The organism is Sorangium sp. So ce124, from assembly GCF_051525235.1.
GTDB classification, from domain to species: domain Bacteria; phylum Myxococcota_A; class Polyangia; order Polyangiales; family Polyangiaceae; genus Sorangium; species Sorangium atrum.
In genome coordinates this window covers 5,381,396-5,439,066 of the sequence record NZ_CP150312.1, presented here as the reverse complement: position 1 = coordinate 5,439,066, position 57,671 = coordinate 5,381,396, and the positions used below count along the sequence as shown (strand labels likewise).

The window sequence follows — 57,671 nt, the reverse complement described above, 5'->3', positions numbered from 1 at the left end:
TGCCGTCGTCGGAGGCGGCGATGGCGAGCATGGGCCTGCCCTCGGGCGTCGTGCCGAAACGGATGCAGCGGGCGCGGCCCGGATAGGCCTCCTCGAAGGCGCGGCATAGCCGCTCGACCTCGGCATAACGACCCGTGCGCCGGAAGCCGGTCCGCTCGGCCTCGGTGACGAGCGAGGGCGGCGCGGGCCGCGCAGAAGGCGCTGGCCCGCCGCCGGCCGGCGCGCCGCGCGCCGGGGCCTGGCGGGGCGCGAGCAGCGCGGCCAGCGCGATCCCGAGGGCGGCGGTGTGATGAAGGAGCGCGGCGCGGGGGTGAGACATCGCGGGAGTCGAGCAAATTCCGCGGAGAGCGGCAAGGCGCGATCGTCCCGGCCGGCATCAGGCGAAGCGCGATGCCGGCCGAGCTCAGGAGTGCTCTCTCAGCGGGGCGCGAATGGGCCGTGCTTCAGCGGGGGCGCGATGTCGGCGCCGGTGGATTTGGCCAGGATGCCATTGTTCTAGGCAGGCGCTCGCCGCGAGACGGGCGGCAAACTTTAGCCGGTGGGCGGGGTGCCGCTCGGCGCAGCGCCGGGCACCGCGTGTGCAGCCGTGCCGTTCAGCACAGCGGGGGTCGCCGCGCCATTCGGCACAGCGGGGACTCCAGCGCCGGGCGACGCCGGCGCCGTCGGCCCAGCCGAGGCCTCGTCCGCCGGTGCGGCGGCGGTATCGCTGGACGACGCCGCTCGGCCAGTGCGGCCCTTGTAGAGGGACGGCGCGATCGAATCGGCGTCCCCTTCATTCCAGCGCAGGTACGAGACGGCGCGGCGGGTCTGGTCGTAGGCGTGGACGAGCAGCGAAAACGCCCGCGCCCTCCTGTCCGCAGCCTCGGTCGGCCCGGGACCTTTGCCATGCTCCCTCACGCCGAGGGCCGCGAGGATCTGCGGCCCGATCTCCCCGGCGCGCCTCACTTCTTCCTCGGTCGCTGCCGTCTTGCCGGTGACCTCCGACCAGCTCGCGGTGAAGAGCGCCGAGAGCGCGACAAGGTCATTGGCCGTGTCGATGTACCCCTGTCCGGCCCGGATCTCCGCGACCGTGTCCGCGTCGAGCAGGCCGCGGCGGGCCAGCGCCTCGGCGTCGCTCAGCAGGTTCTCGCGCAGCGGGGCCGCCTCCGCGAGCAGCGGCTTCAGCGCGTTCTCGGCGACTCCGCTCGACAGCCACGCGAGGTGCGCGTACCAGGCGGCGAGCGCATACGTCTCGAGCCGGTCGAGCAACGCGACATCGTGCTGCGGCAGCCGCTCCGCGATGGCGGGGCGCAGCGCGAGGATGCCTGGCAATACGCCCAGCACCTGCGAGACTACCCGGGGGATGTCGAGGTTGATCGCGATCAGCCGATCCGGGCCGAGAGCCTCGATCTCGGACAGGGTCTTGTCGAATGCCGCCGCTGCCTGGGGCGGAGCCGCGGGCCTCTTGGGGGCAGGCTTCTTCTTGACAGGAGAAGGCTTCGTCATGAGGGGATGACCTCTCGTGTTCGTCGTCGCGGAGCAGCGGAGAACAGGGACGACGCGCCCCTCACCCCGCGCGCTGGACTTGATGTGAGCGCCAGGCGTACGCCCGACGTTCCGGGCAGGGATAATCACCGCTACCGAGCCGTCAATCGATCTCCCGGCTGATTTTATGACGGCGTGCCGCCGAACGTCGTAATCTTGCGCCATGGCACTCGAGCCCGCGCAGGGCTGGGTAGCGATCTCGCCCTGGCAGAAGGCCGCCTGGCCTCTCGGGGCCCGAGCCATCGGTTCGGGCGCTCTGGCGCAGTGACAGGCGCGCTGGGTGTGCCGATGATTGGCCAGCGCGTGCTGTGCCATGAACCGGAGAGCACCGCCATGGTCCGCCGTCTCCGGTGCCAGGAAGGCTGCCGGCAGCCTTTCCCGGACCGTGTCCGGTGCCAGGAAGGCTGCGGGGAGCCTCCCCCGGACCGTGTCCGGGTAGTGGCTAACTTTGAGTGAAACTGGCCAAGTTTGGCCAGATGAACGGACGTCGTCGCTAAGCTTCGGCCAGAAGTAGTGCGGCCCGCGGGTGCTGGTAACACCCCGGGCCGCGTGGCCGAACTCTCGCCGTAACGAGGTCCGACATGCTGACCGTAGTCCGTTCGCCTTCGGGCGAGCAAGAAGGCGAAGGTGCGCCCGCGCGCCGCCGACGCCTCTGCGTCACCCGCTCGCTCTCCGACGTCGAGCGCATGCGGCTCCGCGCCGCGCTCCGCAACCTGCGCGCCTTGTACGGCACGTGGGCATGCCTTGCCGAGGTGATGGGCATGCCGACCCGTTCGATCCGCGCGATCGCGTCGGGCAAGTACGCCGGGTCGCCCGGAACCGCCATGCGCGCCGCGCGTGCAGCTGGAACCACCATCGAGCGGCTCTTGGGCCGCCCCGTGGCCGCCGACCGCTGCCCGCACTGCGGCAGGGGTGCCCCATGAGCGCGTGGGGCCATCAGGCCGGCCCCGCTCGCGTCCTGAACATCGCCGAGATCGTCGCGCAGGAGCCGTTCATCCGGACCGTCCTGCGTGGCCTCGGTGTGCCCGTCGTCGATCTCAGCGACGTGGCTCAGGATGTCGTGCTCGGGGCGTGGATGAGCTCGCAGGCGGGTCGCTACAGGCCCGACCGCACGCGCGAACCTATGGACGCGCTGAAGCGCTGGCTCTTCGGAGTGTGCCGCTTCCACTGCACGCACTACCACGAGCGCGCGTTCCGTCGCCGAGAGGTGCCGGTCGACCACCCATGGGCCGCCACGGGCGAGGATCGAGTGGACCCCGGGCACGTCGGCGAGCGCATCGACGCGGCCGAGGCGCTCATGGCCATCGCTGCGATGCCCATCTGGGCCCGCGAGGTGCTCGTGCTCGCCGCGCTCGGGCACGGAGGCACCGAGATCGCCGACATCCTCCGCATCCCGCTCGGCACGGCGGGCAGCCGCCTGCGGCTCGCTCGGGCCCGCCTCGCTCGCAGGCTGCGCCGGCTCCGGTAGCCCGCCTCTCCCCGCCTTCACCTCGCCCGCCTCCGCCTCATCCCACAACGCCCTGAACGTCCGCCGCTGGACGGGCGGCGAGTTACGGCACGTCGCCGCTCGGCGTATGCCCATCCCGACGCTACAGGAGGACTGAATGCCGACGGTCAAAGAGATGGAGCGAGAGCTCAATAGCCTGCTTGCACCGAATGGGGAGCATGAGGACGAAATCAATGCGGTTGCCTCATCGTTTTTAGCGGAATTCATTGCGTATCTGACGCGCGACGGAGGGGTGGCCTCATTCGAATACATGGGCGTTGCGACATGGAAAAAGATGCAACTCGCGCTGCGCGAAGCGTCGATAGAGACTGTCGCCAACAAGTGCGCCACGATCACCGTCCGTCTGTACAACAAGGAGCACGCCGTGCCCATTGCCGTCAGCAAGCTCGCCAGGGCGCACACCGTAAGCGGCATGTCTATCACCTGGATCATCTCGTGCAATGGCGAGCATATTCAGTACGTCCCAGCGTCTAAGGATACCCACGTGAAAACGTTTGAAAGCGTGTCGACTCTGATCGTGAGTCGAATCAGGGAGAAGGTAATTCACGGTAATATCCAAGCGTCTCCCCTAGTTCTCCCGTGACGTGGTACCAAGTCCCAGGACCACGCAAGACAATCATCGTAGAAACAAGGCCGTCGCGGCCATACCACGGCGCCTCCGTCAGGTATGGCAGTCCTTTAAGGGCTCCAGAGGCCGCTGCGACTGTTCGCGCCGCTAGTAGAAGCGCCGGGGAGCTGTCGCTCATCGCGACACCCCCGCGCAACGCGCCCCGCCGTCTATGACATCCGCTGCACTAGCGCGCCATCTTTCGAGCCGCCCGTGTCGGCAAAGCTCTACCGCGTGCGACATCACCTAGTATGGACTGCCGACGATCCACCCGCAAGCAACTGTTGCTCCGGTTCGAAGACCACGCTCAGCTGCTACGAACGCTCGGCCCTAGGGTCGGCGGCTTCTCTGTGCGGATCTGCCGGCCATACGATAACTGCCGCGTTGCTCGAAAGTGAGGCGCTTTACTTGCGCCTTCGCACCCAGCGTTTGATGAGCATGCGCGAGCCTGTGCGCACCAGAGCAGACAGCCTATTGTGTACGGGTGGGCTCGGCCGCTGAGCGGTCTTCGGACCGTCGGACAACCCCATGATCTGCGCCCACCTAACTACGATCTCCTCTTCGTTAGGTGGCCGCAACTCGACCGCGTAGTGCGGATGCTCTCGCATGAGTGTCTCTTCAGTCTCGATCGACTCTCGAATGGTGACATCTCGCGCGACGACACGCGCGTAGTAATCGCGTCGACGGTTTATTTGCTCCACGTTCGACGGAATGAACACGTACTGCTCTCCGTGCCCCTCGAGAGCGAGAAATTCAACAAGCAGGTCAAAAAACAGCAGGAGTCGATGGCAATCCTCTACGCGGTAATAGCTGCGCGTACCTAGCCCGTGGAGGGCATAATGACGGTTCAAGTGCGACAGACTGAAGTCGGCCGAATCTGTATTGACCCAAAGCCATCTCTCATGAAAATCCGCCAGAGCGGACGCGTACGCCGCATGGAGCTTGGGCTCATACTTGGGCTTCCCAGAGCGAATGCGCCGGCGAATCTTATGTGACTTCATATCCTCCTTGTCTCCTAGCGACCACCCGCAGTACGAGCGCAAGGCCCCTTCTGCCGCTGGAAACAATGTGAGAACGCATGACACGAAGTCGTGCTTGAGGTAGTGCAGTACTCCTCTCTCTAGAACGTGCGAGAATTCGCGCAGATGTGGTAGCTGCGAAGCGCGGTATACGTAGAACGCGCGAAAGTCCGGGTGGTAAATGTTGGCGATCAGTATTTCGTCGACTGTGCGCTCAACGGTTGCCACCTCGGCTGGTGTCGAAGGAGGCTTCGCTTGCACTGACTTGCAGTACGCCGCGAGAGCGTCCCATTGCCCACCGAGCAGAAACGGCGATACCAGACCACCGTAATCCATCAAGACCTTGCTCACTGCACTATATTCGTTTGCGTATTCTTCCATCATACTGCGGCCTATGCGCTAGAGCCACCGTCGTGGCTGATGGACCAGGCTTCTGGCCCATGTCCCAAGTCCCTCCGAGCAATGCGCCACCTGGGCTATGACATCCGCTGTCCTAGCGTCCCATATCCAGCGCCCTTCCGAGCGGTCTTCGCCGGCAAAACCGCTATAATCAGAGGACCTTATACGAAAGTGCCCCGCTCCCAGCGGCAAACTGAGAGCAGGGCGGCAGAAGCCGAGCGGGTTGCCCCGTCCAGCGTCCTGGCAGACCGGATCGTGGGCCCTCCGCCGGGGAAAGGCAAGGGTCCCGTGGCGAACGTGCTCCCACGCGAGCGGCAGCTTGCCGTGCTCGCGGCCTTGGTGGACGGCAACAGCGAGCGCGCGGCCGAGCGCATGACGGGCGTCAGCCGGCCGACGATCAACCGCTTCGCCCTCTTGGCTGGGCAGGGCGCTGCCCGCCTTCATGATCGGCGCGTGCGGGACCTGTCCTGCTCGCTGATCAGCTTCGATGAACTTTGGGGGTGGGTTGCGAAGAAGCCTCACCGCGTAGACCCAGCCGAAGATGCGGTCGATGTCGGCGAGGGGTGGATCTTCGCCGCGATCGACGTGTCGAGCCGGCTCTGCGTCTCGTTCTTCGTCGGGAAGCGAGACCAGGAGAGCACCGACCGCTTCATCGAAGACCTCCGTGCGCGGCTCGTGGTGATGCCGCAGCTCATGACGAGCGACGGCTTCGCGCCGTACGTGTCGTCCGTCGGGACGAGCTTCGGCCCGTCGAGCACCTTCGCGCAGACCGTGAAGCACTACCGCAAGGGGAGCCGCCGCGGTCCGGACCATCGGTACGAGCCACCCAGGGACCCGTTCATCGTCAAGCGAGCGGTCTTCGGCGCTCCCGACATGGCGAAGGCGAGCACGGCGCACTCCGAACGCCTGAACCTCACCATGAGGCACGTCAACGGCCGGCTGCGCCGGCTCTGCTTGGCGTTCTCCAAGAAGATGGAGAACCACAGCGCGGCCGTCGCGCTGGCCTACACGCACTACAACTTCTGCCACGTGGTGAAGACCCTCCGCGTGACCCCGGCGATGCAGGTCGGCGTGACCGACCACGTGTGGAGCGTGGAGGAGTTGCTCGACGAACTCATGTCCGACGCGCCGAGCGAGAAGCCCACCGCCCGACCGCTCGCCCACATCAAGCCGGAGGGAGCGGCGCGAGAGCTCCCCGCGGGGCGCGGGTTCTTGCGCGTGGTCCAGGGCGGCGCCGCCCCGAGCCCGCCCGTCGCCCCTGCGCCACCTCCGCCCGCCCCGATGCCCGTCGCCGCGACTCCGAACGCCGCCACCGTCGAGCCGACCGGTCAGCTCGACCTGCTCTCATGGCGCCCGAAGCCCCGGAAGCCGGTGCAGTTGTCGCTGTTCGACGATCCCGAGCCGATCTGATCAAGGTCCTGACCGCCTGCGCTGGGAACCTCGACGCCAGCTCGCGTGCAGCGCCGGACAGGAGTAGCCTTGCCCGCCATGCCGGACTTACTGAAATGGGAACGCCTCGCCCATGATGACAGCGGCGACATGAAGACGGAGTGGCAGGAGACGTACCGCGCCAGGGTTCATGGCGGCTGGCTCGTTGCCATCTGGGCGACTGTGGAGCGCGATGTCACGGGCACACCGAAGGGACAGGTGGCACCTGCGACCAGCACAACGGTCGCGGCCGGGAGGCGCATCCCGGACGGCTACTGGGGCGGTGGGCTCACATTCGTCCCGGACCCTGACAACAAATGGGATCCGGTTCGCTACGACGGGAGGAACTCGGCGGACCCGAGCGGGAAGCAAACTTAGCCAGATCAAGCGGCTGGCCAAACTTGGCCACTACCCGTGTCCGGTGCTGCCAGGGCTGCCGGCAGCCTCCCCCAGGACCGTTTCCGGTGCTGCCAGGGCTGCCGGCAGCCTCACCTGGACCGTGTCCGGTGCCAGGAAGGCTGCGGGGAGCCTCCCCCCGGACCGCGTCCGGTGCCAGGAAGGCTGCGGGGAGCCTCCCCCCGGACCGCGTCCGGTGCCAGGAAGGCTGCCCGCAGCCTTTCCCGGACCGTGTCCGGTGCCACGAAAGCTGCCAGACTGCGCCGTCTCCCTTAAGCTCGGCCAGAGATGAGCGCGCTCCCTTCCCGCCGTGCGCTGTCCCTTGGAGCTGCCCTGATCGGCGGCGCGGCGCTCCTCGCGCCGCTCGGCATCGCCTCGCTGCGCCGCGCCCCGGCCGAGGGGGTGGATGCCCCGGCGGCGGCGCCCGGATCCCCCGCTGCGGCGACGGCGCCTGCAGACGGCGGCGCCGGCCTTCTGGACGGCGACGCCGGCGCGCCTGCAGACGGCGGCGCCGGCCTCCTGGACGGCGGCTGGGACGCGGGCGGCGCGCGGTTCGAGCTGCCCGCGTGGTCCGCCTCGTCGCGCGCGGCCACCTACGGTGGGCTCTCGGCCGACGGTTGCGACAGGGAAATGAAGCGCCGCGGGATCCCGCACGCCCCGGCGCGCGGCGCCCCGCTGGTGGACCGGCCGATCAGGATCACCGGCGCGCTGCACGGGGTCACGTTTCGCGGCGACGGCGTCGCGAAGCCCAGGTCGGCCTCCCCGTTCGACATCGCCGATTGCCGGCTGGTCCTCGCGCTCGACGATCTCGCCGCCTTCCTGGCGACGCGCGGGATCGTTGAGGTTGTGCACTTCAGCATGCACCGGCCCGGTCCAGCAGGCGCGGTCGCTCCGGCGAAGGCGCCCGCGAAGCCGGCGGCAGGCAAGAAGACCCCGAAGGGCGCCGGCAAAGCGGCGAAGCCGGGTGAGCGCGCCGCGAAGAAGCCGGCGGCGGCGCCGGGGCGCCCCAACCAGCACGCCCTCGGGCTCGCCATCGACGTGGCTGCCTTCGTGAAGGCCGACGGGACTCGGCTCGACGTGAAGGCCGACTGGCTCGGCGCCATCGGCGCGCCGCCGTGCGGCCCCGGATCGGAGCCGAAGGCGCCCACTCCCCACGCGCTCGAGCTGCGGGAGATCCTCTGTTCCATTTCCACGAGCGGGCTGTTCAACGTCGTCCTCACGCCCAACGCGAACGAGGCGCACGCGAACCACTTCCATTTCGATATCAAGCGAGACGCACGCTACTTCCTGCTGGAGTGAGCGCGCGTCACGGCGCCGTGTCGCTCCGCTGAAGTGGACGGATCGAGTGCCCGCCCGAAGCGAAGGGCCCGCACATACCGCTGACCAGCGGGCCGCATTGCGTTATCGAGAGACATTTTCCACGGGCAAATGCATCCTTGAAGCCGTTCCTGCTGGTTGACGCCGCGCGGCTGGCGCAACTACCGTGCACGCGGAATGAGGGACGGGAACAAAGCCACAAGAGGAGCGTCCGTTGTGGCTGTTGCGCTCTGCGCGTGGTGCGCAACCACATCGACCGCGTGCACGTACTCCGATGGCTGCTGGGAGACGCGCACGTGCGCTCCGGATCCGGAGCCGCCGCCCGGACCGTGCGAGGGAGAGCTCGGCACGGCGCCGGCACTCGACGAGTGCGGGGTGTTCGTCAGCGAGCACGGCGACGACAACCATCCCGGCACGAAGGACGCGCCGGTGAAGACGCTCCAGCGCGCGGTCGGGATGGCCGCGACCAGGCGAGGCGGCGGCGAGGCACCGACCCGGCGCGTGTACGCTTGCGGCGAGGTGTTCGAGGAGACGATCTCCCTCCCCTCGGGCGTCGATCTCTGGGGCGGCCGACGCTGCGAGGGCGGCGATTGGTCGTTCGGCGGGCCCGCTCAGCGGACGACCATCGCGCCACCCGGCGGGGTCCCGCTGCGCGTCATCGAGGGAGACGACGCGACGTCGACGATCTCCGGCGTGCGCGTCGTGGCGGCGGACGCCTCGGCGATCGACGGCAGGTCGTCGATCGCGGTGATCCTGAGCTACGGCGCCAGGGTGAAGCTGGTCTCGAGCGTGGTCATCGCGGGCAACGGCAAGGACGGGGAGCCCGGCGAGGACGCGTCGAGCGCCCGCGCGGAGAGCGGGCAGTTCGGGAACGACGGGGCGGACGCCTGCACGGAGGGCGCCGCGACGGGCGCCCTCCCGGTCGTGACCGCGTGCGGCGAGGGCATCGAGTCGACGGGCGGGTACGGGGGCGACGGCGGGATCGAGCGGGGCGGCGACGGCGCTTCGGGGCAGCCCGAGCCCGCACCGAACCCCGAGGGCAAGGGCCTCGGAGGAGCCGGCGCCGGCAGCATGGCGTGCAGCGACGGGACAGATGGCGCGCCCGGCGCGGACCGTGGCCGCGCCGGCGGCGCGGCCGGCATGGGCTATCTCACCGACGATGGGTGGATCGGCGTCCGCGGTGACGACGGGGACCGGGGCGGCGTCGGCCAGGCCGGAGGCGGCGGGGGCGGAAGCAAGTCGGGCGACGGCGTGAGTCCCCCCGTGTGCCCGGCCTCCCGACCCCAGACCGGGGCGTCCGGCGGCTCGGGGGGCGGCGGCGGCTGCGGTGGCCTGGGCGGCAAGGGCGGCGGGTACGGCGGCGCGAGCATCGGCATCGTGGCGCTCGAGGGCACGGAGCTCACGCTCGAGGCCACCGACGTGTTCACGGGCCGCGGCGGGAACGGGGGGACCGGCGGAACGGGCCAGCCGGGCGGCTTCGGCAAACACGGCGGGTACGGTGGCAAGGGGTTCGTGGCCGGGATGTGGAACGCCTGCCATGGCGGCAGCGGCGGCACCGGCGGCCGCGGGGGCGACGCCGGCGGCGGGCTCGGCGGCCCGTCCGTCGGCATCGCCTACGTGGTCCCCAACCTGGCCCTCCGGCCCGGCACCTTGATCACGGTCGGACCGGCCGGCGAGGGCGGCCTCGCGGGGAACGCCCCCGCGGACGATGAGGCAGGCAAAGGCGGTTCCGGTCCTTCGGCGGGGACCCAGGCGTTCAGCGGGCCGAGCGAGCTGCCCCGTTAGCCTTGGAGAGCGTGCGTCCCACGGGACGCTTCCGGTGAGGAATGCCCATGCGCGTGAAGTCCCTGTTCCTTCCGTTCGTCGTCCTGCCGCTCGCCATGGCCGGTTGCGGGAACCCGCCGGAGGTGAACGAGCCGGGCGGCGCACCGCCGTGCGACGCTCCGTCCGCCTGTCCGGGCGATGCCGTCCCGGAGTCGGCGTGCCTCGAGGAGCTCGCCGCGGATCGCGCCATCGACGGCTGCGGGGTGTTCGTCAACATCGACATCCTCGGCGGAAACGACGCGAACCCCGGCACGAAGGACCGGCCGGTTCGCTCGGTCCAGCGGGCGATCGAGCTCGCTCGCACCGCGCGCGGTCGCGTGTTCATGCCCGCCGATACCTTCGTGGGGGCGATCAGGCTTCCTTCCGGCGTGGACATCCATGCCGGCTTCGACTTCCTCGAATGGCGGCGCCGGAGCAGGGACGACAGCGGCCGCATCAATTCCGAGGTGGATGCGCGGATCGCGGTGATCGTCGAGCCGGCACGCCCCGGCGACACGGGGGCCGCGGACGGGGTCTCGACGCTCGATCACGTGTGGGTCCAGAGCGGGGTCCAAATCGGGGTGCTCGTTCAGTCCAACACCGAGGTGGAGATCGTCCATAGCGAGATCAAGGCGCTCTACGTCGGCAGGGCGGGCCACGACGGGGAAGAGTGGCGGCCGAGCCGAGCGGCGGCCGGCCCCGATGGCCTGTTCGGTGAGGACGGGTGTTCCGCCGCGGCGATCCCCGGGGGCGCGGCGGTGACGAACCCGTGTGACGACGGAACGTCGAGCACCGGTGGCAAAGGCGGTGATGGGCTTCCCGCGCGGGCCGAGGACGGGGACACCGGTGACCCGGTGCCGGCGTCCGACCCGTACTCAGGCCTCGGCGGCGACGCGGAGCGCGAGGACAGCGTCTGCGAGAACGGCCGGTCCGGGCTCTCCGGGTCCCCGGGAACGGTGGGGGCGGCCGGCCAGGGCATCGGGCGCCTCACCGAGACGGGATGGGAGGGCGACAAGGGGACGGACGGCGGCAGGGGCACGCCGGGCCAGGGTGGAGGCGGGGGCGGCGGCCGGCGCGGCGGGCTCGCCGTGTGCACGGCGGCGGACAAGGGAGGGGCCAGCGGCGGCTCTGGAGGCGCTGGCGGTTGTGGCGGCCGAGGGGGTCGAGGCGGCGGGAACGGCTCGCCGTCGATCGGCCTCGCTGTGCTGCACGCCAGGGTGACGGTCCGGGACAGCGTCATCAAGGCGCCCGCCGGCGGGCGGGGAGGCCACGGAGGGCCGCCGCAGCAAGGTGGCAAACCTGGACGAGGCGCGCCGGGCGGCGACGGCCGCGACGGAGCGCGGGCCTGCGAGGGGGGCCGCGGCGGTGACGGCGGCGACGGCGGCTACGGCGGCCCCGGGCGCGGCGGCGACGTGATCGGGATCGCCTACCTCGACGAGGAACAGCTCACGCTGGAAGGGGTAACCTTCGAGCTGGGCGTGCCGGGTCGAGGAGGCACGAGCTGGAGCCATGACGGCACCATGACGACGGGAGAGGCTGGCGTCGCCGTGGAGACGCTGCGTTTCCCTGAGTAGGCCGTGGTGCGGGCCAGCTCCTACGCTGGCGGGCGCCTCGTCACTTCTGCGTATCAGGAGCAGATTCGGTGCCGCGACGATCGAAGATCTTCAAAATAGACTCGATCATCGTCCGCAGCTCTTGTGGAGGCCGGTGCGTAATCGTCCACTCCAGCACCAAGCCGAGCAACCTTCGGACGGAGTCACAGTCAGCCTGCCGCACGACCAGCGTCGTCGCCACCTCTCTGGATAGAATCGCATCGAAGGCGTCTCCCATCGAGCACAGAGTCCCTGACCATTCACTCCTCGGGAGCTCGGATGCCGACGCACCGACGTCGCGCGACTCCACGATCGCAGAGAGACAGTTAAGCCCATCGGAGAGCGCCTGCGCCACTTGCCGATCACGCATCATTCGCCCGTCCCCTACTTCTCAAACTGATATCGACAGAGCCAGGTTCCAATCGGATTGCTGACGGTACAGTTGTCTCCGTTCGAATACTGATAAGAGCATGTTCACGTGGGTTTGCTGGTCCGACCGCAGCCGGTCGGCACCTCACCGCGACCGAAAGAGGTTCTGTGCCGATCTCGATGAGCTACGGACTCGTAGGCTCATCGACCCTCTCGCCGAGTCTGCGCTTTATCCAGGTTGAGGCACCTCGACGTACTCTAATCGCCCCGTCTGCTTCACGCACAAAGTCGGGCGCAAGGACGATTGTGGACTTGGTTGGTCGGAATGCAGCAGGATCGGAGCGTGGTCCGGCATCTGGCCCGGCATACCATCCGATCTCTCCGCTAGGGAGCTTTCGTCCGATGATGATGCCGTCACCATCGTTCGGCCAATCGTCGGGTTTATGGATGCCGATCGTTCCATCCACCTCTTGAACGATCACAGCCTCGGGTAGGCTGTCCAGACGACCGTGATAGTTCCTGATCTCTTCGGCGATGATCTCTTGGACGGTCGGTTCGACGTTGGAAGCTGGAGGCTCGCGCTCGGGGGTCTCGGGAACGCTGGACGGCGCGGCCACTGGCTCCGCCGTGTCAATGGCCATGCAGACGTCCAGCTTTGCCCTGGTCGCGGCCAGGGCGCTTCGTTCGGCCTCGCACCCGTCGTCCGAAGGCGTCGCGCCTGGAGACGTGGGTGATCCACTGGCATCCGCTGCGACACCTGGTGCATCCTGTGGTACGGCGCGTCCGAGGAAGACGCCAAGGATGCCAGCCCCAGCAATGATGACGAACCCGAAGGCATGAGAACTTGTCATGGCGCATTCTCACTGCGGCGGCTTCGACGGTTGATCGAGCTTCCCTCCGAACATGAACTGTACGCCAGGGCTCGCAGGCTTTCCGTTGATTGTGATCGTCCCATCCGGCTCACGGTTCCAGACGGGTCGTGGAGGGATCGGAGGATCCCAGGGGCGGAATGCGTCGGGATCTGTGCGTGGTCCGGCGTCTGGCCCTGCATAAACTCCGAGCCGTCCGCTGGGCAACTTGCGCGCGATGATGTATCCATCGCCGTCATCCGGCCATTCGTCAGGTTTATAGACACCGGTCCTCCCATCGTAGTGCTGGACGATCACGGCCTCGGAATAGCTGTCCAAGAGCCGTCGATTCCGACGGATCTCTTCGACCTTCGACATGCGCTGGTCGAGGGGCTGGGATTCCGGAGGATCGGGCTCGGATGGCTTGGCGGCGCCAGATGGCCCGGCCTCGGGAACCCGCGAACGAAGAGCCATGCAGAGTTCCAGTTGTGCGCTGGTCGAGGCGAGAACGGCGCGTTCCTCTCTGCAGCCACGGCCTGGAGGTGCCGCAGTCGAACTCGGGGGCGATGCGCTCGGAGACGCTTGTGCGCCTGGCGCGTCGCACGTAGAGACCCGTCCAATGAAGGCGCCAGCGACACCGGCAATGAGCGCGAACACGAGGCAGCTGCAAGTTGTCATCGCGCCTCTCGCTACCACGCGCAGCCTGGGGGCACGGGCCGACAAGCCGCGTGATCTTGATTCGGCCACTCCTGAGGAATGATGCCGATGTCGCATGGCGTCAGCCAGTTGTTCGGATCTGGCGCAGGGCATACCTGTATCCCGTCGGCCGCCAAATCCTCCGCGCTAATGAGTATCTCCTCCATGAACAGGAGCGTCAACTCGTCAGCACCGACGCCGTTGCACGCGGGCGTGAACATGAGTTGGTCCGTCGCGTAGCAAAACACGACGCAGTTGATCGGCGGATCCGTATGACAGAATGGCTTGGAGAAATCTTGACTGGGCTGCGTTTCTTGACTGTTTTGCGAGCTATCAGGAGTGCATTTCGACGTCTCTGCTCCAATCGAGCAAAGGGCGAACGTCAACGTGATGAACCGAGGAATGTGCGAAGCGAACTGTCTCATGCGAATCTCCTGTGGGTCAAGCTCACGCCTCGCCCCTCGCGGCAGGTTCGGTGACGAGCGGCAACGTTGAGCCCCCGCGGCGCGCGTAGAAACCGCATTCGCTCTCACAAAAGAGCAAGCCCGCCGCCGTATGTCTTCCCGATGCGGCGAGACTCTTCTCACCAGCGCGCGGCGTCAATGGGTGATCAGGAGCACAAATTCTGTCCTTGCGCCAGTTAGGGCGGCCGGACAGGGCATCGGGCGCATCACCGAGGCGACAAGGCGACAAGGCGGCAAAGGCCAGCATAGGCATGCCGGGTCAGGGCGGATGCCTGGCAGCGGTCCGCTCGACGTCCCAGCATGGCGTACGCCGGCGCTGCAAAACCCACACTGGACGCGAAGCACGCTTCGCGGCGCCCCCTCCCCCGCGCCCATCTCATCTGTGCAATCTGGACAGATGCGGCACTTCGTGCGAACTCTTGATGAAGAACATGTCGGTCACGTGTCGCAGCCATGTTCGCGTGCTTTCTGCTGGCGAGGTCCACTGGCAAGAGTGGAGCCCCTCCCGGAACGGCGGCGAGGGCCAGCGTCCCGTGGTCCTGGTGCACGGCCTGTCCGATAGCTGTAGGACGTGGAACCGCCTCGCCCCCGCGCTCGCTGCGGCTGGGCGCCGGGTCGTCGCGCTCGACCTGCCCGGCCATGGCGACTCGGCCCGGCCCGACGCTCCCTATACGGTCGCGTGGTATGCGGGCGTGGTCGCTGAATGGATCCGCGCGCTCCGGCTCGGCGATTTCGATCTGGTGGGGCACTCGTTCGGCGGCAGCATTGCAATGTGCGTGGCCACCGAGCGGCCAGGGCGCATCCACCGCGTCGGACTGGTCGCCGCGGGCGGCATCGGGACCGAGGTCGCGCTGCCGCTGCGCCTCGCCGCGGTGACCGGGCTGATCGAGATGGCCGCGCCGGTGCTCATGGGCGTCGGCACGCACGCGGGGGTGCTGGTCCTCGGCGGCGATTTCAACGCGGAAGAGCGGAGGCACCTCGCCCGGATGAACGCGCGGCCCGGCACGGCGCGCGCCCTGTCGCGCACGCTCCGCCACGCGATCGACCTGCGCGGCCAGCGCCTTCACCTCATGGACATCGCTCATCGGCTCCCGGAGATACCGCCGCTCGCCGTCTACTGGGGCGAGCGCGACCAGGTGATCCCGGCGCGCCACGCGGCGGACATCGATCGCTATCTCGAGGGCGTGGCCGTGCGGCGCTTCGCGAAGGCGGGGCACTACCCGCACCGGGAAGCGGTGGCCGATCTCGCCCCCGATCTCCTCCGCTTCCTCGACGAGCCGCGGCCTGCGGCGCGCCTGCGCGCCGGGGCGCGCGCGCCGCGGGCCAGCCCCCGGTGGCAGCCCTGGCCGGACGCCGCGGTCAGGCGCTGGGCGCGGAGCTCGCTCTCACCGCTGGTCCGGCAGACACCGCAGCAGGACATCGGCGACTCGGCATCTCCCGCCGACCTCGGGAGCCGCCCGCCGCCCGTTCCGTGTTAGCCAAGAGTCGCGCCGCGTTCTCCGACATCCGAACGTCGTGGTCGTGAACGTGGTCGTGGTCGTGGTCGTTCACGGCTTACCGTTGACGACCACGACCACGACCACGACCGCGACCACGTTCACGTTGGTGACCGATGGGGGGGGAGCGGGCGTTAGGCCGCGCTCCCCCTTCCCTGTTGACGCCGTGCCCCCCGGTGCGGTTCTCTCGGGCGCCGGTGCAACTCGAATGTGAGACCTGCGGCGCCTCGCTGCGCGTCGAAGCGGACAAGCGGACCGCTGTGTGCCCCTACTGCGCCTCGCCGTCGGTCGTGGAGCGGCCGCCCTCGAACGATCGGCCGTCGCCGCACTTCATCCTCGGGTTCACAACGACCCGGGAGAACGCGCAGGGCGCGGTCAAGGCGTGGCTGGGGAAGCGGAGCTTCTTCGCGCAGTCCAGCGTCAAGACGGCGACGGTCGACTCGATCCGCGGCGTCTACACGCCCGCCTACCTGTACTCCGCGATGGCGCAGACACGCTACGCGGCGCAGATCGGCGAGGACTACCAGGAAACCGAGACGTACACGACGACCGACGACAAGGGAAACAGCGTCACCCGGACGCGCGTCGTCACCAGGACCGAGCACCGGCACCTCGAAGGCCAGCACGCGACCTACGTCATGGACGTGCTCGTCGTCGCGTCTCGCGCCGTCCCGAACGCCGAGCTCGAGGCGATCGAGCCGTTCGACCTCCGCACGATGCGGCGCTACACGCCCGCGGTGCTCAGCGGCTGGATCGCCGAGGAGCCGACGATGACCCAGGCCGAGTGCTACGGCCTCGCGCGGCGGGAGGCGCTGGAGAAGATCGGCCGCGACCTCTCGGGCTTCATGCCCGGGGACAGCTACCACGGCCTGACGCACGAGACGCGCCTCGACCGCGAGACGCTCGAGCTGCTCTATGTGCCCCTCTGGGTGCTCGCCGTCCGGCACGACCCGCAGAAGCCGCCCTTCCGGGTCCTCATCAACGGCCAGACCGGCGCGATCCACGGCAAGGCCCCCCTCTCCTGGATCAAGATCGCCCTCGCCGTCGTGCTCGTGCTCGCGCTGATCGCGGCGCCGTTCGTCCTCGCCGCGGCGCGCGACCGGGGCCGCGATCCCGCCGAACGGCGCGGCGCCGCGCGGCCGCCCGCCCCCGCCGCCGCCCCCGCGCCGACCGAGGGCGTCCGCTCCGGCGGGGGCAGGCCTGCACCGACCGGAGGGACCCGATGAGCGTGAGCATGGACGTCGCCTCGGCCACCACGAGCGCCACGGGGCCGTGCTGCGCGCGCTGCCAGGGGCCGCTGGAGCCGGGAGACCTGCGCTGCGCCGTCTGCGGCCTCGCCGCGCCGCAGGGCCGCGCCCCGGCCCCGCAGGCGGTGCAGGTGCTGCGGTGCACCGAGTGCGGCGCGGCGGTGTCGTACTCGGCCGAGGCCCAGGCGCCGAAGTGCCGCTTCTGCGGCGCCGTCACGCGGATCGAGCAGCCCGTCGACCCGATCGATCAGGCCGACTGGCTTCTCCCGTTCGGGGTGCCCCCCGAACAGGCCGATCAGGCGCTGCGCCGGTGGATGTCGACGCTCGGCTTCTTCCGGCCGTCGGATCTCTCGCGCGCGGCGACCGTCGAGGGGCTGCGCCCGATCTGGTGGGCGGGCTGGCTCGTCAGCGCGGACGCCGTGGTGAGCTGGACGGCGGACTCGAACGCGGGCGCCCACCGGAGCAGCTGGGCCCCGCACGCCGGACAGACGCAGCTGCCGTTCCGCAACCTGCTCCTGTCCGCCTCGCGTGGGCTCTCGCTCGACGAGGCCCGGGAGCTCGCGCCGTACTTCCGGCTCGACTTGGCGGTGCCCGCCGCGCGCCGGACACAGCAGCAGCTCGGCCCGCCCGACGCGGTGCTGGAGCAGTTCGACGCGCAGCGCTCGGCGGCGCGGAAGATCGTCAGCGAGCGGATCGCCGCCAGCGCGGAGGACGCCCTGAAGCGAGGCGTCATCCCGGGTTCCACGTTCCGCAACGTGCACGTGGCGGTGCTCCTGCACGCGCTCGAGACCCGCCGGCTGGCGCTGCCGTCGTACGTGCTCGCCTACCGCTACAAGGGGCGCAGCTACCGCGCCGTCGTCCACGGCCAGGACGCGAGCCACGTCACAGGCACGGCGCCGATCGCGTGGGGCAAGGTGGCGCTGGTGGTCGCCGGCGCGCTCGCGCTCGTCGTGCTCGTCATCGGGGCGCTCGTGCTCGCCCGCGCAGCGTAGCTTCGCCCGCCGCGGTCCCCTCCCCGGCTCCGTCGCTCCATGCGCGCGGCAGGCCGCGCCGGCCGCTGTGGCGGAATGCCTCTAGCGCACGCTCGGTGCGGCATAGCAGAGCCCTGTTCCGCGGCTTCTGCCGCGCGCTCGGGCCATGGTCCGGATCTCGCACTGACCGCCCGATCTCAATGGAGGAAACCATGGACACCGGATCGCGGGAGAAGCTGCTGGAGATCCTCAAGAAGTTTCGGACTGCCATGCTCGTCACGCAAGCCAGCCAGGGGGCGCTGCGGGCGCGCCCGATGGCGCTCATGAAGGTCGACAGCGACACCGGGGACGTCTGGTTCATGACGAGCATCGACTCGGGCAAGGTCGATGAGATCGAGTCGCACCCCGAGGTGAATGTGACCCTCCAGGAGGGGCGCCGCTTCCTGTCGCTGTCGGGCCCCGCCTCGATCGTGCGGAGTCGGACGAAGATCGAGGCGCTGTGGTCGGAGGAGGCGAAGGTGTTCTTCCCGCAGGGCAAGGACGATCCCTCCCTCGCGCTCATCCACGTGAGCCCGCGTGAGGGCGAGTACTGGGACAACGACGGCGCGGCCGGGCTCAGGTTCCTCGTCGAGGCGGTCAAGGCGTACGTCACCGGGACGACCCCGAAGACCGACGCCGCCCAGCACGGCGCGGTGCCGCTGAACGGCGGGCAACCCGGCAATGCCCGGGTGTCCGCGCGATAGCGATCCACGTCGTCGCGCCGCGGATCGATGCGCCGATCCGCGGCGCGGCGCGCCGGCTCGCCGGCGCCGTGGATCGGGTGGGACGGAGCGTGGCGCAGCCCTTGCTCCTCTCGGGACTGCGCAGCGCTCCGCTCCACCGGAGCGGGGGTGACGCGAGAACCCGTCAGCAGCGAGGTTGGGCATGGGGATCTTCACGATGTCTCGTCGAGCTCAGATGGTCGTGGTCGCGGCGGCGGCGGTCGTCGTCATCGTGGGGCTGCGCTACGCGGAGCCGTTCCTCGTGCCGGTGCTGTTCGGCGTGGCGCTCGCCGCGATCTCGTCGCCCATCGCGACCTGGGTGACCCGCCGCGGGCTGCCCGCGGCCCTCGGGGCGCTGGCCGCGCTCGTGGTCGACCTGGCGATCCTGGTCTTCGTCGGGGCGGTCGTCACCATCGCCGGGGTGGAGCTGGAGGAGAAGGTGCCGGCCTACCTGGTCCGGATGTCCTCGATGACCGGCGCGCTCGCCATGACGCTCACGGAGCGCGGCTTCCCGGTGAACCCGGAGTTCCTGTCGCGTACGCTGCACACGGCGTCCCTGGTCCCCCTCCTCGGCGGGGCCGCGGTCACGGTCGCCAGCGCGGCGTCGAGCCTGGGGGTGGTGCTCCTCGTCGTGTTCTTCGCGCTCTGCGAGGGCGCCGGCGCGGGCGCGAAGGTGCGGCGGCTGCTCTCGACCCCTTCACGCGGGCTCGAGCACGTCGATCGCATCGTGCGGGAGGTGAAGAAGTATCTCGTGGTGAAGACGCTGACGAGCCTGCTCGTCGCCGTCCTCGCCTATGTGCTCCTGGTCCTCCTGGGCGTGGACCTGGCGCTCCTCCTGGCGTCGAGCCTGTTCGTCCTGCACTTCATCCCCAACATCGGCGCCGCGGTCGCGACGATCCCGGCCGTGCTCGCCGCGCTCGCCAGCCAGGGTCCCGGCACCGCGGCCCTCGTGGCGGTCGGGTACCTGCTGATCAACCTGCTGGTGGGCAACGTGCTGGAGCCGCGCGTGCTGGGGCGGACCCTGGGACTGTCGCCGCTCGCCGTCCTGATAGGCATGCTCTTCTGGGGCTGGCTCTGGGGGCCGGCGGGAGCGCTGCTGTCGGTGCCCATCATGATGGTCGCGAAGATCACGCTGGAGAACGTGGAGGGACTGTCGTGGGTCGCGCGCATCATGGAGCCCGCGCCCGAGGAGCCAGAGACGGCGCCCGTCAGCGGCGAGCCGGCGCCGAGCTCGCTGCTGCGGCCGAGCGTCGCGGGGGCGCGGAGATCCGGGTAGCGGTGGGTGGCCTCGTGCACCAGGTCTTCTCTCGAAGATCTGCCCATGACCACGAGCCTCATCACGACAACGAAGCCGCATCCGCGATCGGAGGGCGAGCAGACGCTGCCCGCGAGCGCCGACTTCCGCGCCATTTTCGAGGGGCTCCCGGGAAACTATGTCGTGCTCCGTACGGACTTCACCATCATCGCCGCGAGCGATGCCTTTCTCCGGGTCGCGAACACCCGGCGCGAGGAGCTCCTGGGTCGCAACGCCTTCGATGCCTTCCCGGACAATCCGGACGATCTGCAGGCGACCGGTACGAGGAACCTGCGCGCCTCGTTCGAGCGTGTGATCCAGACGGGCGCCCCGGACAGCATGGCCGTGCAGAAATACGATATCCCGCGCCCCGAAGCGGAGGGAGGCGGCTTCGAGGAACGGTACTGGAGCCCCTTGAACTCGCCCCTCCTGGGTCCGGACGGCAAGGTCGCGTACATCATCCACCGCGTCGAGGACGTGACCGAGTTCGTCCGGCTGAAGCAGCGCGGGATCGAGCAGGCACGGCGCACGGAGGAGCTGAAGACGCGGGCGGAGCGGGTCGAGGCCGAGGTCTTCCTGCGGGCACAGGAAATCCAGCGCGCGAACGAGCAGCTCCGCGTGGCGAACGAGCAGCTCAGCCGGCTCGACGAGCTCAAGACCAGGTTCTTCTCGAACGTGAGCCACGAGTTCCGGACGCCGCTCACGCTCATGCTCTGCCCGATCGACGAGCTCCTGACCGGCGCGCCCGGCGGCCTCACCGGCAGGCAACGCGAGCTCGTCGAGCTCGCGCGCCGCAATGCGCGGCGGCTCCTCAAGCTCGTGAACAGCCTGCTCGACTTCGCCCGGATCGAGACGGCCCGCATGCAAATGGTCTACGAGGCGCTCGACCTCTCGGCGCTGACCGCGGAGGTGGCGAACGCGTTCCGCGCGACCATGCAGCGGGCGGGGCTCCGGCTCGTGGTGGACTGCCCGCCGCTTCCGGAGCGCATCTACGTCGATCGCGAGATGTGGGAGAAGATCGTCCTCAACCTGGTCTCGAACGCCTTCAAGTTCACGTTCGAGGGCGAGATCACGGTCTCGCTCCGGTGGGGCGGCGACCACGTGCTCCTCGAGGTCCGCGATACGGGGACGGGGATCCCCGCCGACGAGCTCCCCCGGATCTTCGAGCGCTTCCACCGGATCCAGGGGGCGCCCGGGCGGAGCCACGAGGGCTCCGGCATCGGCCTTGCGCTCGTGCGGGAGCTGGTCCGGTTCCACATGGGCGACGTCCACGCGACGAGCGAGATCGGCCGGGGCAGCACGTTCACCGTCCGCATCCCCGCCGGAGCCGCGCACGTGCCTGCGGAGCTCACCGGCGTCGATCGGGAGCTCGGCATGACGGCGGTGACGGTCCAGGCGTTCGTCGAGGAAGCGTCGCACTGGGGCGCCGAGGCCGCGCCGTCGGCGGAGCTGCCGCTGGGGTCACCGGCAAGCGCAGGACACGCGCGCCCGGCGGAGGGCCCCGCCGCAAGCGCAGGACACGCGCGCCCGGCGGAGGGCCCCGCCGGCCACGTCCTGCTCGTCGAGGACAACCCCGACATGCGGAGCTACCTCCGGGACGTCCTCGCGATGCGGTGGACCGTGGAGGCCGTCGAGAACGGCGAGGCGGCGCTCTGCGCCGCGCGGGCGCGCGTGCCCGATCTCGTGCTCAGCGACGTCATGATGCCCGGGATCGACGGGTTCGGCCTCCTCGAGGCGCTGCGCGCCGATCCGAGGACACGGCTTGTCCCCGTGGTGCTGCTCTCGGCCCGATCCGGGGAAGCGTCGCGCGTGCACGGCGCCGAGGCGGGCGCGGACGATTACCTCGTCAAGCCGTTCTCGGTCCGCGAGCTGCTCGCGCGCGTCGGCGGGCGCATCGAGATCGCGAGGCTCCGCCGCCAGGTCGCCGAGGACGTCGAGCGCCTCCGCGAGAGCGAGCAGCGCTTCCGCTCCCTCGCCGACTGCGCCCCCATGATGATCTGGATGTCCGGGCCTTCCGGCAGCTGCGAGTACGTCAACAGGACGTGGCTGCGGTTCACGGGGCGCTCCCTCGAAGAGGAGCTGGGGGACGGCTGGCTCGACGCGGTGCACGCGGACGATCGCCCGCTCGTCGCGAGCACGTGCGCCGAAGCGCTCGAGACGCGCGAGCCGTTCACGCTGGAGTGCCGGATGCTGCGCCGAGATGGCGAGGGCCGGTGGGTCGTGACCCAGGGCGCCCCGCGCTTCGGCGCGGCCGGAGCGTTTCTGGGGTTCGTCGGCTCGTCCCTGGACATCACCGAGCGAAAGCGCGTCGAGGACGCGCTGGCCCACGCGGATCGCCGGAAGGACGAGTTCCTGGCCATGCTCGCGCACGAGCTGCGCAACCCCATGGCGCCGATCTGCGTGGCCGTGGAGCTCATCCGGCGGAGGAGCCGCGGCGGGCCGCCGGACCCGCACGTCGAGGTGATCGCGCGGCAAACGAAGACCTTGATGCGCCTCGTGGACGATCTGCTCGACGTGTCGCGCATCACCCGGAGGAAGATCGAGCTCCGCAAGGATCGGATCGACGTCAAGGCCGCCGTGGCGCGCGCCGTGGAGTCGACGCGCGAGCAGATCGAGGCGCGGCGGCACCAGCTCCGGCTCGCGCTGCCGAGGGCCGCCGTCCACGTCCTCGCGGACCCAGTCCGCCTCGAGCAGATCCTCGTCAACCTGCTCACCAACGCGTGCAAGTACACGGATCTCGGGGGCCACATCGGGGTGACGGTCGAGCAGCGCGGGGACCAGGTGGAGCTGCGCGTCCGCGACGACGGGATCGGGATCGCCAGGGAGGTGCTGCCCCAGGTCTTCGAGCTGTTCCATCAGGCGGATCGCAGCCTCGATCGGGCGCCCGGCGGCCTCGGGATCGGGCTGACCATCGTCCGCGATCTGGTCGCCCTCCACGGCGGGAGCATCGAAGCGACGAGCCCGGGCCTCGGGCAAGGCAGCGAGTTCATCGTGCGCCTGCCCGTCGCGGCGGACGAGCGCGCGCCCGCGGCGGCGGACGAGCGCGTGCCCGCGGCGGCCGTCGGGGCGACGTCCGCGCCCTCGAAGAACGCAGAGCAGCCGTCTCCGGTGGCCAGGAAGCTCCGTGTCCTCATCGTCGAGGACAACGTGGACGCGGCGAGCACCCTCGCCGACGCCTTGCTGGCCCTCGGGCAAGAGGTGTGGATCGCCGGCGACGGCCCGCGCGCGCTGAGGGCCGCGGCGGAGCATCGGCCCGATCTCGTGCTCCTCGATATCGGGCTCCCCGGGATGGACGGCTACGAGGTGGCGCGTCGCCTGCGGGAGGCTGGGCTGTGCTCGGGCGCGCTCGTCGCGCTCACGGGGTATGGGCAGGCGTCGGACCGCCGCCGCGCCGAGGCGGCAGGGTTCGACGCCCACTTCGTCAAGCCGATGTCGCTGGACGCGCTCGCCGGGGTCGTCGACGCTGCCGCGGCGCCCGGAGCCCGTCAGGGCGCCGCGGACGGCGCCGACGCGAGCCCGAAGACGCGCTCGTGACGGGCGCTCACGTGGCATCCCATGCAGGAGGCGACACGGCCGGCGGAGGTCACCTCGCCCGCGGGCGTGACCGTGCCGTACACCCAGCCCGCGTCGGTGCCGAGGGTGTCCGGCGCGACCTTGAGCACCACATAGGCGCCGGCGAGGCGCGACGCGCGGTAGACGCGATCGCCGTCGCGCAGGATGGGATCGAAATGATCCGTGGCGTCCGGCGGGGTGGCGCCGGCGCCCGGGAGGGCGGCTGCCGCGCCATCCTCCACCAGCTCGGGGACATAGCTCTCCTTGATCAGGACCTGCCCGACCGGCTGGGCGACGGGCGCCTGCGCGTCGACGAGCGGATAGCGATCGCGGTGCTTGGCGAACACCGAGTAGAGCTTGCGGGCGTGGCCGCCATCCTCGGCGGCGCTCATGCGGACGCGGCCGGGCAGCGGCATCCGGCAGAGCCAGGGCGCCCAGCGGAGCTCGTCGTCGACGCGCCCCCACGGCTTGTAGTCGCGAAAGGCGGCGGCGATGAGCGGGGCGAGGCGGGGGTCGATCTCGACCTCGGCGGTGCCTGTCTCGGGCGGTGAGCCCGGCGCATCTGCCGAGGAGGAGGAGACGGGGGCCGGAGGGGGCGTTGCGCTCCCGGCGTTGTCCGGGGTGATGGGCTCGTCCAGGGTGTTGCTGCACCCGGGCGCGAGCGCGAGGATCAGGAGCAGGGTGAGGCGCATGGAGCGGATCGTACGATCGGAGCGCCGGAAAGGTCTGCCGGGCAGCACGGTTGCGCGCGCCGCGGGATCGCCCGGAACGCTGGTGTTCTCGCGCGCGCTCCAGCGTGGCCCGTCGGCGGCCGAGTTCACGGCGTGGACGGAGCAGGCCCGGCCGGCTGCGGCGCGGCGCGGGTCGGCTGGCAACGGGGACAGAAGTAGGTCGACCGCATCATCGTCCCCTGCCGGCGCATCTGGATCGCGGCGCCGCAGTCGTAGCAGGCGCGCCCCTCGCGGCCGTACACGCTGATCGGCTTCCTGCGGTCTCCGCCGGCGCGCGTCGTGCGGGTGGCCGCGTAATGCGCGGTCGGACCACGGTACATGCCGGGGGGATCTCGCGGCTCGACGTTGCTTTGCAGGAGGCGGCGGCCGACGTCGAGCATCGCGGAGAGCTCCTCGTCGGAGTACGCCCGGACCGGGGCGAAGGGGTCGAGCCGCGTCCGGAAGAGGAGCTCGCTCTTGTAGATGTTGCCGATGCCGGCGACGACGCGCTGATCCATGACGGCGATGCCGAGGGGCACCTCGTCGAGGGCGCGCAGGCGGCGGAGCGCCTCGGCGGCATCGAAGGCGTCGCCGAGCAGATCCGGGCCGAGGCCGCCGAGGAGGCGATCGCCGCGCAGGGCGCTCGCGCGGAGCAGGCGCGCGACCGGCGCGCGGAAGCAGACGGCGACGTAGCCCGGGACCGCGAGGATGGCCGACGCCGTCGCCTCGGACCGCTTCCAGCGCTCGCCCTCGCGGTAGAGGTGCCAGGCCCCGCTCATGCGCAGGTGCGTGTGGAGGACGGTCCCCTCGTCGAAGAAAATGAGGAGGTTCTTGCCGCGCGCCACCACGCGCTCGACGCGGCGGCCGATGAGCCAGCGGCACGGCTGGTCGCCCCGGGGCAGCTCCAGCGCGACGACGCGCGCGCCCGTGAGCGCGGGGCCGAGGGCGGCGGCGATGCGGAAGAGGGTGTCGCCTTCAGGCATGACCGGTGCTTTGAAGCTCTGGTACGGACCGGCCGGATCGCAAGGGGCACGAGCGGAAGAGTCAGGCCCTCACCGCATCGCCAGCCTCGCTTCGCGCTCGCCTGGACAGGTATGCTCGCATCCTCGAATCGCGGCGGTTCAGCGTCGCGCCCCTGGAGAGAGCCCCTCGATGCCTCACCCGACCTGGTGCCCCGTCGTCCTGCTGGCAGCGTCGCTCTGCGCGTGCGCCGCGCCTGCTCCCCCGCGCGCCCCGACCGAGCGTCCGATCGCCGTGACCGTGGCGCCCGCGGCGCCGCCCGTCGCTCCAGAGGCCCCGCCCGACGCGGCCTCGCCGCCGGAGGTCGAGATCCGAGGCCACCAGATCCTCCTGGACGGCCGGCTCGTCGGCGACGCGAAGAGCATCGCCGAGCTCGGCCAGCTGACCAAGGTCGATGAGCTGTTCGTGCAGCTAGAGGCGCGGCGCGCCCGCGAGAGCGACCGCGGCGCGCCCGCGCAGGGCGAGATCGCCGTCGCCGCGGACGAATCGGTCGCCTGGATCGTCGTCGAGAGCGTCTCCCGCACGGCGGCCTTCGCGGGCTACCCCGTCGCGCTGCTTCGCACCGGCCCGGGCGGGCTCCGTTTCCGCACGCCCGTGCCCGGATCTCCCGGTGAGGACGCCTCGGAGCCGCCGTGGCTCGAGATCGCCGTCGATGTCCGCGAACGCGACGTGGAGGTGAGCCTCTTCGAGCTGACCGTCTCCCCGCCGAGCGCCTCGGAGGGCGGCGGGTTCGTCCGGACGCTCGTGAAGCGCGAGGCGGTGGGCCCGCAGCGGGAACGCGCCTCCGCCGCGCTCTCGGAGCTCGCAGAAGCCGCGTGCGCGAAGGCGCCGCGGACTTGCCTCGACCGCATCGGCCTGCGCGCCGTGCCATTAGCGAGCTTCGCCGACGTCAAGGAGGTCCTGTCGACCACGCTCAGCCGCGCGCGGCAATGGAAGGGGCAGCAGCCGGCCTCGACGCCGGAGATCCTCATGCTCCGAGCCCTCCCCCGCGAGGGCAAGTTCACCGGCCCGCCAGGGGCGCCGCCCTCGTTTCGCGCGCTATCGATGGAGGTCTCGGGCCGGCTGGCCCCCGAGGAGATCCGGAGCGTCGTGCGCGCCCGGTTCGGTGAGCTGCGCAAATGCTACGAAGCCGGGCTGCGCCGTGATCCCGACCTCGCCGGCCGGATCTCGGTGCGCTTCGTCATCGGCAGGGACGGCAAGGTGACCGCGGTCGCCGAGGGCGATCTGCCGAACAGCCCCCCGCCCTCGCCCGCGAGCGCGCCCATGCCGGATCGCGCGGTCGTGAGCTGCGTGCTGCGCGAGTTCGAGAAGTTCACGTTCTCAGCGCCCGAGGGCGGCGTCGTCACCGTTGTGTATCCCATCATGTTCTCGCCGAGCTCGTGACGCAGGCGCGGTAGCGCGAGCGGCCGTCTCGCGCTGCGCGGACGGCTCCGCCGTGCTCAGGCCTGTCGATCGACGCGCGCGCGCGCGGTGATCGCATACCCCTTCCGCGCCAGCGCGTGGCGGAACCCGGCTTGCAGGTCCCGGTGCGTCGCCAGCTTGCCGAACTCGATGCCGAGCTCGATCACGGTGCGGGCGATGCTGGGCGAGGCGCCGACGACGCTGCACTCGGCCCCGAGCAGCCCCGCGGCGCGCGTGGCCTGGAGCAGGTGGTTGGCCACCGCGCTGTCGACCGACGTGACGCCGGTGATATCGATGATGACGAACTCGGCGCGGTGCCGCTCGACCGCGGCGACGAGCGATTCGACGAGCTGGGCGCCGCGCGAGCTGTCCATCTGGCCGACGAGCGGGACGACGAGGATGCCCGGGTGGATGGGGATGCTCGGCGTCGAGAGCTCCTGGATGAGCTCGAGCAGCCGCCGCTGCGTCTCCAGGAGGATCGACTCCTGGCGCTTCGCGTCCTCGATCTTCTTGCGCTCGGTGATGTCCTCGATGAGCCCGAGGAGATAACGGCCCTTGCCCTTGGCGCCCTCCATGGGGATCCACCGGGCGTGGCCGATGCGGTCCCCGAGGAGCTTCGACGGGATGCGGATCTCCGGCACCTCGACCGGCACGCCCCCCGCGAGCACGGCGCGGCTCTCGGCGTCGATCTTCGCGGCCAGCGCCTGCGGCAAATAGTCGACGAGGCGCTTGCCGATCAGCTCTCCCGGCGCGTGCCCGTGGAACTCCTCGAACCTCCTGTTCACCCGCACGTAGCGGAGATCCGCGGCGTCCTTGACGAAGAGCAGGAGCGGGAGGTGCTCGATGATGCCGTCGAGGAGGACGCGCGTGCTGTCGAGCGACGCTTCGGTCGCCCTGCGCTCTGTGACATCGTCGTAGACCACGGCGACGCACCGATCTCCCACGGGGAACGACCACGTCGTCATGACGCGCGTGCCCGCTTCCTGGGGGAGGACCAGCTCGCTCTCGTCGGTCCCGCCGCTGCGGATCAGCTCCGCCAGGCGCTGAGGAATGCCGAGCTGCCGAAGGCTGGGGACGCTCTCGTCCATGGTCCGGCCGAGCATCGCCGCGGTGGGCCTGCTGGCGATCCGCTCGGCAGCACGGTTCATGTAGACGTACCGGAGCGACCGGTCGTCCGCCGGGGCCTCGAGGGAGAGGAAGGTGCAGCCGAGGTGCATCGCCTCGACCACCTGCGCGCACCGGCGCTGGTGCTCCCGGACGCGGCGCTCGCCCTCGTCGACGAGGCGGAGCAGCGCGCCGCGGCCGCCGCCGATCGTGCAGGCGAGCCCGCGGAGCATCCACCGCGGCACGCCGGGGCCCTGGTCCGGGAGGTCGATGTCGGCTCGATCGACCTCGCCCGAGAGCAGCGCCTGGATCCGGGCGACGTCGGCGGCCGCGGGCGCCAGCGACAGCAGCACGCGATCGCCCTCCGGCGACAGCGGCAGGCTCGGCGCCCCGAGCCCCGCCAGGAGGAGATCGAGCTGCTCGTTCTTGCACAGGACAGCGCCCTGCGCGTCGATGACGAGCGCGGGGTCGTCCAGGGCTTCGATCAGGAGGCGCGGATCGATGCGGAGAGTCTCTGCTCTGTCTTCGGCTGTCGTGTGCACGCACCCACCCCGTGAGCCCGATGCGAGGCCGAGCGCGGCCCTCGCTGCTGAACGGTCATAACCGGCGCATCATCGCTCCGTTCCCGCGCTTCTGCACCCTCCCGGTGCGCCGCATTCGCCGAAAAACGGAGACGGCGGCGCGCCGGAGGCGCTCTCCGGCGCCGCAGCGAGCTCGACCGTCGCTGGGGCCGCCGCCCCGTCAGCTCGAGGTCACGCCGGCGCGGTTCTCCTGCAGCGGCTGCGGCGCCATGCGCCGGATACAGTAGCTCAGGGCAGCCCGCAGATCGCGCTGCGTCGCGATCGTCGAGAGATCGAGCCCCAGCGCGACCATCGTCTGCGCGACGTTCGGCTTGATGCCGGCCACGATGCCTTCGGCGCCGAGCAGGCGGATCGCCGCCACGAGCTCGATGAGATGGCTCGCCACCTTCGTGTCCACCACTTCGACCCCGGTCAGATCGAGGATCGCGAAATGGGCTTGTTTTTCCGTGATGCGCGCGAGCAGCGAGTCCATCACCTCGGCCGTCCGCACGCTGTCGACCACGCCGATCATGGGGAGCGTCAGCACCCCATTCCACACCTCGATGATCGGCGTGGAGAGGTTGCGAATCACCTCCTGCTGCTTCTCTATCTGGGTGATCCTGGCCCGCAGCTCGTCCTGCGCGCGCCTCACCGTGGTGACGTCGAGCGAGAACCCGAGCACCGAGTCGACCTCGCCGCGCCTGTTGAGCACGGGGACGACCCAGCTCTCCCAATGGACGCCGTGCGCCGTGTTGTGGTCATGGGCGATCGCGCCGGCGAGCGCTCCCCGCAAGATGATGCGGTCTTTCTCGGGATAGAGCTCGAGCAGGTTCTTCCCGAGGAGCTCGCCCCTCGCGAGCCCGGCGGCGTCGAGCCCCTTGCCGTCGTGGTAGATGACGGTCCCCTCGGTGTCGATCGCCCAGATGACGACCTGGAGGTTGTCTGCCAGACCGTCGAGGAGCCGCTCCTTGAGGCTCGGCTCTGCCGGGCTGCTCTCGCGGTCGGCGTCGGCCCGCCGCAACGACCCGTGGATCGTGCCCCCTTCGGGCGCCCGGCTCGCGTTGCACGTCAGGCGCCGGTAAGCGCCCTGGGCGTCCATCAGGCGCACATCGACCTGCACCGGCTCTGTCTGCTCGTTCAGCCTGGTCCACGCAGCGGCGAAGTTGGATCGATCGTCCGCATGGACGAGCGCCGCGAGCGAACTCCCATCCTGTACCCGAGCCCCCAGCGCCTGACGGAGCGAGCCGCTCGCACGCAGCATTCTCCCATCGACATCCGCGATGAAGAGCATCTCTGGGCAGGACGCGAAAAATGTATGAAGCAACGCCGAAGTGGCGTCCTTTTCGTTCGCCATAGACTCCCTCCCCTACGTCCCCCCTAGACACGATGGCTTGTAACAGAAGCGCACCGAGGTTGGAAGCCGCGCTCGCGACTTGATGCCGTGCTGGTGTGATGGGTAACATGGGTAACCGATGGCCTCGAGGTTCACCGCCGGCGCCAGCGGATCGGTCGTCGCAAGCGTGGTGTAGAGCTCTTCCGGCCGAAAGTCCTTTCCGTAGAGCGACGTAAGCCTCCCGATCGCGACGGGGAGGCCGCGCTCCGGGGTCCGCACCTGCGACGGGCTGCAGCCGAAGTGCGCCGCAAACGCGTTGGAGAAGTTCGACGCGGAGGAATACCCGGACGAGAGCGCCACATCCATGATGCTGCGGTCCGGCTCGTACGCGAGCCGCAGCGCCGACTGCTCGAGCCGCCTCCGGGTGATGAACCGCCCGATCGGCTCGCCGACCGCCGCGTGGAACACCCGGTGGAAGTGGAACTCGCTGAGGCGCGCCGCGCGCGCGACGTCTGCGACCGTGATGGGCCTCTCGAGGTTCGCGGCGATGAAGCGGAGCGCGCGCTCGATCTCGGGCCGGTGGGCGGACTCCGTCACGACGACCTCCGCGAGGCGGCAATCGCGGCCGCGAGCGGCGTGCCCGGAGCGCGTGGGCCTTCGAATCGCATGCCCGCATTCTAGAACGGCTCCGGCCGGAGAGGCGCTCTCCGGCGGTCCGAGGGCGGGCGCGCGGCGGTCGACGCTACAGCGAGCGAAGGCGGCGGCGTTCGCTTCAGAGGTCGCCTCGAGATGCGGCTGGCTGGTAGGGTTGCGTCGCCATGGATGTCGTCTCCCCCAGCCCGCTCCGGGGCCAACCCGAGCTTCGCTGCCGATGAACCCCACCCTCGATCTCCTCGACCTCAATGTATCCTACGCTTACACGAGCGCTGTCCGGCTGCTCAGCATGGACAGGGTAACGCCCTTCTGGCCCGATCTCGGGCTCCGCATCGACGACGTCGAGCCGGTGAAGACGGCCGCGCGCCGCTGCGTCCGGGCGGAGATCGCGATCGAGGCGCTGGACGACGAGGAGCGGGACCACGAGGGCATGATCGCGGTGCACATCGCGGCGTTCCTCGCCGAGGTGGAGCGCTCCCAGGGCACGGCGGCTGCGGCGCAGATCCGCGCGTGGATCGAGGAGCGCTACTTCGTCCTCGACCGGCTGCCGGACTGGCGGACCATGTGGCAGGTGCTCGTCGTGTGGCTATCGCGCCGCAAGGAGCACCGCGTCGCGCGCTTCGGCCTGCCGCTCGACAAGATCGCCAAGCTCCTCCAGATCGCCCGAGCCTGGGCGGAGACCGAGGACGCGCTGGAGCGGCGCATCGACGAGGCGGAATCGCTCCCGCTGGAGGGATGGGACGCCGAGGCCTACGCGGCGTACCGCGGCGACGACTCCGACCTGAGCCCCCTCACAGCGCTGTCGCAGCACCTGTGCGCGCTCGAGTTCGAGCGCACCTGGGGGGCGATCCGGCGGCTGCTCGGCCCGGCGGAGATGGACGCGCTCGACCGCTGGGGTCAGGCCGAGGTGCTGGCCCACATGGAAACGATCTCGCCCCACTCGGCGCGGATCCCGCCGGAGAGCCGCAGCCTGTCGTGAGCGCGACGCCCGCCGCAGGAGCGCCTCCGTCCCGTGCGCCGGGCCGTGCGTTTTCCAAACAGACCCGAAGAGCTCCCCGCAATTCTGGGTATGAGCACCCACGTTCCTCCCGCCGCTGACGCCTCCCGAACCGCTACATGGAATTCCGTCCACACCGCAGCGATCGAAACCCTCCCGCGCTCGCTCCGGCTCCTGGGGGTCGCCGCGCCCGACGTGGAGGACCTGGTCCAGGACGTCCTCCTTGCGGCGTACGAGAGCCTGGATCGGTTCGATCCCGATTACCCGGCCTCCGCCTCGTCGTCGCCTCCGCGCGAGGCGGACGCGGCCGGCGATCCGCCGCAGCGGGATGGCCGGCGCCCGCGCGGCAGCGCGGAAGCCCGATGGCTCTTCGGGATCGCGTGGCGGAAGGTCAGCAAGCACCTGGAACGCGCCTACCGCCGCCGCGAGGTGCCGGACGGCTTGCACCCCGCGCCGCGCGGCCAGGCCGTCGATCCCGCGCCGAGCAGCGAGCAGCGCGTCGTGGAGCGAGAGCGGCTGGAGCTCGCGATCGACGTGCTGAGCACGATCGCCCCCGAGCGGCGGGTCCTGCTCGTCCTGCACGAGGCCTGCGAGGTGCCGATCGTCGAGATCGCGCGCGAGCTCGGGATCAACTACAACACCGCCGCCAACCGGCTGCGCCTGGCCCGTGAGGACTACCGCGCCGCCGTCGCGCGGCTCCGCCCGGACCAGCGGGAGGCGCTGCGCGCGTGCTGGCTCCCGTTCCCGCTGGCGTCGGAGTTCCTGGCGCGCGACGGCGGCGCGAGCGCCACGGCGCTGGCGGCCCCCGCGTCGCCGGCGCCTGCTCCGCCCGCGGCGTCCGCACCGCCGGCACCCCCGCCGACAGCGCCTGCGCCGCTGGCTCCGCCGGGAGCGCCGCCGCGTTTGCCTGCCACCTCGACCCTGCCACGGGGGCCAGGACGGATCGCCGTCGCCCTCGGGTCGGCTGCGGCGGGCGTCGCTGGGACGGTCGCCGTGCTGCTCGCCCTCGCGCCGCCGCCGGCCCTCTGGGCTCGCCGCTTCGGGCCGGTGCTGCCCGAGCTGCTTCCCGCGCGCACCGCCTGCCTTGCGGCGACGCCGCAGCAGGAGGCGCCGGAGCCGGTGCCCGTCGCCCCCGCGCTCGAGGCGCCCCACCGCCCGTGCCCTGCTGCTCCGCGGGCGGCGCCACGGGCCATCGAGGCCAGCGAGCGCGATGACTCGCTCGCGGAGGAGCTGCGGCTGCTCACCGCGGCGCGAGAGCGCCTCACCGCCGGTGATGCGACCGGGGCGCTCCGGCAGATCGCCGTGCACGAGCAGCGGTTCCCCGGGGGTCAGCTGAAGAACGTGCGGGAGCGGCTTCGCACGGTCGCCCTGGCGCGCCTCGCCGCGCCGAAGCAGGGCGCGCCGGGGAGCGAGCCGTCGCGATGAGCGGGCGCTGCGCCAGACCGAGGCTCGGCGAGCGCCTGGCCCGGTGCGGCATCGGTCCGCGCGGGGGCGTGAGGTGGCTGGCGCGCGCCGCCGTCGCCGCGGCCACAGTCCTGCTGTGCGTTGCCGCGGCGCGCGCGGCGCCGGATCTGCCGCGGGCTGCGATGCGGCTGGAGGTCGTGCGGGGCCCCGGCGCCGAGGGCTGCGCCGACGAGGCGCTCCTGCGCGCGGAGGTGGCGCGCGGGCTCGGCGGCGATCCGTTCGAGGACGACGCGCCGCGGGTGCTCACGGTCCGCATCGCGCAGGAGGGGCCGGAGCTCACGGCCTGGATGGCCCTGCGCGAGAGCGAGGGCGCGGGCGAGACAAGCTGGGCCGAGGGCCTCAGCACCCGGCGCGGCTGCGCGGAGCTGATCTCCGGCGTGGCCCTCGCGATCGTGGCGCAGATCTTGACCGCGCCGGAGCGGGCGTCACCGCCCTCCGAGCCGCCGCCGTCGCCCGAGCCGTCGCCGCCGCCTTCACCGCCGCTTCCGCAGGCGCGCCGGGCCGAGGCGCCACCGCTGCCGGAAGCGACGCCAGCGCCGAAAGAACGCTGGCGGCTGGAGGCGGGGATCGGGGCGACGCTCGGCCTCGGGATCACGCCGGGGGCCGCGGCTGGCATGACCCTATCCATCGGCGTTCGCCGGCCCGACTGGTCGGTCGCGGTAGAGGGGCGGGCGCTCGTCTCGCTGGCGCAGGAGGTGAAAGACATGACCATCAGCACCAGGGCGTTCACGGCGGCTGGTGTGGGCTGCCTGCGCGGCCGCCACCTCTTCGGCTGCGGGGTCGCGACCCTTGGCTTCATCCGGTTCGTCCCCCGGCATCCGTGGGACATGACGGTACGCGACGACCATCTGTTCAGCGTTGGAGCGCGGCTTGGCAGCGCCTGGGCCCTCTCGGACAGGTGGAGCGCGCATGGATACGCGGAGGCGAGCGCGATCGTGGATGACGCGGTGCTCCGGCGCGGGGGCCAGCGGCGCGAAACCGCTGGATTCATCACGTGGTCCTCACCTCCGGTCGGCGCGGCGCTCGGACTCGGTGTCACGGCGACGTACTGAACGACCTCGCGGAGGCCGGCTCTTCTCGCCAACGACGTGAGAATCTTCAAAAGGGAACCATAATGCTCGGTGCAATCGAATCTCTCGTGACAGCTGCCCGTTGTGAGCGCGGGCCATCTCTACGTATCTTGTCCGGCATGCGAACCCGCTTCCTCCTGCTCGTAGGATCCCTCTTCTTTCCTGGCTGTTCCGGAGAAGATCCGACCGTCTACGGTCCCTGTCAGCCTCAGGAGTACGGCAACCCAGGTTGCCCATGGCCCGAGGAAGGAGGCGGCGGGGCCGGCGGCGAGGGTGGGGGCGGCGGCGGAACCGGCGGAGCCGGCGGGACCGGCGGCGGCGACGAGACCGCCTGCGCCGGCGATTGCGTCCCACCGGCGCCGCTCGGCTGGTTCGGCCCGGCGCTCCTCTGGTTCGGCCCGCGGGACCAGGTCCCCGCCTGCCCCGCCGCCGCACCGAACATCGGCTACGAGGGGTTCGCCGATCTCGCGCCCGCACCCCTCGCCTGCGCGGCCTGCTTGTGCGACCCGCCCGACGCGGCCACCGCCTCGTGTCAGCTCCCGCTGGGCTGGTCGGCGCATACGGCGACGGGAACGACGTGTGCTGGCGACCCCGGCAGCGTCACGACCCCCTTCGCGGCGCCCGACGGCTGGGACGGCGCCTGCACCGCTGCGAACGCGATCCCCGCCGGCCAGGACTGTGGCGGGAAGCCGTGCGTGCAGTCGGTCTCCATCGAAGCGCCGATCGTGACGGCGACCGCCGCGTGCACGCCCAGGGTCGACGAGCCGCCACCGCCGGCGCTCCTCGATCCGTGGCAGACCCGGGCGCTCGCCTGCGTGCCCGGCGCCTACACGGAGTGCCTGGGCGACCGGAGCACTTGCATGCCCTCGCCGGAGCAGCCCGGGGTCCCGCCGCCCGGCGGCTTCTTGACGTGCATCTTCCACGAGGGCGACGTGACGTGCGAGGAGCCCTACCTCGACCGGCACGTCTTCTACGGCGGCGCCGAGGACACGCGCGGCTGCTCCGAGTGCGGCTGCGGGGAGCCGGAGGGCGCGTCGTGCACCATCATGGCCTCCGTCTACAGCGACGGCGCATGCGGGGAGGCGCTCGCCTCGATCGTCGTGAGCTCGACGACGCCGTTCTGCGGGGTCACCCCGCCCGGCGTCGCCCTCGGCAGCAAGTCGGCGGAGGTCGTGGCCGTGGACCCCGGCGGCTGCGCCCCGAGCGGCGGCGAGCCCACCGGCGAGCTGCTGCCGGCCGAACCGTCGACGTTCTGCTGCCAGGCATAGGGCCTGCGAGAAGAACAGGCGATCATCGCCTCGCGCTCGGCAGCAAATCCATCTGATCCGCGAGCTCTCCGCGCTCCTCGTCACGGAGGGCCGCGACCAGGGCGCCTGCGAGCGGCCACGAGCCGACCATCGGCCCGACCGGCTCACGCACCCAGAACGCCGTGATCGACCCCGCGAGCGTGCCGCGTCCCTCGTCTCGAAGCCGCTTCATGGCCACGTAGGCCCGGACGTCCGAGGGGCGGCTGCGCGCCGCGGAATGGGTGCGCTGCCAACGAGCGTTCGCGGCGTGGACCGCGCGAACCGATTGGCCCCCCGTCGATCCCCTGAAAGCGAAGCGAGATTGTCCGCGACCGGCCGCGCGAGTCATTGCCTGCTTCCGACGTCCTGGACATTGCGCGGAGCACGACGGGCGCTCGCGACGTCTGGCCACGGCCATGTCCACGGATTCATCGAAAGACGACTGCCTTTCCTGTATCCTCCTGCCTCCTGTTATTGGCAAATGCGAGCCACCACCAGATGCCCTCGGAGCAAGAGCCTATGACCGCAGCACGTCGTTCAAGGACAATCCGTCCCAGCCTCGCCCAGATCATTTCCGCCACCGTACTTTCCCAACCCGGATGCACGATCTTCGACGAAACACCAAAGCCGACGTGCATGGATCCATCCCCCGAGTGCCAAGCACTGTGTGCACCAGAAGACCAATCCCCTCAGCTAATTTACTGCTTTAGGACAACACCGCTACAGAACCAATTCGTGGACATGGTAAATTCGAAGAATTGTAACCAATGGCGCGAATTGCTACAGCCCGTCAGTGGCATCAGCCTAATCATCACCCCTGAGAAAATTGGGATAACGCCAACCAAGAAGGACCCCTGCTACTACTAGCCTGTACCCCACTGGAGACCCATTCACCTAACCAGCTGACCATCGAACAACGATCATTATCGCTGCCCCGCAACATTCGACACATGGGAACATCATCGAAGCCGACAACATGGATTGGATTAGGCATTATTGCGGCCGCCGCCTTGGCGGCGGCATACAATCTGGGAAGGACCTCGGCAGAGAGCGGCAACCGCCCTCAACGGAACCAGCATGCCGCCAGCGAGGACGATCCCGATCTTCGGTCAGCTCTGAGCGTCGCCCAGAAGAGATTGGCCAGCTGCGAAAAGACCCTCCAGCGTCACGACCAGCTTCTTGAGAAGAGAGAGGAAACGCTCCACATCGACAAGGACAACCCCACACCTTCACCTGAGCCAGCGCTACCGGAGCGATGCATCGTCGCGTCGCAGGTGAAGCACGTGCATCTCCTGGCCGCGAACTGCGGAAGCATTCGGAGACATTTTGACGCATACAAGACAATACTGGGCAGCAGCACGATCGACTGTGAAATCGTCTTGGATATTGTGTCCATGGCCCAAGGACAGTCCGCTCTCTGTGACGCCATCATAAGAATCACCGAGGGCGCCACCTACCAAGATGCCATGAGCGACCCGCTCGCCATTGCCGCGGCGGAAGACGCCTATGCGACCAGGAGCGAATACGGCGACCTCGGCTACATTGAAAAGCTGGTAAAGAACCCAGAGTGCATAGCCCGCATGCGGCCCCAATGAATCGAGCCCATGTCACGCCGTCGCTCATCTCGCGGGAGCCATCGCCCCACTGGTCGGACAGGCCAGGGTCGCCATTCTCACGCACGCACCAGGACTTTAACCCGTAACGCTCGACACATGGGAACATCACCAAAGCCTATAAGATGGATTGGATTTGGGGCCATCGCGGTCGCGGCGCTGGCGGCGGCATACAATCTAGGAAAAATCTCTGCTGAGAGCAGCGAGCAGCCTCGAGCACGCCAGGACGCCGCCGGCGAGAGCAACCCCGATCTTCGGTCGGCCCTGAGCGTCACCCGGAAGCGGTTGGCCAGCTGTGAGACGACCCTCCAGCGTCGCGATCACCATGCTCAGAAGAGAGAGGGACATCTCCACGTCAACGAAGGCAAACGCGCACCCTCACCCGTGCCAGAGCTCACGGAGCAATGCAGAATCGAATTGCAAGCGAGCGAGCTAGAGGTGCTAGCCATGGACTGCAGGATCTTCAGTGGACTGTTTGGTGCGTACAAAGCCATACTTGGCAGCGACACGATCGACTGCGAAACCATATTGAGCATTCGAGATCTGGCTCGAGATCAGTACTCAACCTGCTCCGACGTAGTAAGATCCTTAGAGGACGCGTCACGGCCGGATGTTACGAGCGATCGTCGTGGCATCCACGTAATGGAAAGCGCTTACATGTTCAAGAGCTACTACGGTGACGTCGACATCGATGAACTGGTGAAGAGCCCAGCGTGCGTAGACCGCATGCGGGCCGAATGACGCGAACATATTTCACGCCGCCGTTCGTGTCACGGGCACGGTCGACTAGCCGTTCGAGTAGGCAAGGGCAGCCCTTGTTTCGCGCTCTGTTAGGGTTTGGCGTGTTCACCCTCGCCGCTCTGGCATCAGCGCAAGAGCCACGGTCCCCAGAGAAATTCCATTGGGACGGCCTCCATGCCAACGGTGTCGTTCAGACGAAGCTCCCCCATCTCGCGAGACTCGGAGTCACTTACGGCGGTGGAACGGCTCCGGGGGCCGTCCATACCGTCATGGTGAGCTTCGGGCAGACCGGGAGTCCCACCCAGGAGCTCAACGTCGGGTACTTCATCGGCGTTGGCGTGGGCAAGGAGAACATGTCGACGATAGAAGACAAGAAGCTGGGGATCCACGCTACGTACGAGGCCGGACCGTTCCGTGCGAGCGCGGCCACGAGCTTTCAACTCTACCAAGTGATCGGAGGCGTTCTTCCCATGTTCACCACGACCTTAAGGCCGCAGGGGACGCTCGTCCGGACCACGCACGTCGATCTGTTCCTCGGCGGGGACGTCTATTCCCGTAACCTGAACGTCCAGCTCGGCTTCACGTGCGGATTACGGTTCAGGGACATAAGAATCTTCGATCGGAGCATCGACGGGCTCTTGTCGATCACGGAGATGAACGCTTGGACGAGCGTTCCAGCGCATGGAACCCTCTGGATGACCTACGTCGAATCGCGCCTCGGGATCGTCGTCGATCTGGAGCCCGACGAGGGAGACAAGGGAGAAGCGCGCGGCCGGATCCATGAGTATGGGCAGCTCTGACCGATCGCGCCTGGGACGCCGCTCGCCTCGTCGCTCTCGCGCAGGCGGGTTTCGACGCGGAACTCATGGCGCCTCGCCCTCGCCCTCCCCCGTCGCGTCGCTCGCGATCGCCTCCGGCTCCTCCTCCAGGGCCTTCTCGACGGCTTGCGCCGAGGACGCCCGCGAGAGCAGGCGCGGCGTGACCGACTCGAAATCGTCGCCGTGGAAGTAATACCCCACCTTCCGGAGCGCCGGGTGCCGCCGCAGGAGCAGCGTCCACAGCCGATCTCTCGCGTCCTCGGCCGCGTTCTTCTCCTTCTTCTTGACCTCCACCCGGGCTCCTGCCGGGGTCAGGTTCTCGAGCAGCCACTCGCTCGTCCGCCGGAGCTTCTCGATCTCCTCCCTCGTGAACGGGTGGAGCCCCTTGAGCTCGGCCGCATGCTGCGTGAACAGCGCCGCGAGCTCCATCCCGTCCCGCGCCATATCGTATTTCCCCGAGCCGGCCCGGATCTGCGCGACACGCTCCCTGTCGAGGAGGCCGCGCCGGGCGAAGAGCTCCGCCTGGGTCAGGAGATCTTCGCGCGGCCCGCCGATCTCCTTCAGCGCCTTCTCGATCTCCTTCGGGCCCGCCGGCCGGGGCAACGCCTCGCGCACGGCGAACAGGAGCGCCCGCGCGAGATCCGGCAGCGAAAGGAGCTCGTCGACCGCGATCCTGGGCAGGTGCTCGCGCACGGCCTTCACCTGCTCCTTCGTGCCCAGCACCGCCGCGACACCGCGCTTCACGTTGATCAGCGCGAGGCGCGGATCGGCGCGGCACACCTGCACCTCCCCGGGCGGGAGCCCCGCCCCGATCGGCTGGTAGTGCCTGTGCAGGGCCTGGTAGCTCCGGGCCCCCTCCTCTGCCCTGGCCTTCGCCGGGGACTTCTCCGGTTGAGTCTTGAGCTTCGCCATGATTTCCGACGCTACCAGGCTCAGCCAGGAGCCAGGAGGCCCTCCGGCGCTGGACCTCGAAGCAGAAAATCAGGCACTCCTGCCTGCGCGGGAGGTCGCGCGACCGCCGGAGGATGCAGTTTTGTATCCCAGGCCACGCCACACCCCTCCGCTAGCAGCCCATCGTGGATGCCAGCTCACACCAGAGGCCGGCAGATCAGCCTGATCCGCCTGATTTTTTGCTTCCGGCCGCGCTCCCGGAGCCACGTCTGCCTACTCTCCGGCCCCTGGATGCGGCGCGGCGCTCTCCGGTGGGCTCAGCGGGAGCTCCACCACGAACGTCGCGCCCGCGCCCGGCTTGCTCTCCACCCGGATGGAGCCGCCGTGCGACGCCACGATCGCGCGTGCGATGTAGAGCCCGAGGCCGAGGCCGCCGAAGTTGCGCACCGACACCGCGCGCTCGAAGCGCTCGAAGATCCTGCCCTGATCGGCCTCCGCGATCCCGATCCCCTCATCCCGGACGACGAGCAGCGCGCGATCGGCCTGCCGCCGCACGCCGATAGAGATAGGCCTGCCTGCGCCGTACTTCATCGCGTTCGACAGGAGGTTGATGACGACCTGCTCCAGGCGATCCGGATCCCAGTGCCCGACCACGGGCGCCCCCAGATCCAGCTGCGTCGAGCAGCGGGACGCCGCGAGCTGCTGGCGCATCCGGTCGACGACCTCACCCGCCAGCGCCGCCAGATCGACCGGCGCCCGCGCGAGCGAGAGCCGCCCGGCGTGCAGCCTCGTGACGTCGAGCAATTCGTCCACAAGTCGCCCGAGCCGCGACGTCTGGCGGCCGAGGATCTGGATCATCGCCTCGATCCGCGCCGGGGGGACGTCCGCGAGCGAGCGGCGGCGCAGCAGCCGCTCGATGCTCTGCGCCTGCATCTGCAGCGAGGTCAGCGGGGTCTTGAGCTCGTGAGAGGCGACGACGAGGAACTCGTCCCGACGCTGGATCGCCTCCTGAGCCTCGGTGTACAGGCGGGCATTGTCGAGCACGAGCGCCGCGCGGCGCCCCAGCTCCTCGGCCAGCCGCAGGTCGGCGGGGCCACAACGGCGCTCGGCCGCGGTCGCCAGCAGGGTCATGACGCCGAAATACCGGTCGCGCGCGAGCAGCGGAACCCGCAGGAACGCGTGGACGCCGAGCCGCTCCCAGAGCGGCCTGACCCGCGGGTCGAGCGAATGCACCTGCTGCACCAGCGGCGTGGCGCGGCCCTTTTCCCCCTCGGCTCCGGCCGGCGACGCTCCTGCCAGAGCGCGCAGCGCGTCCTTCAGCGCTTCCAGCTGCTCGCCGGGCACCGCTGCGACGGCCATCGGGCCCGGCGCCCTGTCCTCGGAGAGCACCTCGACGACGCACCGATCCGAGAGCTCGGGCACCGGGAGCTGCGCCACGCTCTCGAAGGTCGCGCTGTAACCCAGCATCATCAGCTTGCGGCTCGCCTCGGCCAGGAACCGCTCGGCCTGCTCGGCCCGCTTGCGCTCGGTGATGTCGGTGGAGATGCCGCAGAGCACGCCGGGCATGACCCCCTCATCGAGTGGGAACTTGATCGACAGGAACGTGTGCAGCCCGTCCTCCAGGGGCACCGTCTCCTCCCACTCCATCGGCGCGCCGGTCTCGAGCACCTTCCGCTCGTGCTCGCGGACCGTCTCGGCGAAGGGAGCCGGGAAGAGGTCCGCATCGGTCCTCCCAAGGAGCTGCTCGCTGGGCACGCCCAGGAGGGCGCCTACCTGCCGGTTGGCGAGCAGGAATCGACCCTCGGGATCCTTGACATAGACGCTCGCCGCCGAGTTGTCGACGATGGCCTGGAGCATCTTCTGATTGGCCTTGAGCGCCTGTTCCGCCCGCCGCCGCTCGGCGTTCTCCTGCTCCACCTCGGCGTAGAGCATCGCGTTCTCCAGCGAGATCGCCGACTGCGAGGCGAGCAGCTCGACGACGCTGAGCCGCCCGGGGGTGAACGCCCCGGTGGCGAGGTTGTTTTCCAGGTAGAGCAGGCCGATGAGCCGGGCCTGGCGCACGATCGGGAGGCACAGCACCGATCTCGGGCGCTTGCGCCGGAAATACTCATCCTCCATGAAGGGGTGCCGGGCGGCGGCGTCGTCGAGCAGCACGCGCTCGTGGCTCCGGCGAACATAGTTGAGGACGGACTGCGGCAGCGCGGCCGAAGGCGCCTCGCCCGCATCGAGCTGCCGCACCGCGCCCCCCGGCGCCTCGATCGCCGCGATCCACAGCTGCTCATCGCGGACCAGGAGGACACAGCCCTCCTCGGCGCCCGCGTGCTCCACCACGATGCGCAGCAGCATCTCGAGCAGCCGCGAGAGCTTGAGCTCACCAGAGATGCTCTGCGCGGCCTTCACCACCGACAGGACGTCGAACTGCTCCGCCCGTACGGCGAAGGTGACGGTGGGGGCGATCGGCTTGCGCTCGACGAGGTGAGGATAGCGCTGATCGAGCTGCTCGACCTTGGCGCGGGCGCCCCAGCGGAAATAGCCGGCGCGGGCGCTTCGCAGGTAGCTGTCCGCGGGCGTCGAGAGGCCGCGCGCGCGGTAGAACGCCGCGGCGAGCTCGCAGGCGATGGCCTCATGCTGGACGAAGCCGCCCTCGCGCGCCGCCGCGATGGCTTGCTCGTAAAGCCGGCTGGCCTCCGGCTCGCGCCCCAGGAGCCGGGCGATCTCGGCGCGGACCAAGGCGTGCTTGTGGAGGAAGTTGTCGGGGCCGCTCCGGGCCCACGCGCCGAGCTGCCGCTCGCACTCGAGGAGCTCCTCGGGGAGCACCGACGGCGGGGACGGCTGCGCCTCGTCCGCGCCGTGCGGCGCGTTGAGGAGGGCCGCGAGCGCGAGCGCGCGATAATAGAAGCTCTCGGCGATGAGCGCGTGCGGACCGACCCTGGGGGGGTGCTCGGCGATCGCGCGGGTCGCCGCCGCGAGCGCCTCTCCGGGAGAGCCGAGCACGAAGAGCGCCTGCGCCTTCAAGGCGTAATAGAAGTCGCGAGCGGCCTGCAGATCCCCCCCTCCCTCCAGCCGCGCCTCGAAGGCCGGCGGATCCAGCTCGGACCCGTCCGGCATCGAGAAGCGGACCGGCTTCCCGCGCAGCGTCTGGATCATGGCGTGGCCGCCGAGGAGGGCGTTGTGCGCGAACGTGTAACCGACCCTGCGCACGAAACCGAGGCGCTCTTCGACCTCGTGGAGCGCGTCCTCCAGCGCCTCGCCAGAGAGCAGCGGGAACAGCGCGGCCCAGATGCAGTTGGTGCACGCCATGTTCAGGTCACCGGACTCGACCGCGGCGCTGAAGCCTTCTCGCGTGTACGGATACGTCTCTCTGTAATGGCGTGTCCAGAAGACGACGTAGTGTCCGAAGAGGATGACCACCACCGATTTCGTGGTGAGGAGGCCGCTCCTGTCCGCCAGGTCGTGGCCGAGCCTGCCGAACAGGTGAGCCTCCTCATATCGCCCGAACCTCGAGCTGATCACCATCGCGAAGGCGGCGTACGCGACAGCGGAGTGCTCGGCGTTGCCGTGGCGCAGGCTGAGCTCGACCATGCGCATGACGACGAGGTTGTACAGGTTCGGGTCCACGAAGAACGAAGGGAGGGACACGCTCTGCAGCACGCCCATCGTGATCTTGATCCCCGGGTGCGTCATGGGGGGCAGGTGGATCAAATCCTCGATGGCCCGATTGCCGAGGGCCTTCCAGACGCTCTCGGTCTCCTCCTCGACCTGTGCGTCGGTCGGGTGGAGCGGCAGATCGACGTCGCACGCGCGGAGGCACAAGAGCCCGATCTCCACCGCGCTGGCGTATTGCCCGCGCGTGACGTTCAGCGCGACGGCGAGCTCGACGACGGTGGCCGTCTCGTGCCGGGTCCTCGCGCGATCCATGAGCTCTTCCACGCGCCGCTCGGCTTCCTCGAAGCTGCCCGTGATGTACGCGATGTGCGCGCGCTCGAAGGTCAGGCCGTAGGTCAGCTCGTGACGCGTCTCCCACGAGGCCGGCGCGAGCAGCGAGAGGCCAGCCGTGAAGAGCGCGGCGGCGGACTGGAAGGCCGCCGCCGCCTTGGCCTTCCTGCCGGCGCGGAGGTTCAGCGCGGCGACCTCGTCCCGCTCCGCCTGGGAACGCAGGAGCGCGGCGCCGCGGTTGAGGTGGCCGACGACGTCGAAGAGCGCGTCGTCGCGCTCCTCCTCGCGTCGCGCCCCGAGGAGCAGCCGCCCGATCCAGAGGTGCATCTCGGCGAGCTGTCCCGCCGGGATGAGCGAGTAAGCGGCTTGCTGCACCCGGTCATGGAGGAATCGATAGGCGTCGTCCCGGCGGAGGAGCAGCCCCTCCCGCACCGCCTCCTCGAGCGCGTCGCGGAGCTCCGCCGCCGGACGGCTCGCGACGACCGCGAGCGTGCCGAGCTCCAGGCTGCTGCCGAGGCACGCGGCGAGCGTGAGCGCGTCCTGCGTCGGGCCCGAGAGCCGCTTCAGCTTGCCCGCCATCAGCTCGACGACGTTGTCGGTGAACTCCTTGCCCCGGATCGCGGCGATGTCCCAGCGCCAGCTGCCCTCCTCCGCGTCGAAGGTGATGAGCCCCTCCTGGTGCAGCGCGATGAGGAACTGGAGCACGAAGAACGGGTTGCCGCCGGTCTTCTCGTAGACGAGCCGCGAGAGCGGCTCGGCCTGCTCTGCAGGCGCGTGCGGCGCGTGCGTCGCGTGGACCGCCTCGGCGACGAGCGCCCCGACATGGGTGGCCGAGAGCGGCTCGAGGACGAGCTCGGAGACAGCGGCGCCGCGCTTCCGCGCCTCGGCCAGCGTGATCCGCAGCGGGTGCGCGGGGCCGACCTCGTTGTCGCGGTACGCGCCGAGCAGCAGGAGGTGCTCGGACCCGGCGTAAGTGGCGAGCTGCTCGAGCAGCACGAGGCTTCCCGCGTCGGCCCACTGCAGATCGTCGAGGAAGAGCGCCACGGGGTGGTCCTTCTGGGCGCACGCCGAAACGAAGCGCTGGAGCGTCGCGTGCAGCCGGCTCTGGGCCTCGGCGGGCGGCAGCTCGGGCACGGGCGGCTGAGGGCCGAGGAGCAGCGTGAGCTCGGGGAGCACGTCGGCGAGCAACCTGCCGCTCTCGCCGAGGGCCTCCCGGAAACGCTGTCTCCAGCGCTCGACGTGCTCCTCGCTCGCGCAGAGGATCTCCTGAAAGAGCGCCCGGAACGCCTGATGGAAAGCGCTGTAAGGGACGTCCCGCGCGGCCTGCTCGAACTTGCCGGAGAGGAAGAACCCCCGCTCCCTCACCACCGGCCGGTGCAGCTCTGCGACGAGCGACGATTTGCCGATGCCCGAGTAGCCCGACACGAGCACGAGCTCTGGCCGGCCGCTCGCGACCACGCGCTCGAACACGGCGAGTAGCGCCTCCACCTCGCGCTCGCGCCCGTATAGCCGCTGCGGGACCTGGAACCGGTCGGAGAGATCGCGCCCCCCGAGCGCGAAGGGCGGAATGGATCCGCTCGCCCGCCATCTGGCGAAGCACTCGTCCAGGTCGTGCCGCAGGCCCGCCGCGCTCTGATAACGCTCCTCGGCGGCCTTGGAGAGCAGCTTGAGCACCACCGCGGAGAGCTGCGGGGGAATCGAGGGGACGACCGCGTGCGGCGGCTGCGGCGCCTGGGCGATGTGGCAATAGACCCACGCGACGGGATCGCTGGCCTGGAACGGCAGAGCGCCCGTCAGCATCTCGTAGAAGACGACGCCCAGGGAGTAGAGATCGGTCCGCTGGTCGATCCAGCGGTTCATTCGGCCCGTCTGTTCCGGGGCCATGTAAGCCAGGGTCCCCTCGATGAGCCCGATGTGCTCGAGGTGCTGGAGCTCGCGGGGTATCCGGGACGCAATCCCCAGGTCGGTGATCTTCACCTCGCCGGTGGCGGGGTTGAGGAGCACGTTCTGAGGCTTGATGTCCTTGTGAACGACGTCGTGCCGATGCAGCCCGGCGAGCGCCTCGACCACGCGGATGGCGAGGGGGAAGAAGCGCTCGAGCGGCGTCGGCCCGTCCTGGAGCCGATCGAGCGACACGCCGCCGAAATCCTCCAGGACCAGCGCCGGCTGTTCGCCGAGCATCGTGAGCGCACAGGGCCTGACGATGGCCGTGGTGTCGAGCGCCCGAGCGATCTCGTATTCGTGGCGAAGCCGCTCGGGGGCGCGAGGGCTCGCGTGATCGCGCCGGAGGACCTTGAGCACCACGGGATGGCCGTCGTCCTCGCGTACACCCCGGTAGAGAAGGGTGTCTGAGCCCTCATAGAGGGCCTCGATGATGGCGTAACGGGACGAAGACCCGTGATCGGACGAGACGGGATTGGTGCCCACTTGAGCCCTGACGCCGGTGATGCGCAACACATGCTGCCATGGTCGGCGCGGGTCGCCACCGCTTTGAGCGGGCGACGCGACGGCCCTCATCCGTCCTCCGCGAACTCCAGCGCCTCGTGCCCCGCACCGGGGCCGCCCTGTCGATGACATCGTGGCAGGACCTCTGCCCCGCGCGCTGGGTCGGGGAATGTCCGCTCGTCAGCGGCGCACCAGCGCCTCGCTCCCCGCCAGCGTGCCGCCCAGGGTCCCCCATCGCCCCGCGAGCTGTCGGCCCGCGATCGCATAGCTGACCACCCCGACCTGCTGGCTCGGCGACCAGCCCACGACGAGCTGATCGCCCGAGCGGATGCCTACCCCCTTGAGCGCGCCGGTGCTCAGCGCCCACGTGACGGCGTATGTCTCGCCCGTGGGCACGATGACGACCGTGCCCTTGCGAGCGCCGTCGACGATCCGGTAGCTGCCGACCAGCCCTTCAGGGCCCTCCAGCTCCTCGGCCATCACCTGGCCTGGCCGGTCCGTCGCGATCCACTGCCCGTGGAGGCGGCCGCCGTCGATGCGGTAGGCGGCCGCGCCGTAGGGCCCGCCGCTCGCCCATCCCACGGCGAGCGTCTGCCCCTGCACGAACGCGATCCCCTCGTAGCCCGCGCCCTTCGTGATGATCCAGGCGATGCGGTACGTGTCGCCGCTCCGGGAGAGGAGGACGTTGCCCGTGTAGCTGCCCTGCCCGCCCGGGTTGCGCGACGACACGATGTCGTAGGTGCCGGCCAGATCGACGTCGCTGCTCGCCGCGGCGCTCGATGGCCTGGCCGGCGGCGTCGGCGCCCCACCCGTGGGCGCGTCGCCCCCGCCGTACACCGGCGCCGGCGGCGCGCCGGCGGCGCGGTCCGCCGCGCGGAGCCGCTGGAAGGCCAGGAAGCCGCCGAAGGCGAGCGCGGCGACGGCGACAAGCCCGCCGCCGGCGATCGCGAGCAGCAAGCCCCAGGGCGCCCTGCGCGGAGGCAACGCCGGCACCGGGACGAGCGTGCCGCCGGTCATGCCGCCGACGTCGGTGCGGGAGACCCCCGGCTGGGTCGGCGCGGTGATCGGCCCGGAATGGCCGGAATAGACCGGGGGTGTGGGCATGGAGGGCACGGCCTGCAGCGGCGCGGACCTGTGGGCGGCCGCGGCGAGCACGGGATCGAGCGCCGCCATGGCCTGCGCCGCGTCGGCGAAGCGAGCGCGGACGTCGCGGGCGAGGCACCGGGCGAACCAGGCGTCGAAGCCGGGGGGGATCAGGTGCGCGCAGCCGAGCTGCGCGGCGCGGGCGGACGGCGGATCCAGCGGGCCGAACAGCACCTCGCGCATGAGCGACATGACCGAGGCGCTCGGCCCACGGCTCGGCTCGATCCAGTAGACGCGCGCGGTGAGCAGGTAGAACGCGAGCAGCCCGAGCGCCCAGACGTCCGACGCCGGGACGACCTGCGCGGCGAGCTCGGTCTGCTCGGGCGCCATCCAGAGCGGCGTCCCGACCGACGCGGTGACCGACGTCGTCGCCCGCGCCTCGGCCACGATCTTCGCGACGCCGAAGTCGAGCACCTTCACCTTGAAGCGGACGTTCTGCTGCCGCGGCCGCGCGATGAAGATGTTCTCGGGCTTGAGATCGCGGTGGACGACGCCCGCGCGGTGCGCCGCGCCGAGCGCGTGGCACAGCTGCCCCATCAGCTCGCGCACCTCGTCGGGCGGCAGCGCGCCGCGCTGCGCCATCACGGCCGAAAGATCGGCCCCGTCGAGCAGCTCCATGGCCAGCCAGGGCGTCTGCGTCGCGGGATCGACCCCCGCGGCGACGACCTCGACGACGTGATCGCTCTCGATCCGCGCCCCTACCCTCGCCTCCTGCTCGAAGCGCTCGCGGAAGCGCGGGTCCTGCGCGAGCTGCGCGTGCATCAGCTTCACCGCGCGCGGCTTGCCCGTCGAGAGCTGCTCGGCGACGAACACGGCGCCCATGCCCCCCTGGCTCAGGGGGCGGACGACGCGGAAATCGCCCCCGAGGACGGTGCCGGGAGCGAGCGGTGCGGCTGTCGTGGGGTCGGCCATGGCGAACGGGAACCCTCCGGGCAACGTCGCGTGACGCGGGACGCGGGACGCGTGACGCGGGACGCGCTCCGGCAGCGTACCCAAAGACGCGCGATCCAGGGGCTCCGCAGAGCGCCGGCGCGGCAGCGCGCGCCATCGCCGGCGTCGGGCCTCCCCCCGGGCGCGGCGCGGGCGGCGCTCAGCCCCCGCCGCCCTCGATCCGCACGAGGATCTGGTTCGTCGCGCTCAGGCGGACAGGATAGGTCTTGAGCCCCTCCCCGCCGCTCAGGGCCTCTCCCGTCTCCAGGTTGAACTTCTGGGCGTGCAGCGGGCAGATGAGCGTGCAGCCGCCGAGCAGCCCGTCGACCAGCGGGCCGCCGCGGTGCGGGCAGCTGGCCTGCGTGGCGAACACGCGACCTTCGCGCGTGACGAACACGGCGATGCGCTCCGATCCGATCTCGAACGCGCGCCCCTCGCCCGGCGGGATCGCCGAGAGCGGGCCCAGGGTGATCTCCATCTCGCGCCCTCTCATTGCACGATCGGCAGGACCGATCGGAACTGGTTCGGCGTCGCCGGGGCGTACGCCTCTCTCCACGGATCGCGGTACGCCTCGACCGTCTTCCGCATCTCCTCGTCGAGGCGCGCGGCGATTCCCTCGCTGTCGTCCACGACCACCGCGCGGATCTTCTGGATGCCAATGCGCTCCACGAAGCCGTATGTCCGCTCCAGGTACCTGGCGTTCTCGCGGTAATACTGGATGAAGCGGCCCATGAGCCGGAGCACGTCCTCGTGCGCGTCGACAATGCAGAGCACGTCGCCCTTGCGCACGTGGGCGCCGGCCGCGCCGCCCACGTAGATCTCCCACTTGCCGCCTTCCACCGCGACGGCCCCGACGTCCTTCACCATCGCCTCGGAGCAGTTGCGCGGGCAGCCCGCCGTCGCGAGCTTCAGCTTGGCCGGCGTGTCCATGCCGTGGAAGCGCTCTTCTATCTTCACCGCGAGCGCGATGCTGTCGCCGAGCCCATACCGGCAGAAGTCGCTCCCCACGCAGCTCTTGCACGTGCGGTACGATTTTCCGTAAGCGAACCCCGAGGGCATGTCGAGGTCGCGCCACACCGCCGGCAGATCCTCCTTCTTCACGCCGAGCAGGTCGATGCGCTGGCCGCCGGTGAGCTTGACGAGCGGCACGCGGTACTTGTCGACGACGTCCGCGATCCGCCGCAGCTGCGCGGCCGACGTGACGCCCCCCGCGATCTGCGGGATCACGCTGAAGGTGCCGTCCTTCTGGATGTTGGCGTGAACGCGGTCGTTGATGAAGCGGGCGTCGCGCTCGTCGTCGTATTCGTGGTGCCATAACGTGCGGAGTAGCGACGCGAGCCCCGGCTTGCTCCCCGGATCCTCGCTCCCGCCGGCGAGCTCGCGGAACACGGCGGACACCGACCGGAGCCCGCGCTCGCGGATCGCCTGGACCAGCTCGGGCTTGCTCAGCGGGACGCCAGGCACGTAGTAGCTGGCCGCGGGGTCCTGCTCCGCCGCGCCCCCGCACGCCCACGCCACGACCTCCGAGACGAGCTGCTTGCAGGCGCCGCAGCCCATGCCCGCGCGCGTCGCGTCCATGACGGTCCGGAGGGTCCGCTTGCCGGAGCGCACACACGCGACGAGGCCCTCCTTGGTGACGCCGTTGCAGTTGCAAACCTGCATCCCCTGCGGCATCTCCTCGATCGTCGCCTGGGGCGAGGGCGCGCCGACATCGAACAGCAGCGACAGCCGCTCTTCCGGGAGCGGCGTGCTCTTGTCGAACGCCTGCATCAGGTACGCGGCCTTGCTGACGTCGCCGAGGAGGATGCCGCCGAGCAGCCTGCCGTCGCGGATGATGAGCTTCTTGTACGTGCCCTTCTTCGGCTCGAGGAACTGCACGATCTCGTCGCGGTCGTCGGCGGGCTCGGTGATGCCCATCGAGGCGAGCTGGATGCCCATGACCTTCAGCTTCGTGGAGACCTTCGAGCCGGCGTAGGAGGCCTTCTCGTTGCGCTTCGTGATGTGGTCGGCCAGCACCTTGCCCTGCTCCCAGAGCGGCGCCACGAGCCCGTAGACCTGCCCCCGGTGCTGCGCGCACTCGCCGACGGCGTAGATCCTCGGGTCGTCGGGCGAGCGCATGTGGTTGTCCACCACGATCCCGCGCTCGACGGTCAGGCCGGCGCGCAGGGCGATCTCCACGTTCGGCCGGATGCCCGCGGAGATCACCACGAGATCGCAGGCGAGGGTCTCGTCGTCGGCGAAGCGGAGCCCCGTCACGCGGTCCTCTCCGAGCACCTCCTTCGTGCTCTTGTTGAGGTGCACCGTCACGCCGAGCTGCTCCAGCGTGGTCCTCAGGATGCCGCCCGCCGTGGCGTCGAGCTGCTGCCCCATCAGGTGACCGCTGATGTGGACGACGTGGACGTCGAGCCCGAAGTTCTGCAGCCCACGCGCGGCCTCGAGCCCGAGGAGCCCGCCGCCGATGACCGCGGCGCTCCGCTTGCCCCGCGCGTACTGGGCGATCTTGTGGCAGTCGTCCAGGCTGCGGAACACGAACACACCGGGCTTCTCCCTGCCGCCCTCCAGCCGCACCCCCTGGATCGGCGGGATGTACGGTGAGCTGCCCGTCGCGATGATCAGGTTGTCATAGGGCGCAACGACCCCGTGATCGCCGGTCACCTGGCGCGAGTGCCGGTGGATGGCCCGCGCCCGCACGCCCGCGTGGAGCTGGACGCCGTTCTCCCGGTACCAGGCCAGGGGGTTCAGGAAGATCTCGCTCGGGTCCTGGGAGCCGTTCAGCACCTCCGAGAGCAGGATGCGGTTGTAATTGCCATAGGGCTCGTCGCCGAAGATGGTGATCTCGAACTGGTCGGCCCCGCCCCGCGCGAGGATCTCCTCGACGGTGCGGACGCCGGCCATCCCGTTGCCTATCAACACGAGCTTTCGCTTCTTCTGCATGGCTCAGATCTCCGCCAGGCCGATGTCGATCGTCGCGAGCCCGCGCGCGCCTTCGGGCGCGCCCACGCACAGCTCGATCACGCTCTCCGGGTGGATGTCCTCCACGATCACGAGGGGCACGTGGATCGCCGCCTTGGCGCCGATCGGGAAATAGCGCATCGGGTGCCCGTCGCGCTTGAGGAGCAGGTAGATGAGCTCCGACGTGGAGTTGCCCGCGCGCAGGTAGATGAGCTGAGCGCGCTTGTCCCGCGGGACGGTGTACCCGACCGCCGGACGAAGGGGCACCGGCTGCTCCAGGCCCTGCCCCTCGAACGAGTAGACACCCTGTATGAACCTCGGTGTTTCCAATGTGGCCTCCCGGGCGGATCATCGGACCATCGGACGGGGGCGCGCCGTACGCGGCCCGGCGCGCGCCGCGGCGCTCTGGCGCCGCACCACGGTCATACAGCGAGGACAGTTTCGAGGGTTCGTTGCCCGGCGGCGCGATCCCGTGTAGGTCGAGTTTCCAAGGTGTTTCGATCGTCACTGTCCTCTTCGCCCCGCCCGGCCGGCGCCGCTGAGCTCGTCGTGGTCGGGGCCGGCTCGGCGGGCGCCGTGATCGCGGCGCGCGTCACGGAGCGCGCGGATCGCGAGGTCCTGCTGCTCGAGGCTGGCCCGGACTACCCGGACCCGGAGGGCCTGCCCGCCGATCTGCGGGACGGCACCCGCAACTCGTGGCTCGCGCACGACTGGGGCTATCGCCACCGGCCGACGCCCGGGCAGATCATGTTCCTCTTCCCGCGCGGCAAGGTGGTCGGCGGCTCGTCGGCCGTGAACACGTGCATCGCGGTCCGCGGCCAGCCGTACGACTACGACGAGTGGGCGGCGCTCGGCCTGCCCGAGTGGGGCTTCGACGCCTGCCTGCCCTATTTCAAGCGCCTCGAGGACGATCTCGACTTCGGCGAGCCCTGGCACGGCAAGGGCGGCCCGGTGCCGATCCGCCGCGCCCGGCGCGAGGAGCTCGTGCCGTGGCAGGCCGCGTTCGTCGACGGGTGCAGGGCGCTCGGCCACCCCGAGTGCGCGGACACCAACGATCCGCGCGCGCCCGGCGGCGTCGGGCCGCACGCGATGAACAAGATCGACGGACAGCGCATGAGCGCGGCGCGCTGCTACCTGACCGCCGAGGTGCGCCGGCGCGAGAACCTGCGGCTCCGGCCGCGCACGACGGTGCGGCGGGTGCTCGTGCGGAACCGCCGCGTCGAGGGCGTCGAGATCGAGACCGACGGGCGCGTCGAGGTCGTCGCGACGCGCAAGGTGGTGCTGAGCGCCGGCGCGATCGCGACGCCGGGGATCCTCCTGCGCAGCGGGATCGGGCCGCGGGCCGAGCTCGCGCGCCTCGGGGTCACGCTCGTGTCCGACGTGCCCGCCGTGGGGGCGCGGCTGCTCGATCATCCGGGGGCCGCCATCGGCCTGTGGCCGCGCCGCGGCGGCCTGATCGACGTCCTGCGCCAGCCGCTCGTCCAGACGATGCTCCGCTACACGTCGCGCGGCAGCCAGTACCCGAACGACGTGATGCTCCAGCCGGGCTCGTTCTTCCCGCTGCACCCGCGCCTCACGATACCGGCGTTCGCGATCGCGTGCTGCATCGGCAAGCCGCGCGGCGTCGGCCGCATCGAGCACCTGAGCGCCGATCCGCACGCGCGGCCCCGCATCGTCTCGAACCTGCTCGTCGACCGCGACGACCTGTCGCGCGCGGTCGACGCGCTGGAGCTCGCGTACGAGATCGCCCGCACCGCTCCGATGCGCGAGCTCGGCTGGTTCGTCTGGCCCACGGAGCGCACGCTGAGGCGGCGCGAGGCGCTGGAGCGGTGGATCTACCGGAGCTGCGGCTCGGGCTACCACCCGTGCGGGACGGCCCCGATGGGGCCCGAGGGGGACGTCTCGGCGGCGGTCGATGGGCGCGGGAGGGTCCGCGGCGTCGAGGGCCTCGTCGTCGCGGACGCGAGCATCATGCCGACCATCCCGAGCGTGAACACGAACCTGACAGCGTTGATGATCGGCGAGCGCTTCGGCGAGTGGCTCCGCGACGGCGCGGTGTAGCCACCGCCGCCCGGGGGCGAGAGACCCCCTCGCCGGCCGCGGGAGCCAAGATCTGAGCTCGCTCGCCACGTCGTGAGGCCGAGAGTCGCGGGGCGCCGAGCCCGACCGCTGTCAACAGCGTGGCCTCGATCAGCTTGAACGCCGCGATCAAGCGGAGCACGAGGTGGCCTCCAGGGCGGGCAGCAGGGGCACGGACCATTCATCGTCCTCCTGACTAACTTTGCGCAGACCGAGCGCTATGCCGGCGTCATTCGCCGGAGCGTCGCGGTCTGATGCTCGGTTCACCGGGGCCGACAGTGAGGACGATGATCGCCAAGAGTTTGCGCGCGCTCAGGCTGCTCCTGGCTGTCAGCCTGCTTGCCATTGCCGTCATGGCCCTGCAGCACCTGGTCCGCCCGACGGTGGCGGCCGAGGTCGTCGCGAGCCTCCGCCTCGTGCCCGGCCGGCGGGTCGCGCTTGCCGCCCTCGTCACGGCCGTGAACTACGCGGTCTTCAGCGGGTACGAATGGCTGGCGGTGCGCTATGCAGGGGAGCGGCTCTCCTTCAGGCGGGCGGCGTTCGCTTCCTTCGTCGCGTATGGGATCAGCCAGAGCCTGGGCATGTCGCCCTTGACCGGCGGTGCGGTGCGATGGCGCCTTTACTCCGGTTGGGGAGTCTCGCCACGTGCGGTGGCCAGGATTGTCGCCTTCAACCTCCTGTCCTACTGGATGGGCATGGCCGTTCTGGCGGGGCTGCTGTCTCTGGCTGTGCCCGTCGCTGGGTTCTCGGTGGCCTCGGTGTGGCAGCGGCTCATCGGGGGAGTCCTCCTCGTGCTCGTCGCCGTCTACGTGGGGCTCTGCGCGCGAGGACGCCCGCTGCGCCTGCGGAGCCTCACGCTAGCGCCGCCCGCGCCCCGGTTCGCCCTGGCCGGGATCGCGTTCGGTGTCGTCGACTGGGCCCTGGCCGGCTCGGTCCTCGCCGCGATGGCCGGCGATGTGCTTCCGATCTCGATTCCGCGCATCCTCACTGCCTTTCTGCTCGCGCAGCTCGCGGGCATCGCGAGCCAGGTGCCAGGGGGCATCGGCGTCTTCGAATCAATCTCGCTCCTGCTCCTCACGCGTTCAGGCGCTGCGTCCGCCCCCGCCCTCGCGGGGCGGCTGATCGCCTACCGTGCTCTTTACTACCTCGTGCCGCTCGCCCTCGCGCTGCTCGCGTGGCTCCTGCGCGAGCTGCAGGAGCGCGGCCGCGCTCTCTCCAGGATGGCCGTCGCCGGCCTGCACGTCTTGTGTGACTTCTCCCCGTCGATCGCCGCGGCAGGCACGTTCCTCGCGGGAGCGGCGCTCGTCCTGACGAACGCCTATCCCGGCGGCGCCGCCTTCGGCCGGCTCAGCCACTTCGTCCCCGACACCCTTCTCGAGCTCTCGCGCCTGCTCGGGAGCGTCGCGGGAGCGGCGCTCCTGTTCCTCGCTCGTGGCATCCAGCGCCGGCTGGCCGGGGCCTTCCATTTGACCGTCGTCCTGCTCGTCGCGGCGACCCTCCTGGGCGCCGCCCGGGGACACCCGCCCTGGCACGCGGCCGGCGTAGCCTGTCTGCTCGCCCTCTTCGTGACCTTGCGGGCCCGCTTCTACCGGCGGTCGTCGCTGTTCGATGACGCCTTCTCCCCGGCCTGGAGCGTGGCGATCTCGCTGGTGATCATCGGCGGTGTGAGCCTCACCGTCTTCTCTCGGCGTCACGTCGCCTACTCGGCACAAACACTCTGGCAGTTCCTGACCGCCAGCGACGCCCCCCGGGCGCTCAGGGCCTCGGTGGCCGCTCTGGCGACGGCGATGCTCCTCGCCTGGGCGAAGCTCATGCGACCACCTCCCGTCCGGGCGCGCGTGGCGAGCCCGAGCGATCTCGCGCGCGCCGAGCGGCTCGTCGGCGCCGCTCGAGATACCCTCGCCTGCCTGGCGCGCCTCGGGGACAAGTCGCTTCTCTTCAGCGAGAGCGGCAAGTCCTTCTTGATGTTCGGCGTCCAGCGGCGCAGCTGGATCTGCCTCGGCGATCCGATCGGGCCCGGCGACGAGGCGGCGGAGCTGCTCCGGCGCTTCCGGGAGCTCTGCGACGAGTACGACGGCTGGCCGGTCTTCTACCAGGTCCGACCAGAATGGCTCTTCCGCTACGTTGATCTCGGCCTTCGCCTCGTCAAGATCGGGGAGACGGCGCGGGTGGATCTCGGCGCCTTCTCGCTGGAGGGTCATGAACGCAAAGCGCTCCGCCAGATCCAGCGCAAGTTCGATCGCCCGCCTTACCGGTTCGAGCTGGTCGCCCCGGCGAACGTCGCGCCGATCCTCCCCGCGCTGAAGGTGATCTCCGATCTATGGCTCCGCGCCAAGGAAACGCGCGAGAAGCGCTTCTCGAACGGCTATTTCAGCCCGAGCTATCTCGAGCGCTCACCCATCGCGCTTCTCCGCGACGAAAGCCACATCCTCGCCTTCTGCAATGTCCTGATGGTCGTCGAGGAGCTGTCCATCGACCTGATGAGACACCGGCCCGATTCGCCCCGCGGGGCGATGGATTATATGCTTCTACAGCTGCTGCTGTGGGGGCAGCGGGAAGGCTACCGCTGGTTCGACTTTGGAGTCGCGCCCCTGTCCGGCTTCGAGCAGCACCGGGGCGCGCCCGCGTGGACCCGCATCGCGCACATCATGTTCGAGACCGAGAGGCCCTATCACTTCAAGGGACTGCGAGCGTACAAGGAGAAATTTGGACCTGTCTGGTCTCCCCGCTATCTCGCCTATCCGCCGGGGCTGAATCTCCCTCAGGTGATCTCGGACCTCATCGTGCTCCAGTCCGGGGGCATCAAGGGGGTGTTAGGCCGTTGATGCGCAGATTTAGACCCCGGCGTGAGCGGTCCGGCTCAAGCCGGCCCGCGCACCTAGCGCGTGGGTAAAAGAAGCCCGATCGCTGGCGGCCGTGCGACGATGTGCGGCGTGAGCACGTCGCCGCAGAAGCCGCGCAAGGATCCGCGCCAGGAGCGCTCGCGCAGCACGGTCGACGCCATCCTCGATGCCGCCGGTCAGCTGATCGAGCGCGAAGAGGAGGCGAAGCAGAGCCGTGTATCGACCACGCACATCGCCGAGCGCGCCGGCGTCAGCGTGGGCTCGCTGTATCAGTACTTCCCCAACCGCGAGGCGCTGGTCGCGGCGCTCTTGCGCCGCTTCGTGCAGAAACGCTTCGCCGAGATCCGCCGGGTGCTCGACGAGGTCGAGCCGCTCCCGCTGGAGGCGGCGTTGCACCGGCTGTCCGGCCGGCTGATCGAGCTCGAGCTGGCCCACGCGCGCGTGATGAGGGCGCTCATGAAGTGGTTCGTGCGGGTGGGCGACTTCGATCTGATCGCCGATGCCGACCGCGAGGCCGAGGCCGCGCTGGCCGAGCTCCTGGTGCGCATCCGGCCCAAGACCCGCGCGGTGGATCCGCAGCTCGGCGGCTTCTTCCTGTTCCACGCAATGCGAAACACCTTGGGCATGGCGGCCTTCCGCGAGGGCGACATGCTGCGCGCGCCGGCCGCGCAGGCCGAGCTCACCCGGCTTTTGTACGGCTATTTACGGCCCGACTGACGGCCGCCGGCGCGCGCGGGCGCGGCGCCGGGAATGCGAATGGGCGGCGCCGGTCGCGCTGCCTAGATCGAGGCGCATGCGTTCCTTCGAATGGGTCACGCGCGCCGAGCCGCACCGCGCCCGCCGGCGCCGCATCCTGCGCGAGCACCCCGAGATCCGCGCGCTGTTCGGCTACGACCGGCGCACCATCGCGGTCACGCTGGCGGTGGTGCTCGCGCAGTTCGCCGTCGCCTGGTCGCTCGGCGTGTTCGCCGCGCCCTGGTGGGTGGTCACGCTGGCAGCGGCGACGCTCGGCGCGGTGCTCTCGCACTGGTGCGCGATGGCCATCCACGAAGCGGCGCACGATCTGGCCGCTCGCCGCGCGCGCTCGAACAAGCTGCTGGCGCTGTTCGCCAACCTGCCGATGGTGCTGCCGGCGGCGATGAGCTTCCGCCGCTACCACCTCGCGCACCACGCGCTGCTCGGCGTGGCCGGCGAGGACACCGATCTGCCGCGCTCGCTCGAGGTGCGGCTGATCGGCACCGGCCGCGTGCGCAAGTTCCTGTGGCTGTTCTTCTACTTCGTGGCCTACCTGGGCCGCGCCGCCCGCTTCGCCAAGCTGCCGAACCGCGACGAGTGGATCAACCTGGCCATCCAGCTGCCCGCCGCGTGGCTCTCGTGGCGCCTGCTCGGCGCGCCCGGCTTCGCCTACCTGCTGCTGTCGACCTTGATCGGCCACAGCCTGCACCCGGTGGCCGCCCACTTCGTGCACGAGCACTACGTGTACGCGCCCGGCCAGGAGACCTACAGCTACTACGGGCCGCTCAACCACGTGACGTTCAACGTGGGTTACCACGTCGAGCACCACGACTTCATGAAGGTGCCCGGCTGGCGCCTGCCCGCGCTGCACCGCATCGCCAAGCGCCACTACGACACGCTGGTCTCGCACCGCTCGTGGACCTGGGTGCTCTGGCACTTCATCACGGATCCATCCCTGGGCCCGCACGCCCGCATCGTGCGCTCCCGCGCCGTCCATGATGGCGCCGTGAGGCGGTCGATCCAGGTTGGCGCCAGCGATGGATGAGCGCGGGAAGGCCGATTAGCAGATCATCCCCTGGCCGCGCATCTCGGCGAGATCCTCGTCGCTCGGCCGGCGGTGCCGCCCGAGGAGCAGGTCGCCGAGCCAGAGGAGGTTGTAATTGCAGTGCATGTACCGGTGGTGCAGGTAGTGGTGGCGGGAGATGAAGCGCACGTAGCGCGTGCCGAGCAGCCACCGCATCGGCCGGGACGCGCGGGCCATGGCCTCGGCCCGCGGCATGTGCAGGTACGGGTGGAGGACCAGCGACGACAGCGGGTAGATCACGAGCGGTAGCAAGGCGCCGACGACCACCGGCGCCGGGAAGAAGAGCGCGTACAGCGCGAAGAACGGCAGCACGGGGGCGGCGAACGCGAGGATCCCCAGGCCGGCCAGCGAGACGCCGTATTGCTCGCGGATCATCCGCCGGTCGCCCTGGGTCTCGACGATCCAGCGATCCAGCCGCTCCTGCTCCTCGCGGCTCTCGAACTGCCGCACGTGACTCACGCGGTAGGTCTTGCCGTGATGCACGACCGAGTGACTCGTATGTGCGCGCAGGAGGGGGCGGCCCACGAAGCCGAGCCGCTTCGCCGCGCGGCGGACCTTGAGGGTCGCGTGCA

At 70.2% G+C, this 57,671-nt stretch carries 45 protein-coding genes (2 of these 45 running past the window's edge); 26 read left to right on the top strand and 19 right to left on the bottom strand.

Annotated elements, in window-relative coordinates:
• Together WMF19_RS20320 and WMF19_RS20315 are read right to left on the bottom strand one after the other, a co-directional pair.
• Positions 1-319, bottom strand: partial view of a M14 family zinc carboxypeptidase gene (locus WMF19_RS20320; RefSeq protein ID WP_437900620.1) — the start only. 1,586 nt of this gene lie to the left of the window's left edge; only the first 319 of its 1,905 coding nucleotides appear in the window; it begins with the start codon at positions 317-319; its stop codon lies off the left edge, out of view.
• A gap of 212 nt (positions 320-531) precedes the next feature.
• On the bottom strand, positions 532-1,485 hold the full coding sequence (locus WMF19_RS20315) for a hypothetical protein (RefSeq protein WP_437900619.1): 954 nt from the start codon (positions 1,483-1,485) through the stop codon (positions 532-534).
• A gap of 620 nt (positions 1,486-2,105) precedes the next feature.
• On the opposite strand from WMF19_RS20315, the gene WMF19_RS20310 reads away from it, so the two are divergent.
• The 3 genes from WMF19_RS20310 to WMF19_RS20300 all read left to right on the top strand — a co-directional run bounded on the left by WMF19_RS20310 (position 2,106) and on the right by WMF19_RS20300 (position 3,614).
• A complete protein-coding gene (locus WMF19_RS20310) occupies positions 2,106-2,447 on the top strand; it encodes a transcriptional regulator (RefSeq protein ID WP_437900618.1) in 342 nt (113 codons plus the stop codon).
• A complete protein-coding gene (locus tag WMF19_RS20305; protein WP_437900616.1) occupies positions 2,444-2,992 on the top strand; it encodes an RNA polymerase sigma factor in 549 nt (182 codons plus the stop codon). The genes WMF19_RS20310 and WMF19_RS20305 overlap by 4 nt, the downstream gene beginning before the upstream one ends.
• 136 nt (positions 2,993-3,128) lie before the next feature.
• Entirely contained in the window at positions 3,129-3,614 is a 486-nt protein-coding gene (locus WMF19_RS20300) for a hypothetical protein (RefSeq protein WP_437900615.1), read from the top strand.
• Positions 3,615-4,042: 428 nt separating this feature from the next.
• On the opposite strand, the gene WMF19_RS20295 is transcribed toward WMF19_RS20300, so the two are convergent.
• Entirely contained in the window at positions 4,043-5,008 is a 966-nt protein-coding gene (locus WMF19_RS20295) for a hypothetical protein (protein ID WP_437900614.1), read from the bottom strand.
• Between the two features lie 336 nt (positions 5,009-5,344).
• Between WMF19_RS20295 and WMF19_RS20290 the strand changes: the two genes are divergently transcribed.
• The 5 genes from WMF19_RS20290 to WMF19_RS20270 all read left to right on the top strand — a co-directional run bounded on the left by WMF19_RS20290 (position 5,345) and on the right by WMF19_RS20270 (position 11,574).
• On the top strand, positions 5,345-6,466 hold the full coding sequence (locus WMF19_RS20290) for an IS1 family transposase (RefSeq protein WP_437900613.1): 1,122 nt from the start codon (positions 5,345-5,347) through the stop codon (positions 6,464-6,466).
• A gap of 78 nt (positions 6,467-6,544) precedes the next feature.
• On the top strand, positions 6,545-6,862 hold the full coding sequence (locus tag WMF19_RS20285) for a hypothetical protein (protein WP_437900612.1): 318 nt from the start codon (positions 6,545-6,547) through the stop codon (positions 6,860-6,862).
• Between the two features lie 306 nt (positions 6,863-7,168).
• Positions 7,169-8,179: an extensin family protein gene (locus tag WMF19_RS20280; RefSeq protein WP_437900611.1), complete on the top strand. Its 1,011-nt coding sequence runs from the start codon at positions 7,169-7,171 to the stop codon at positions 8,177-8,179.
• Between the two features lie 234 nt (positions 8,180-8,413).
• Positions 8,414-9,982, top strand: coding sequence for a hypothetical protein (locus WMF19_RS20275; protein ID WP_437900610.1), 1,569 nt, complete (start codon positions 8,414-8,416; stop codon positions 9,980-9,982).
• A gap of 47 nt (positions 9,983-10,029) precedes the next feature.
• Positions 10,030-11,574 carry a hypothetical protein gene (locus WMF19_RS20270; RefSeq protein WP_437900609.1) on the top strand — a complete coding sequence of 515 codons (1,545 nt, stop codon included), beginning with the start codon at positions 10,030-10,032 and terminating at the stop codon, positions 11,572-11,574.
• Between the two features lie 40 nt (positions 11,575-11,614).
• Here WMF19_RS20270 and WMF19_RS20265 read toward each other — a convergent pair whose 3' ends face one another.
• From WMF19_RS20265 to WMF19_RS20255, 3 genes are all read right to left on the bottom strand, one after another.
• The gene (locus WMF19_RS20265) at positions 11,615-11,830 is read right to left on the bottom strand and encodes a hypothetical protein (RefSeq protein WP_437900608.1); all 216 of its coding nucleotides are present in this window, start codon (positions 11,828-11,830) and stop codon (positions 11,615-11,617) included.
• 316 nt (positions 11,831-12,146) lie between these two features.
• Positions 12,147-12,812: a hypothetical protein gene (locus WMF19_RS20260; RefSeq protein WP_437900607.1), complete on the bottom strand. Its 666-nt coding sequence runs from the start codon at positions 12,810-12,812 to the stop codon at positions 12,147-12,149.
• Positions 12,813-13,498: 686 nt separating this feature from the next.
• The gene (locus WMF19_RS20255) at positions 13,499-13,930 is read right to left on the bottom strand and encodes a hypothetical protein (RefSeq protein WP_437900606.1); all 432 of its coding nucleotides are present in this window, start codon (positions 13,928-13,930) and stop codon (positions 13,499-13,501) included.
• 461 nt (positions 13,931-14,391) lie between these two features.
• On the opposite strand from WMF19_RS20255, the gene WMF19_RS20250 reads away from it, so the two are divergent.
• From WMF19_RS20250 to WMF19_RS20225, 6 genes are all read left to right on the top strand, one after another.
• A complete protein-coding gene (locus WMF19_RS20250) occupies positions 14,392-15,447 on the top strand; it encodes an alpha/beta fold hydrolase (protein ID WP_437900605.1) in 1,056 nt (351 codons plus the stop codon).
• 176 nt (positions 15,448-15,623) lie between these two features.
• The gene (locus WMF19_RS20245) at positions 15,624-16,691 is read left to right on the top strand and encodes a hypothetical protein (protein WP_437900604.1); all 1,068 of its coding nucleotides are present in this window, start codon (positions 15,624-15,626) and stop codon (positions 16,689-16,691) included.
• A gap of 8 nt (positions 16,692-16,699) precedes the next feature.
• Positions 16,700-17,704: a zinc ribbon domain-containing protein gene (locus WMF19_RS20240; RefSeq protein ID WP_437900603.1), complete on the top strand. Its 1,005-nt coding sequence runs from the start codon at positions 16,700-16,702 to the stop codon at positions 17,702-17,704.
• A 191-nt stretch (positions 17,705-17,895) separates the two neighbouring features.
• Complete coding sequence (locus tag WMF19_RS20235) at positions 17,896-18,426, top strand: pyridoxamine 5'-phosphate oxidase family protein (RefSeq protein ID WP_437900602.1); 531 nt, start codon at positions 17,896-17,898, stop codon at positions 18,424-18,426.
• 196 nt (positions 18,427-18,622) lie between these two features.
• Positions 18,623-19,720: an AI-2E family transporter gene (locus WMF19_RS20230; protein WP_437900600.1), complete on the top strand. Its 1,098-nt coding sequence runs from the start codon at positions 18,623-18,625 to the stop codon at positions 19,718-19,720.
• Positions 19,721-19,765: 45 nt separating this feature from the next.
• Positions 19,766-23,272 (top strand): ATP-binding protein, encoded by a 3,507-nt coding sequence (locus WMF19_RS20225; RefSeq protein ID WP_437900599.1) that lies wholly within the window; start codon positions 19,766-19,768, stop codon positions 23,270-23,272.
• Here the strand turns inward: WMF19_RS20225 and WMF19_RS20220 are convergent.
• Together WMF19_RS20220 and WMF19_RS20215 are read right to left on the bottom strand one after the other, a co-directional pair.
• Positions 23,224-23,982: a hypothetical protein gene (locus tag WMF19_RS20220; protein ID WP_437900598.1), complete on the bottom strand. Its 759-nt coding sequence runs from the start codon at positions 23,980-23,982 to the stop codon at positions 23,224-23,226. The two genes, WMF19_RS20225 and WMF19_RS20220, sit on opposite strands and share 49 nt — an antisense overlap.
• A gap of 125 nt (positions 23,983-24,107) precedes the next feature.
• The gene (locus WMF19_RS20215) at positions 24,108-24,983 is read right to left on the bottom strand and encodes a DNA-formamidopyrimidine glycosylase family protein (protein WP_437900597.1); all 876 of its coding nucleotides are present in this window, start codon (positions 24,981-24,983) and stop codon (positions 24,108-24,110) included.
• Between the two features lie 169 nt (positions 24,984-25,152).
• On the opposite strand from WMF19_RS20215, the gene WMF19_RS20210 reads away from it, so the two are divergent.
• Positions 25,153-26,403 (top strand): AgmX/PglI C-terminal domain-containing protein, encoded by a 1,251-nt coding sequence (locus tag WMF19_RS20210; protein ID WP_437900596.1) that lies wholly within the window; start codon positions 25,153-25,155, stop codon positions 26,401-26,403.
• Between the two features lie 56 nt (positions 26,404-26,459).
• Here WMF19_RS20210 and WMF19_RS20205 read toward each other — a convergent pair whose 3' ends face one another.
• From WMF19_RS20205 to WMF19_RS20195, 3 genes are all read right to left on the bottom strand, one after another.
• Positions 26,460-28,067, bottom strand: a complete 1,608-nt coding sequence (locus WMF19_RS20205) for a PAS domain-containing protein (RefSeq protein WP_437900595.1) — start codon at positions 28,065-28,067, stop codon at positions 26,460-26,462.
• Positions 28,068-28,266: 199 nt separating this feature from the next.
• A complete protein-coding gene (locus tag WMF19_RS20200) occupies positions 28,267-29,346 on the bottom strand; it encodes a PAS domain-containing protein (protein ID WP_437900594.1) in 1,080 nt (359 codons plus the stop codon).
• Positions 29,347-29,451: 105 nt separating this feature from the next.
• Positions 29,452-30,015 carry a helix-turn-helix domain-containing protein gene (locus WMF19_RS20195; protein WP_437900592.1) on the bottom strand — a complete coding sequence of 188 codons (564 nt, stop codon included), beginning with the start codon at positions 30,013-30,015 and terminating at the stop codon, positions 29,452-29,454.
• A 274-nt stretch (positions 30,016-30,289) separates the two neighbouring features.
• On the opposite strand from WMF19_RS20195, the gene WMF19_RS20190 reads away from it, so the two are divergent.
• The 4 genes from WMF19_RS20190 to WMF19_RS20175 all read left to right on the top strand — a co-directional run bounded on the left by WMF19_RS20190 (position 30,290) and on the right by WMF19_RS20175 (position 34,871).
• Positions 30,290-31,051, top strand: a complete 762-nt coding sequence (locus WMF19_RS20190) for a hypothetical protein (protein WP_437900591.1) — start codon at positions 30,290-30,292, stop codon at positions 31,049-31,051.
• 213 nt (positions 31,052-31,264) lie between these two features.
• Positions 31,265-32,494: an RNA polymerase sigma factor gene (locus WMF19_RS20185; protein WP_437900590.1), complete on the top strand. Its 1,230-nt coding sequence runs from the start codon at positions 31,265-31,267 to the stop codon at positions 32,492-32,494.
• Positions 32,491-33,585 (top strand): hypothetical protein, encoded by a 1,095-nt coding sequence (locus tag WMF19_RS20180; protein WP_437900589.1) that lies wholly within the window; start codon positions 32,491-32,493, stop codon positions 33,583-33,585. The genes WMF19_RS20185 and WMF19_RS20180 overlap by 4 nt, the downstream gene beginning before the upstream one ends.
• Positions 33,586-33,722: 137 nt before the next feature.
• Entirely contained in the window at positions 33,723-34,871 is a 1,149-nt protein-coding gene (locus WMF19_RS20175) for a hypothetical protein (RefSeq protein ID WP_437900588.1), read from the top strand.
• Between the two features lie 22 nt (positions 34,872-34,893).
• Here WMF19_RS20175 and WMF19_RS20170 read toward each other — a convergent pair whose 3' ends face one another.
• Positions 34,894-35,082 (bottom strand): hypothetical protein, encoded by a 189-nt coding sequence (locus WMF19_RS20170; protein WP_437900587.1) that lies wholly within the window; start codon positions 35,080-35,082, stop codon positions 34,894-34,896.
• Between the two features lie 757 nt (positions 35,083-35,839).
• Between WMF19_RS20170 and WMF19_RS20165 the strand changes: the two genes are divergently transcribed.
• The 3 genes from WMF19_RS20165 to WMF19_RS20155 all read left to right on the top strand — a co-directional run bounded on the left by WMF19_RS20165 (position 35,840) and on the right by WMF19_RS20155 (position 38,043).
• Positions 35,840-36,484 carry a hypothetical protein gene (locus WMF19_RS20165; RefSeq protein WP_437900586.1) on the top strand — a complete coding sequence of 215 codons (645 nt, stop codon included), beginning with the start codon at positions 35,840-35,842 and terminating at the stop codon, positions 36,482-36,484.
• Between the two features lie 117 nt (positions 36,485-36,601).
• Complete coding sequence (locus tag WMF19_RS20160) at positions 36,602-37,243, top strand: hypothetical protein (RefSeq protein WP_437900585.1); 642 nt, start codon at positions 36,602-36,604, stop codon at positions 37,241-37,243.
• A 269-nt stretch (positions 37,244-37,512) separates the two neighbouring features.
• Positions 37,513-38,043 carry a hypothetical protein gene (locus WMF19_RS20155; RefSeq protein WP_437900584.1) on the top strand — a complete coding sequence of 177 codons (531 nt, stop codon included), beginning with the start codon at positions 37,513-37,515 and terminating at the stop codon, positions 38,041-38,043.
• 63 nt (positions 38,044-38,106) lie between these two features.
• Here the strand turns inward: WMF19_RS20155 and WMF19_RS20150 are convergent, their stop codons facing one another.
• The 6 genes from WMF19_RS20150 to WMF19_RS20125 all read right to left on the bottom strand — a co-directional run bounded on the left by WMF19_RS20150 (position 38,107) and on the right by WMF19_RS20125 (position 50,688).
• On the bottom strand, positions 38,107-38,973 hold the full coding sequence (locus tag WMF19_RS20150; RefSeq protein ID WP_437900583.1) for a hypothetical protein: 867 nt from the start codon (positions 38,971-38,973) through the stop codon (positions 38,107-38,109).
• 252 nt (positions 38,974-39,225) lie between these two features.
• Positions 39,226-45,315: an AAA family ATPase gene (locus WMF19_RS20145; protein WP_437900582.1), complete on the bottom strand. Its 6,090-nt coding sequence runs from the start codon at positions 45,313-45,315 to the stop codon at positions 39,226-39,228.
• Positions 45,316-45,513: 198 nt separating this feature from the next.
• Positions 45,514-47,388, bottom strand: coding sequence for a serine/threonine protein kinase (locus WMF19_RS20140; protein WP_437900581.1), 1,875 nt, complete (start codon positions 47,386-47,388; stop codon positions 45,514-45,516).
• 178 nt (positions 47,389-47,566) lie between these two features.
• On the bottom strand, positions 47,567-47,884 hold the full coding sequence (locus WMF19_RS20135) for a Rieske (2Fe-2S) protein (protein ID WP_437330200.1): 318 nt from the start codon (positions 47,882-47,884) through the stop codon (positions 47,567-47,569).
• 11 nt (positions 47,885-47,895) lie between these two features.
• Positions 47,896-50,340, bottom strand: a complete 2,445-nt coding sequence (gene nirB / locus WMF19_RS20130) for a nitrite reductase large subunit NirB (protein WP_437900579.1) — start codon at positions 50,338-50,340, stop codon at positions 47,896-47,898.
• A gap of 3 nt (positions 50,341-50,343) precedes the next feature.
• Positions 50,344-50,688, bottom strand: coding sequence for a hypothetical protein (locus tag WMF19_RS20125; protein ID WP_012236117.1), 345 nt, complete (start codon positions 50,686-50,688; stop codon positions 50,344-50,346).
• A gap of 162 nt (positions 50,689-50,850) precedes the next feature.
• On the opposite strand from WMF19_RS20125, the gene WMF19_RS20120 reads away from it, so the two are divergent.
• The 4 genes from WMF19_RS20120 (at position 50,851) to WMF19_RS20105 (ending at position 57,060) form a co-directional block, all read left to right on the top strand.
• The gene (locus tag WMF19_RS20120) at positions 50,851-52,419 is read left to right on the top strand and encodes a GMC family oxidoreductase (RefSeq protein WP_437900578.1); all 1,569 of its coding nucleotides are present in this window, start codon (positions 50,851-50,853) and stop codon (positions 52,417-52,419) included.
• 305 nt (positions 52,420-52,724) lie between these two features.
• Positions 52,725-55,262 carry a bifunctional lysylphosphatidylglycerol flippase/synthetase MprF gene (gene mprF / locus WMF19_RS20115; protein ID WP_437900577.1) on the top strand — a complete coding sequence of 846 codons (2,538 nt, stop codon included), beginning with the start codon at positions 52,725-52,727 and terminating at the stop codon, positions 55,260-55,262.
• Between the two features lie 108 nt (positions 55,263-55,370).
• Positions 55,371-55,997 carry a TetR/AcrR family transcriptional regulator gene (locus WMF19_RS20110; RefSeq protein WP_437900576.1) on the top strand — a complete coding sequence of 209 codons (627 nt, stop codon included), beginning with the start codon at positions 55,371-55,373 and terminating at the stop codon, positions 55,995-55,997.
• A gap of 76 nt (positions 55,998-56,073) precedes the next feature.
• Positions 56,074-57,060, top strand: a complete 987-nt coding sequence (locus WMF19_RS20105; RefSeq protein ID WP_437900575.1) for a fatty acid desaturase — start codon at positions 56,074-56,076, stop codon at positions 57,058-57,060.
• Between the two features lie 15 nt (positions 57,061-57,075).
• Here WMF19_RS20105 and WMF19_RS20100 read toward each other — a convergent pair whose 3' ends face one another.
• Positions 57,076-57,671 carry the 3' portion of a hypothetical protein gene (locus tag WMF19_RS20100; RefSeq protein WP_437900574.1) on the bottom strand. Its footprint extends 106 nt past the window's final position, so 596 of the gene's 702 nt are visible here — the last part of the coding sequence; the start codon falls outside the window, past its right edge — the gene reads right to left on this strand; its stop codon occupies positions 57,076-57,078.

What these genes read in the sequence shown, in the direction of transcription:
- WMF19_RS20210 (WP_437900596.1), top strand. Translation starts at nt 25,153, where the DNA reads ATGCCTCACCCGACCTGGTGCCCCGTCGTCCTGCTGGCAGCGTCGCTC.
- WMF19_RS20230 (WP_437900600.1), top strand. Translation starts at nt 18,623, where the DNA reads ATGTCTCGTCGAGCTCAGATGGTCGTGGTCGCGGCGGCGGCGGTCGTC.
- WMF19_RS20140 (WP_437900581.1), bottom strand. Translation starts at nt 47,388, where the DNA reads ATGGCCGACCCCACGACAGCCGCACCGCTCGCTCCCGGCACCGTCCTC.
- WMF19_RS20105 (WP_437900575.1), top strand. Translation starts at nt 56,074, where the DNA reads ATGCGTTCCTTCGAATGGGTCACGCGCGCCGAGCCGCACCGCGCCCGC.
- WMF19_RS20250 (WP_437900605.1), top strand. Translation starts at nt 14,392, where the DNA reads ATGAAGAACATGTCGGTCACGTGTCGCAGCCATGTTCGCGTGCTTTCT.
- WMF19_RS20215 (WP_437900597.1), bottom strand. Translation starts at nt 24,983, where the DNA reads ATGCCTGAAGGCGACACCCTCTTCCGCATCGCCGCCGCCCTCGGCCCC.
- WMF19_RS20280 (WP_437900611.1), top strand. Translation starts at nt 7,169, where the DNA reads ATGAGCGCGCTCCCTTCCCGCCGTGCGCTGTCCCTTGGAGCTGCCCTG.
- nirB (WP_437900579.1), bottom strand. Translation starts at nt 50,340, where the DNA reads ATGCAGAAGAAGCGAAAGCTCGTGTTGATAGGCAACGGGATGGCCGGC.
- WMF19_RS20310 (WP_437900618.1), top strand. Translation starts at nt 2,106, where the DNA reads ATGCTGACCGTAGTCCGTTCGCCTTCGGGCGAGCAAGAAGGCGAAGGT.
- WMF19_RS20300 (WP_437900615.1), top strand. Translation starts at nt 3,129, where the DNA reads ATGCCGACGGTCAAAGAGATGGAGCGAGAGCTCAATAGCCTGCTTGCA.
- WMF19_RS20265 (WP_437900608.1), bottom strand. Translation starts at nt 11,830, where the DNA reads ATGGGAGACGCCTTCGATGCGATTCTATCCAGAGAGGTGGCGACGACG.
- WMF19_RS20225 (WP_437900599.1), top strand. Translation starts at nt 19,766, where the DNA reads ATGACCACGAGCCTCATCACGACAACGAAGCCGCATCCGCGATCGGAG.
- WMF19_RS20235 (WP_437900602.1), top strand. Translation starts at nt 17,896, where the DNA reads ATGGACACCGGATCGCGGGAGAAGCTGCTGGAGATCCTCAAGAAGTTT.
- WMF19_RS20240 (WP_437900603.1), top strand. Translation starts at nt 16,700, where the DNA reads ATGGACGTCGCCTCGGCCACCACGAGCGCCACGGGGCCGTGCTGCGCG.
- WMF19_RS20175 (WP_437900588.1), top strand. Translation starts at nt 33,723, where the DNA reads ATGCGAACCCGCTTCCTCCTGCTCGTAGGATCCCTCTTCTTTCCTGGC.
- WMF19_RS20220 (WP_437900598.1), bottom strand. Translation starts at nt 23,982, where the DNA reads ATGCGCCTCACCCTGCTCCTGATCCTCGCGCTCGCGCCCGGGTGCAGC.
- WMF19_RS20200 (WP_437900594.1), bottom strand. Translation starts at nt 29,346, where the DNA reads ATGCTGCGTGCGAGCGGCTCGCTCCGTCAGGCGCTGGGGGCTCGGGTA.
- WMF19_RS20165 (WP_437900586.1), top strand. Translation starts at nt 35,840, where the DNA reads ATGGGAACATCATCGAAGCCGACAACATGGATTGGATTAGGCATTATT.
- WMF19_RS20285 (WP_437900612.1), top strand. Translation starts at nt 6,545, where the DNA reads ATGCCGGACTTACTGAAATGGGAACGCCTCGCCCATGATGACAGCGGC.
- WMF19_RS20270 (WP_437900609.1), top strand. Translation starts at nt 10,030, where the DNA reads ATGCGCGTGAAGTCCCTGTTCCTTCCGTTCGTCGTCCTGCCGCTCGCC.
- WMF19_RS20305 (WP_437900616.1), top strand. Translation starts at nt 2,444, where the DNA reads ATGAGCGCGTGGGGCCATCAGGCCGGCCCCGCTCGCGTCCTGAACATC.
- WMF19_RS20160 (WP_437900585.1), top strand. Translation starts at nt 36,602, where the DNA reads ATGGGAACATCACCAAAGCCTATAAGATGGATTGGATTTGGGGCCATC.
- WMF19_RS20155 (WP_437900584.1), top strand. Translation starts at nt 37,513, where the DNA reads ATGGTGAGCTTCGGGCAGACCGGGAGTCCCACCCAGGAGCTCAACGTC.
- WMF19_RS20260 (WP_437900607.1), bottom strand. Translation starts at nt 12,812, where the DNA reads ATGACAAGTTCTCATGCCTTCGGGTTCGTCATCATTGCTGGGGCTGGC.
- WMF19_RS20315 (WP_437900619.1), bottom strand. Translation starts at nt 1,485, where the DNA reads ATGACGAAGCCTTCTCCTGTCAAGAAGAAGCCTGCCCCCAAGAGGCCC.
- mprF (WP_437900577.1), top strand. Translation starts at nt 52,725, where the DNA reads ATGATCGCCAAGAGTTTGCGCGCGCTCAGGCTGCTCCTGGCTGTCAGC.
- WMF19_RS20255 (WP_437900606.1), bottom strand. Translation starts at nt 13,930, where the DNA reads ATGAGACAGTTCGCTTCGCACATTCCTCGGTTCATCACGTTGACGTTC.
- WMF19_RS20190 (WP_437900591.1), top strand. Translation starts at nt 30,290, where the DNA reads ATGAACCCCACCCTCGATCTCCTCGACCTCAATGTATCCTACGCTTAC.
- WMF19_RS20170 (WP_437900587.1), bottom strand. Translation starts at nt 35,082, where the DNA reads ATGAAGCGGCTTCGAGACGAGGGACGCGGCACGCTCGCGGGGTCGATC.
- WMF19_RS20150 (WP_437900583.1), bottom strand. Translation starts at nt 38,973, where the DNA reads ATGGCGAAGCTCAAGACTCAACCGGAGAAGTCCCCGGCGAAGGCCAGG.
- WMF19_RS20180 (WP_437900589.1), top strand. Translation starts at nt 32,491, where the DNA reads ATGAGCGGGCGCTGCGCCAGACCGAGGCTCGGCGAGCGCCTGGCCCGG.
- WMF19_RS20135 (WP_437330200.1), bottom strand. Translation starts at nt 47,884, where the DNA reads ATGGAGATCACCCTGGGCCCGCTCTCGGCGATCCCGCCGGGCGAGGGG.